This window comes from Bradyrhizobium liaoningense (genome assembly GCF_018130785.1).
Classification (GTDB): Bacteria; Pseudomonadota; Alphaproteobacteria; order Rhizobiales; family Xanthobacteraceae; genus Bradyrhizobium; species Bradyrhizobium liaoningense_A.
Genome location: NZ_JAFCJT010000002.1, coordinates 393822 through 451492, shown reverse-complemented (window position 1 = coordinate 451492; position 57671 = coordinate 393822). Strand labels below are relative to the sequence as shown.

General features: G+C 63.7%; 50 protein-coding genes, 1 pseudogene and 1 riboswitch (1 of these 52 only partly in view). Of the genes and pseudogenes, 7 read left to right on the top strand and 44 right to left on the bottom strand.

Annotated elements, in window-relative coordinates:
- The 3 genes from JQ627_RS07735 to JQ627_RS07725 form a co-directional block, all read right to left on the bottom strand.
- Positions 1-98 carry the start of a hydroxymethylglutaryl-CoA lyase gene (locus JQ627_RS07735; RefSeq protein WP_212483611.1) on the bottom strand. 844 nt of this gene lie to the left of the window's left edge, so 98 of the gene's 942 nt are visible here — the first part of the coding sequence; it begins with the start codon at positions 96-98; its stop codon lies off the left edge, out of view.
- Positions 95-1288 (bottom strand): CaiB/BaiF CoA-transferase family protein, encoded by a 1194-nt coding sequence (locus tag JQ627_RS07730; protein WP_212483610.1) that lies wholly within the window; start codon positions 1286-1288, stop codon positions 95-97. The genes JQ627_RS07735 and JQ627_RS07730 overlap by 4 nt, the downstream gene beginning before the upstream one ends.
- Positions 1289-1402: 114 nt before the next feature.
- Positions 1403-2362 carry a LysR family transcriptional regulator gene (locus tag JQ627_RS07725; protein ID WP_212483609.1) on the bottom strand — a complete coding sequence of 320 codons (960 nt, stop codon included), beginning with the start codon at positions 2360-2362 and terminating at the stop codon, positions 1403-1405.
- A gap of 207 nt (positions 2363-2569) precedes the next feature.
- On the opposite strand from JQ627_RS07725, the gene JQ627_RS07720 reads away from it, so the two are divergent.
- Positions 2570-3748 (top strand): aminotransferase class V-fold PLP-dependent enzyme, encoded by a 1179-nt coding sequence (locus JQ627_RS07720; RefSeq protein WP_212483608.1) that lies wholly within the window; start codon positions 2570-2572, stop codon positions 3746-3748.
- A 17-nt stretch (positions 3749-3765) separates the two neighbouring features.
- On the opposite strand, the gene JQ627_RS07715 is transcribed toward JQ627_RS07720, so the two are convergent.
- From JQ627_RS07715 to yajC, 6 genes are read right to left on the bottom strand one after another with little or no spacing between them, the layout of a single operon-like run.
- Complete coding sequence (locus JQ627_RS07715) at positions 3766-5010, bottom strand: threonine ammonia-lyase (RefSeq protein ID WP_212483607.1); 1245 nt, start codon at positions 5008-5010, stop codon at positions 3766-3768.
- A gap of 45 nt (positions 5011-5055) precedes the next feature.
- Positions 5056-5919: a phytoene/squalene synthase family protein gene (locus JQ627_RS07710; protein ID WP_212483606.1), complete on the bottom strand. Its 864-nt coding sequence runs from the start codon at positions 5917-5919 to the stop codon at positions 5056-5058.
- On the bottom strand, positions 5916-6299 hold the full coding sequence (locus tag JQ627_RS07705; RefSeq protein ID WP_212483605.1) for an Mth938-like domain-containing protein: 384 nt from the start codon (positions 6297-6299) through the stop codon (positions 5916-5918). Before JQ627_RS07705 ends, JQ627_RS07710 begins: the two co-directional genes overlap by 4 nt.
- Before the next feature lie 60 nt (positions 6300-6359).
- Complete coding sequence (gene secF / locus JQ627_RS07700) at positions 6360-7379, bottom strand: protein translocase subunit SecF (protein WP_212483604.1); 1020 nt, start codon at positions 7377-7379, stop codon at positions 6360-6362.
- A gap of 10 nt (positions 7380-7389) precedes the next feature.
- On the bottom strand, positions 7390-8994 hold the full coding sequence (secD, locus tag JQ627_RS07695; RefSeq protein ID WP_212483603.1) for a protein translocase subunit SecD: 1605 nt from the start codon (positions 8992-8994) through the stop codon (positions 7390-7392).
- Between the two features lie 47 nt (positions 8995-9041).
- Entirely contained in the window at positions 9042-9416 is a 375-nt protein-coding gene (gene yajC / locus JQ627_RS07690; protein WP_014495068.1) for a preprotein translocase subunit YajC, read from the bottom strand.
- A gap of 181 nt (positions 9417-9597) precedes the next feature.
- Between yajC and JQ627_RS07685 the strand changes: the two genes are divergently transcribed.
- Positions 9598-10590: an ATP-binding protein gene (locus JQ627_RS07685; RefSeq protein ID WP_212483602.1), complete on the top strand. Its 993-nt coding sequence runs from the start codon at positions 9598-9600 to the stop codon at positions 10588-10590.
- 270 nt (positions 10591-10860) lie between these two features.
- Here the strand turns inward: JQ627_RS07685 and JQ627_RS07680 are convergent, their stop codons facing one another.
- Positions 10861-11877, bottom strand: coding sequence for a transporter (locus tag JQ627_RS07680; RefSeq protein ID WP_212484081.1), 1017 nt, complete (start codon positions 11875-11877; stop codon positions 10861-10863).
- An 843-nt stretch (positions 11878-12720) separates the two neighbouring features.
- On the opposite strand from JQ627_RS07680, the gene JQ627_RS07675 reads away from it, so the two are divergent.
- Positions 12721-14160, top strand: coding sequence for a porin family protein (locus JQ627_RS07675; protein ID WP_312015739.1), 1440 nt, complete (start codon positions 12721-12723; stop codon positions 14158-14160).
- 206 nt (positions 14161-14366) lie between these two features.
- Here JQ627_RS07675 and JQ627_RS07670 read toward each other — a convergent pair whose 3' ends face one another.
- From JQ627_RS07670 to JQ627_RS07625, 10 genes are all read right to left on the bottom strand, one after another.
- Positions 14367-15020, bottom strand: coding sequence for a MarC family protein (locus JQ627_RS07670; protein WP_212483601.1), 654 nt, complete (start codon positions 15018-15020; stop codon positions 14367-14369).
- 12 nt (positions 15021-15032) lie between these two features.
- Positions 15033-15842, bottom strand: coding sequence for an MIP/aquaporin family protein (locus JQ627_RS07665; protein ID WP_212483599.1), 810 nt, complete (start codon positions 15840-15842; stop codon positions 15033-15035).
- A 115-nt stretch (positions 15843-15957) separates the two neighbouring features.
- A complete protein-coding gene (locus JQ627_RS07660) occupies positions 15958-16578 on the bottom strand; it encodes a ParB-like protein (protein WP_212483597.1) in 621 nt (206 codons plus the stop codon).
- Between the two features lie 440 nt (positions 16579-17018).
- Complete coding sequence (locus JQ627_RS07655) at positions 17019-18056, bottom strand: HAD family phosphatase (RefSeq protein WP_212483595.1); 1038 nt, start codon at positions 18054-18056, stop codon at positions 17019-17021.
- 75 nt (positions 18057-18131) lie between these two features.
- On the bottom strand, positions 18132-19841 hold the full coding sequence (locus JQ627_RS07650; protein WP_212483593.1) for an arylsulfatase: 1710 nt from the start codon (positions 19839-19841) through the stop codon (positions 18132-18134).
- Positions 19842-19991: 150 nt separating this feature from the next.
- Positions 19992-21713 carry an arylsulfatase gene (locus JQ627_RS07645; protein ID WP_212484079.1) on the bottom strand — a complete coding sequence of 574 codons (1722 nt, stop codon included), beginning with the start codon at positions 21711-21713 and terminating at the stop codon, positions 19992-19994.
- A gap of 235 nt (positions 21714-21948) precedes the next feature.
- On the bottom strand, positions 21949-23625 hold the full coding sequence (locus JQ627_RS07640; RefSeq protein ID WP_212484078.1) for an arylsulfatase: 1677 nt from the start codon (positions 23623-23625) through the stop codon (positions 21949-21951).
- A 120-nt stretch (positions 23626-23745) separates the two neighbouring features.
- Positions 23746-24741, bottom strand: coding sequence for a formylglycine-generating enzyme family protein (locus tag JQ627_RS07635; protein WP_212483591.1), 996 nt, complete (start codon positions 24739-24741; stop codon positions 23746-23748).
- 400 nt (positions 24742-25141) lie between these two features.
- Positions 25142-26527, bottom strand: a complete 1386-nt coding sequence (locus JQ627_RS07630) for a LysM peptidoglycan-binding domain-containing M23 family metallopeptidase (protein WP_212483589.1) — start codon at positions 26525-26527, stop codon at positions 25142-25144.
- Between the two features lie 109 nt (positions 26528-26636).
- On the bottom strand, positions 26637-27287 hold the full coding sequence (locus JQ627_RS07625; RefSeq protein WP_212483587.1) for a protein-L-isoaspartate(D-aspartate) O-methyltransferase: 651 nt from the start codon (positions 27285-27287) through the stop codon (positions 26637-26639).
- Between the two features lie 238 nt (positions 27288-27525).
- Between JQ627_RS07625 and JQ627_RS07620 the strand changes: the two genes are divergently transcribed.
- Positions 27526-27897 (top strand): response regulator, encoded by a 372-nt coding sequence (locus JQ627_RS07620; RefSeq protein ID WP_008547195.1) that lies wholly within the window; start codon positions 27526-27528, stop codon positions 27895-27897.
- A 20-nt stretch (positions 27898-27917) separates the two neighbouring features.
- On the opposite strand, the gene surE is transcribed toward JQ627_RS07620, so the two are convergent.
- The 12 genes and pseudogenes from surE to JQ627_RS07560 all read right to left on the bottom strand — a co-directional run bounded on the left by surE (position 27918) and on the right by JQ627_RS07560 (position 40017).
- A complete protein-coding gene (gene surE, locus JQ627_RS07615) occupies positions 27918-28685 on the bottom strand; it encodes a 5'/3'-nucleotidase SurE (RefSeq protein WP_212483585.1) in 768 nt (255 codons plus the stop codon).
- Positions 28686-28790: 105 nt separating this feature from the next.
- A pseudogene (locus JQ627_RS07610) lies at positions 28791-29152 on the bottom strand (hypothetical protein).
- Positions 29153-29247: 95 nt separating this feature from the next.
- Positions 29248-30579, bottom strand: coding sequence for a serine--tRNA ligase (serS, locus tag JQ627_RS07605; protein ID WP_212483583.1), 1332 nt, complete (start codon positions 30577-30579; stop codon positions 29248-29250).
- A 211-nt stretch (positions 30580-30790) separates the two neighbouring features.
- Complete coding sequence (tatC, locus tag JQ627_RS07600; RefSeq protein ID WP_212483581.1) at positions 30791-31603, bottom strand: twin-arginine translocase subunit TatC; 813 nt, start codon at positions 31601-31603, stop codon at positions 30791-30793.
- Positions 31600-32139 (bottom strand): Sec-independent protein translocase protein TatB, encoded by a 540-nt coding sequence (tatB, locus tag JQ627_RS07595; RefSeq protein WP_212483579.1) that lies wholly within the window; start codon positions 32137-32139, stop codon positions 31600-31602. The genes tatC and tatB overlap by 4 nt, the downstream gene beginning before the upstream one ends.
- 86 nt (positions 32140-32225) lie before the next feature.
- Entirely contained in the window at positions 32226-32459 is a 234-nt protein-coding gene (locus JQ627_RS07590; RefSeq protein ID WP_212483577.1) for a twin-arginine translocase TatA/TatE family subunit, read from the bottom strand.
- Positions 32460-32626: 167 nt separating this feature from the next.
- Positions 32627-33376 carry an SMC-Scp complex subunit ScpB gene (scpB, locus tag JQ627_RS07585; RefSeq protein WP_212483575.1) on the bottom strand — a complete coding sequence of 250 codons (750 nt, stop codon included), beginning with the start codon at positions 33374-33376 and terminating at the stop codon, positions 32627-32629.
- A gap of 21 nt (positions 33377-33397) precedes the next feature.
- Positions 33398-34237 carry a ScpA family protein gene (locus tag JQ627_RS07580; protein WP_212483574.1) on the bottom strand — a complete coding sequence of 280 codons (840 nt, stop codon included), beginning with the start codon at positions 34235-34237 and terminating at the stop codon, positions 33398-33400.
- Positions 34234-35262 carry a beta-N-acetylhexosaminidase gene (gene nagZ / locus JQ627_RS07575; RefSeq protein WP_212483572.1) on the bottom strand — a complete coding sequence of 343 codons (1029 nt, stop codon included), beginning with the start codon at positions 35260-35262 and terminating at the stop codon, positions 34234-34236. Before nagZ ends, JQ627_RS07580 begins: the two co-directional genes overlap by 4 nt.
- Before the next feature lie 46 nt (positions 35263-35308).
- On the bottom strand, positions 35309-36868 hold the full coding sequence (locus JQ627_RS07570; RefSeq protein ID WP_212483570.1) for an SPOR domain-containing protein: 1560 nt from the start codon (positions 36866-36868) through the stop codon (positions 35309-35311).
- 140 nt (positions 36869-37008) lie between these two features.
- The gene (gene argS / locus JQ627_RS07565; protein ID WP_212483568.1) at positions 37009-38799 is read right to left on the bottom strand and encodes an arginine--tRNA ligase; all 1791 of its coding nucleotides are present in this window, start codon (positions 38797-38799) and stop codon (positions 37009-37011) included.
- Between the two features lie 9 nt (positions 38800-38808).
- Positions 38809-40017, bottom strand: coding sequence for a deoxyguanosinetriphosphate triphosphohydrolase (locus JQ627_RS07560; RefSeq protein WP_212483566.1), 1209 nt, complete (start codon positions 40015-40017; stop codon positions 38809-38811).
- Between the two features lie 125 nt (positions 40018-40142).
- On the opposite strand from JQ627_RS07560, the gene erpA reads away from it, so the two are divergent.
- On the top strand, positions 40143-40472 hold the full coding sequence (erpA, locus tag JQ627_RS07555) for an iron-sulfur cluster insertion protein ErpA (protein WP_014495044.1): 330 nt from the start codon (positions 40143-40145) through the stop codon (positions 40470-40472).
- Between the two features lie 6 nt (positions 40473-40478).
- On the opposite strand, the gene JQ627_RS07550 is transcribed toward erpA, so the two are convergent.
- Positions 40479-42809, bottom strand: coding sequence for an ATP-binding protein (locus JQ627_RS07550; protein ID WP_212483564.1), 2331 nt, complete (start codon positions 42807-42809; stop codon positions 40479-40481).
- A gap of 134 nt (positions 42810-42943) precedes the next feature.
- Here JQ627_RS07550 and xth point away from each other — a divergent pair, with 134 nt between their 5' ends.
- Entirely contained in the window at positions 42944-43741 is a 798-nt protein-coding gene (gene xth, locus JQ627_RS07545; protein WP_212483562.1) for an exodeoxyribonuclease III, read from the top strand.
- 83 nt (positions 43742-43824) lie between these two features.
- On the opposite strand, the gene JQ627_RS07540 is transcribed toward xth, so the two are convergent.
- The 9 genes from JQ627_RS07540 to JQ627_RS07500 form a co-directional block, all read right to left on the bottom strand.
- Complete coding sequence (locus tag JQ627_RS07540) at positions 43825-44655, bottom strand: tetratricopeptide repeat protein (RefSeq protein WP_212483560.1); 831 nt, start codon at positions 44653-44655, stop codon at positions 43825-43827.
- Complete coding sequence (gene ilvD / locus JQ627_RS07535; RefSeq protein WP_212483558.1) at positions 44642-46366, bottom strand: dihydroxy-acid dehydratase; 1725 nt, start codon at positions 46364-46366, stop codon at positions 44642-44644. Before ilvD ends, JQ627_RS07540 begins: the two co-directional genes overlap by 14 nt.
- Before the next feature lie 793 nt (positions 46367-47159).
- Positions 47160-47744 (bottom strand): hypothetical protein, encoded by a 585-nt coding sequence (locus JQ627_RS07530; RefSeq protein ID WP_212483556.1) that lies wholly within the window; start codon positions 47742-47744, stop codon positions 47160-47162.
- 61 nt (positions 47745-47805) lie between these two features.
- Positions 47806-50043, bottom strand: coding sequence for a TonB-dependent receptor domain-containing protein (locus JQ627_RS07525; RefSeq protein WP_212483554.1), 2238 nt, complete (start codon positions 50041-50043; stop codon positions 47806-47808).
- 113 nt (positions 50044-50156) lie between these two features.
- Positions 50157-50370, bottom strand: a riboswitch (cobalamin riboswitch).
- Between the two features lie 74 nt (positions 50371-50444).
- Complete coding sequence (locus tag JQ627_RS07520; protein ID WP_212483553.1) at positions 50445-50666, bottom strand: hypothetical protein; 222 nt, start codon at positions 50664-50666, stop codon at positions 50445-50447.
- A gap of 141 nt (positions 50667-50807) precedes the next feature.
- Positions 50808-51065 carry a hypothetical protein gene (locus JQ627_RS07515; RefSeq protein ID WP_212483551.1) on the bottom strand — a complete coding sequence of 86 codons (258 nt, stop codon included), beginning with the start codon at positions 51063-51065 and terminating at the stop codon, positions 50808-50810.
- Positions 51066-51170: 105 nt separating this feature from the next.
- Positions 51171-51383, bottom strand: a complete 213-nt coding sequence (locus JQ627_RS07510; RefSeq protein WP_212483550.1) for a hypothetical protein — start codon at positions 51381-51383, stop codon at positions 51171-51173.
- Between the two features lie 154 nt (positions 51384-51537).
- On the bottom strand, positions 51538-51714 hold the full coding sequence (locus JQ627_RS07505; protein ID WP_212483549.1) for a hypothetical protein: 177 nt from the start codon (positions 51712-51714) through the stop codon (positions 51538-51540).
- Between the two features lie 127 nt (positions 51715-51841).
- Positions 51842-53578, bottom strand: coding sequence for an adenylate/guanylate cyclase domain-containing protein (locus JQ627_RS07500; protein WP_212483548.1), 1737 nt, complete (start codon positions 53576-53578; stop codon positions 51842-51844).
- Between the two features lie 324 nt (positions 53579-53902).
- On the opposite strand from JQ627_RS07500, the gene JQ627_RS07495 reads away from it, so the two are divergent.
- The gene (locus tag JQ627_RS07495) at positions 53903-56098 is read left to right on the top strand and encodes a lytic transglycosylase domain-containing protein (protein WP_212483547.1); all 2196 of its coding nucleotides are present in this window, start codon (positions 53903-53905) and stop codon (positions 56096-56098) included.
- Positions 56099-56188: 90 nt separating this feature from the next.
- Here JQ627_RS07495 and JQ627_RS07490 read toward each other — a convergent pair whose 3' ends face one another.
- Together JQ627_RS07490 and JQ627_RS07485 are read right to left on the bottom strand one after the other, a co-directional pair.
- Positions 56189-56491, bottom strand: coding sequence for a hypothetical protein (locus JQ627_RS07490; RefSeq protein WP_249142995.1), 303 nt, complete (start codon positions 56489-56491; stop codon positions 56189-56191).
- Positions 56492-56744: 253 nt separating this feature from the next.
- The gene (locus JQ627_RS07485; RefSeq protein ID WP_249142942.1) at positions 56745-57257 is read right to left on the bottom strand and encodes a hypothetical protein; all 513 of its coding nucleotides are present in this window, start codon (positions 57255-57257) and stop codon (positions 56745-56747) included.
- Between the last annotated feature and the right edge of the window lie 414 nt (positions 57258-57671).

Here is a 57671-nt window from a genome sequence, read left to right as displayed (position 1 = left end):
CGGATTTTTTCACTGGTTTCGACCCATTTCGCTTCGATCTGAAGGCCGTCGCGCGGTGCGACTTCCTGGATCATGATGTCGGGTTGTGTTGCCATCATTGCACTGCTCCGCTGCGGCGCAGCTGCGCGATGTCGCCTGCCTGCAAGCCGAGGCTCGTCAGCACCTCATCGGTGTGCTGCCCCAGCGTCGGACCGGACCACCTGACCGTGCCAGGCGTGTCCGAGAGCTTTGGCGCAATGCCCGGCATCTTGACGGTGACATCGCCCGGCAATTCGGTCGGCAGGATCATCTCGCGGGCCGCGTAATGGGGATCGTCCACGATGTCGGCGACCGAATAGATCCGGCCTGCTGGAATATCGGCCACATCGAGGCGTGCGAGGATCTCGTCCATCGTGCGCTCCGAGGTCCACGCTGCAATGGCGCGATCGAGCAAGGCGTTGCTACGAACGCGTCCATCATTGCTGGCAAGGGCAGGATCGTCGGCAAGGTCCGGACGGCCGACGACCTGCATCAGGCGCTTGAAGATCGCGTCGCTGTTGCCGGCGATGACGACGTGGCGCCCATCGGAACTCGGATACGTATTGGAGGGACTGATACCTGGCAGAGCGCCGCCAGTGCGGGTCCGGACATGACCCATGAGGTCATACTCCGGGACAAGGCTCTCCATCAGATTGAACACGCTCTCATAGAGCGAGACGTCAACGACCTGCCCACGCCCCTGCCCTGTCTTGACGCGAAGCAGCGACATCAGTGCGCCGATCACGCCATGGAGCGAGGCAAGGCTGTCGCCGATGCTGATGCCGACCCGCGCCGGCGGGCTGTCCGGATCGCCCGTTGTAAAGCGCAATCCACCCATGGCTTCGCCGATCGCGCCGAAGCCGGAGCGGTCGCGATAAGGGCCGGTCTGCCCGTAGCCCGAGATGCGGACCAGTGTCAGGTCTGGATTGAGCTTAGAGAGCACGTCCCAGCCGAGGCCGAGCTTCTCGAGGCCGCCGGGCTTGAAATTCTCGATCACGACATCGGCTTGTGCGGCCAGGCGCAGCGCCACGTCGCGCCCCTCCGGTGACTTCAGATCGATCGCGATCGACTTCTTGTTGCGCGATTGCAGGTACCACCAGAGCGACGTGCCCTGATGCAGCTTGCGCCATGTGCGCAGGGGATCACCGATGCCGGGCTGCTCGATCTTGATGACTTCGGCGCCGAACTCGGCGAACAGCCGCGCGGCAAACGGAGCAGCGATCAAAGTTCCGAGTTCGATGACTCGTATTCCGGATAATGGTCCGTCCACGTCTGGCGCTCCTCGATCATCTTTGATCGTGGTGTCGCCGAGTGTGAGGTCTTAAGTCCAATATCCTTTGATGAACACGCGTTCGCGGATGACGAACGACATGGAGGGCGGCGATCAGTGAGGCTTGGTTCCGGGCAACCGCAGATGATCGAGCATCAACTGGCTCGTCGCCGACAATCCCGCAGGATCCCTCGCGACCAGCACCAGCTCGCGATCGGCCCAGTCATCGTTCAGCTCGACGGCCGTCAGGTTCATGCCGTGACTGAGGACCTCGAACGCACGGTCTGGGATGAGGCCGATTCCCATGCCGGCTTGCACCATCCGGCACACCGCATCGAAGCCGGGAACATGAACCCGCAATCGGATCGACTTGCCGATCTGCTGCGCGGTGTATTGCGAGCGCAAGTAGATGGAGCTCGTCGCAAACAGTCCGACATGATCGTAATCGAGCGTATCGGCGAACGAAACGTCTTTTGCCGATGCAAGCGCATGATCGGATCGCACCACGATGACGAGGCGGTCCCGGCGATAGGAGAACCGCTCCAGCCCGCGCGTCGAAACGTCAGCGGAGCAGATGCCGATCTCGGCCACGCCCTCCTCGACGCCGCGAACGACATCGGCACTGGGGCGTTCCTGTAGATCGAGCCGCACCAGCTCATGCGAGCGAAAGAAGCCGGGCAGATCGTCCGGCAGGAACTCGACGATCGACGACAGATTGGCCAGCATCCGCACATGCCCACGCACACCGCGCGCATGCTCGGCCATATCGACTGCGATCTTCTCGACGTTGAGCAGCGTCACGCGCGCATGGTGCAGCAGCGATTCGCCGGCCGGCGTCAGAGCCATGCCGTTCGGATGCCGCTCGAACAGCGCGACCTCGAGCACCTCCTCCAGATCATGCATGCGCTTGCTGACGGCGGAGGGCGCGATCGCCTCCCGCTGCGAGGCGCGCGTCAAATTGCCCTCTTCGCAGATGGCGATGAACAGCCGCAGGGTCGTGAGGTCGATCCGCCGGGTGATCTCAATCTTGGGCGCCCCGCTCGTGGAGCGTGACGATTGCGTTTTCTCTTGCATGGTCGGGTTCCCGATCCGGGAGGATATAGCGTTCGGGCTCGCTGCATTTCTCAAAATCGCGCGATGGGAGCACCCCAATTGGAATCTGATACCAACGCTTCGTAGAATTCTCTCCGATTATTCCAAAATCAACGCTGTGGCCTCAACCTTGCGCACCCGCAGCATCGAGCCTAATTCTAGCAGCGCAGCCAGCAGGCGGAGGTAACATTGATTGATCTCGACCAAATACGGGCCGACACGCCAGCCACCTCCCGGCTCGCATATCTCCACAATGCTGGCGCGGCTCTCATGCCGATCTCCGTTGTCGATACGACGAAGCAGCATATCGATCTGGAGAGCGAGATCGGAGGTTATGCCGCCGCTGATCGTGAGTCCGACCGGCTTGAAGCGGTCTACGGCTCGGTGGCGCGGCTGTTGAATGCCGCGCCCGATGAGATCGCTCTCATGGAGAACGCGACGGTTGCCTGGCAGATGGCGTTCTACGCGCTTCCGTTTCGCCAGGGCGACCGGATCCTGACCGCCGAAGCGGAATACGCCGCCAACTATGTCGCGTTTCTTCAGGTCGCCAGGCGCACGGGCGCGATCATCGATGTCGTGCCGAGCGATGCCAGTGGCGAGCTCGACGTCCACGCGCTCGACCGCATGATCGACGAGCGCGCAAAACTGATCGCCATCACCTGGGTTCCGACCAATGGCGGGCTGGTCAATCCCGCGGCGGCGATCGGCAAGATCGCCCGGGCGCGGGGCATTCCCTATCTGCTCGACGCCTGCCAGGCGGTCGGCCAGATGACGGTCGACGTCGAAGCCATCGGCTGTGACATGTTGTCGGCGACGGGGCGCAAATTCCTCCGCGGCCCGCGCGGCACGGGCTTTCTCTACGTCCGCCGCGAGATGCTGCAACGGCTCGAGCCGCCGATGATCGATCACTTCGCCGCGCCCTGGGTCTCACGAGATGAATATCGGCTCCGTGACGATGCCCGCCGTTTCGAGACATGGGAGAACAATTACGCGGCACGTCTCGGTCTCGGCACTGCCATCGATTATGCCCTCGCGATCGGCCTCGGCCCCATCGAGCAGCGCTGCCGTCTGCTCGCGAACCGTCTTCGCGGCGGCCTCGCCGCCATTCACGGCGTCACCATTCGCGACCTCGGACGCGCGCCGGGCGCCATCGTCAGTTTCACGATGGAGGGGTATGAGGCAGGCGACATTGTCAGCAGCGCCGCTGCGGCCGGAATCACCATTGGCGCTTCGGATCCCGCGAGCACGCTCATCGATGCCGAAGCTCGCTCGCTGCCGTCGGTCGTGCGGGCATCCCCGCATTATTACAACACGGAGGCCGAGATCGATCGGCTGATCGCTCACGCCGCGGGCCTGGCGCCGCGATAGTGAGAAACGCGCCGCACTCAGGTGCAGCGCGCACTCAGCCCGGATGCGCCGAGCTTGGCCATGACCTCGTCGAGATGCGCGCTGTCGCGCGTCTCGATGACAAGTTGCAGCAGCGTCGCCTTGGCCGGCAGGTCGGAGAAGGTCCGCTGATGCGAGACCTCGATGATGTTGGCGCCGGCCTCGGCCAGCAGTGAAGCGACGGCAGCCAATTGTCCGGGCCTGTCGGGGATGTCGAGCGACAACTGAGTCAGCCGTCCTTCGCGAGCCAGCTCGCGCGTCAGGACGGATGCAATCAGCCGCGTGTCGATGTTGCCGCCGCTCAGCACCAAGCCTACCTTCTGGCCAGCAAAGCGGGACGTATCGGACATCAGCGCGGCAAGCCCGGCGGCGCCGGCGCCCTCGACGACCGTCTTCTCGATCGAAATCAGGGTCGCGACCGCGCGCTCGAGCTCGGCTTCGTTCACCAACGCGATGTCGTCGACGAGGCGGCGGACGATCTCGGTCGTGATCTTGCCCGGCGATTTCACCGCGATGCCTTCGGCGAGCGTGTCGCCGCGCGCAGGCAGATTGCCGTCATGGATAGCGTTGTACATCGAGGGGTAGAGCCAGGCCTCGACGCCAAGAATCCGCACTGTCGGCTTGATCGATTTCGCGGCAATGCTGATGCCGCTGATCAGGCCGCCGCCGCCGATCGGGACCACCAGCGTATCGAGCTCGGGCACCGCCTTCAGCATCTCAAGCCCGACTGTGCCCTGCCCCGCAATGACAAGCGGATCGTCGTAGGGGTGGACGAAGATCATGCCGCGGGCTTCACCGTGGCTTCGCGCATACGCGGCCGCCTCCTCCAGCGTCGCGCCCGTCACCACCACCTCCGCGCCGTGGTGCCTGGTGTTCTCGACCTTCACCATGGGCGTACCGACCGGCATGACGATGGTGGCGGGAATGTCGAGCCGCTTGGCGTGATAGGCAACGCCCTGCGCGTGGTTGCCCGCCGACATCGCGATGACGCCGCGCGCACGCTCCTCAGGCGTGAGCGCGGTCAGCCGGTTCAGCGCACCCCGCTCCTTGAACGAGGACGTGAACTGGAGGTTCTCGAACTTCAGCCAGATGTCGCAGCCGCAGATGTTGCTTAGCGTGCGGCTGTAGCTACAGGGCGTCTCGACGACGGCGCCGCGGATGGTGTCGGCGGCGGCATGAACGTCGCTTGGTGCGACCGGAAAGCCGCTGAGATCGGAGGACGTGCTTTGGAACAACTCAGCCATGGGACAGCATAGAGCATCCAGCAGCTCGAGGCGATAAGCCAGCCGCTATTTGTTAAATTCCCGGGAACGTGAAGCCCGCCACAGCGTCCATAGCGTGCGCAGCCGCGACGTCGGCTGCGGCGTGAACGGATTGCGCCCGGGTTGCGACAGGCGCTTGAGGTCGCCCCGCACCTGGCTCAGCAGCAGGAACGCTGGCCGTGCCGGCGCCGGCACCTCCGGCAACAGCGACAAGGCCGTAGTCAAATGCTGCTCGGCTTCGCCCACGAGCTGGCCCAGCACCGCATGCAGATTTGGCGTCTCCTTGCCAGCGAACACGTCCTCCATCTGGCAGCCATGGGCCGCCAGCACTTGCTGCGGCAGGAACAGTTGCCGGTGCGCCGAGTCGCGCGGCAGATTCGCGATCACCTGCACGATACCCTGGGCGAGCCCGGCATGCCTTGCGAGATGCTCGGCCGCCTCCGAGGGTGGCATCATGACCCGCGCCGCGAGGGCAAACAATGCCGAACAGGTCGTGTCCAGATAACCCTCCAGAGCCGCCATGGTCGGCATCGGATCGTTGTAGAGATCGAACTGATGCTCGTCGGCGAGCAGCGACAGGGGCTCGACCGGCAGGTCGAAATCGCGGATCGCACGCAATAGCTCTGCCGCCACCGGATTGCCCTCGGCGCTGCCGTGGACGTGGCCCGCCAGCATGTCAGTCCACCATTGCAGGCGGATTTCGCCGGGCAAGGGCTGGCTCACCTGGTCGCGGACGCGGACGATCTCGACATTGAAGGCATAGAGCGCCAGCAGCGCCTGGCGCTCGGCGGCCGGCGCAAACAGCGTTGCGGCATAACGCGGAAAGTCATGGCTGCGCACGAGGCCGGCACAGAAGGCAGCAGAATCGGGCGGAGGCGCAGCGCTGCTCATGGTACGGCGATCAGCGCGGCCGCGACGCGGCGCCGCTCGCCGATCATGATGTTGTAGGTGCGCACGGCAGGACCGGTCTGCATCGTATCCAGCACCACCCTCACCGCCTTCAGCGCCTGCCGCAGGTCCGGCGGCGGCAGCCAGACGCCGGTTCCGGTGCCGATCAGGAGCGTGTCGATGCTGTTGGCGGCCGTGAACACCCGATCCAGCGAATAGCGGTCGATCTTCGCCGGGTCCGTTACGTCCCAGGCCCAGATTGCGTCGGGCAGGCACAGCAGCGATCCCCGATGAGACATGCCGGCAAAGGCGAATCCGCCCTTGCCATAGGCCTCGATCGGCGCCGAGCGCGGGAAATGCGGTGCGTTTGGATCGCCGGCCATCGTCTTCGTCCGAATGAGCTTACTGCCCCCGCAAACGCATGCGGGGGCATGCGGTTCGGATCATGCCTTGTTTTTCTTCGCCGGCGTAGCCGTATCGGGCGCATCTTCGCGATGCTCGCCGACGCCGAGATAGATCAGGATCGGGGCCGCGATGAAGATCGAGGTATAGGTGCCGACCAGCACCACGCCGAACATCATCACGGCGGTGAAGCTGTGGATGGCGTGGCCACCGAACAGCAGCAGAGCCAGCAGTGCCAGCGTCACGGTGAAGTGAGTGATGATCGAGCGCGACAGCGTCGAATTGATGGATTCGTTGAGCAGCTGCGGCATCGGCATCTTCTTGTAGCGACGCAGCATTTCGCGGATACGGTCGTAGATGACCACGGTGTCGTTGAGCGAATAGCCCAGAATGGTCAGAAGCGCGGCAATGCTGGTCAGGTCGAAATCGACCTGGCTGATCGACATGAAGCCGATCGTCAGCACGATGTCGTGCACGTTGGCGATCATGGCGCCGAGCGCGAACTGCCATTCGAACCGGAACCAGAGGTAGATCAGGATCGCGATGATCGCGAGCATCAGGCCGAGCATGCCGTAGGCCAGCAGCTCGCCGGCGACGCGCGGACCGAGCACCTCGACGCGGCGGTACTCGATGGAATCGCCGAGAGCGGTGCGGACCTTCTGCACGGCATCCTGCTGCGCCTTGTCGCCGCCGGGCTGCTCGGCAACGCGGATCAACACGTTCTCGGGGCCGCCGAACTGCTGCAGCTGGATTTCGCCAAGACGCAAGCCATCCAGCGTCGTGCGCATCGCCGCGATGTCGGCGGCGCCGGACTTGGCCCGCACCTCCAGCAGCGTGCCGCCCTTGAAGTCGATACCGAGGTTCAGGCCGTGGGTGAAGAACAGCGTGATGGCGACGATCGACAGCGCCGCCGAGATCGGGAAGCTGATCCGGCGGAAGCGCGTGAAGTCGAAATGGGTGTTGTCCGGGACGATGCGCAGAGACGGCAGCCAGCCGAACACCGAGACCACGGTGAGGATGGCAATGAGGACGCCGAGCCCGATGAGAACGGTGTGATTCACGATCAGGCTCCTAGATCGGCACGCTCTGCGGCCGCTTCCACCGCACCCACCAGGCGACGATCAGCCGGGTCAGGGTGAAGGCGGTGAACACCGTGGTGATGATGCCGATGCCGAGCGTCACGGCGAAGCCGCGCACCGGGCCGGTGCCGATGTAGAACAGCACGGCGGCGGCAATGAAGGTGGTGATGTTGGAATCGAGGATGGTCGCGAGCGCCCGCTTGAAGCCGGCGTCGATCGCCGAGATCGCATTGCGGCCGCCGCGCAGCTCCTCGCGGATGCGCTCGTAGATGAGCACGTTGGAATCGACCGCGATGCCGACGGTGAGCACGATGCCGGCGATGCCGGGCAGCGTCAGCGTGGCGTTGAGCAGCGACAGCAGGCCGAAGATCATGGCGACGTTGATGGCCACCGCGATGTTCGCGAACACGCCGAACAGCCGATAGGTCACCAGCATGAAGATGATGACGAGGATCGAGCCGACATAGGCCGCAAGCTCACCCTTTTCGATCGAATCCTGACCGAGGCCCGGACCGACGGTGCGCTCCTCAACCACGGTGAGCGGCGCCGGCAGCGCGCCGGCGCGCAAGAGGATCGCGAGATCGTTGGCCGATTGCACCGTGAAATTGCCGGAGATCTGGCCCTGGCCACCGGTGATGGGCTCGCGGATGACGGGCGCCGAGATCACCTTGTTGTCGAGCACGATCGCGAAGGGCAGTCCCACGTTCTCTTGCGTGGCCTGCGAGAACTTGCGTGCGCCGGACGTATTGAACTTGAAGCTGACGACCGGCTCACCCGTACGCTGGTCGAAGCTCGCCTGGGCGTCGGTCAGATCGCCACCAGCCACCAGCACCTGCTTCTTGACCACATAGGGCGTCGGCGGCGGCGAGGCGCTCATCAGCAGCTCGGATTCCGGCGGCAACCGCCCCTGCTGCGCCTGATCCGGCGGCACGGAGGTGTCGACCATGCGGAATTCCATCTTCGCGGTCTTGCCCAGCAACTCCTTCAGGCGGGTCGGATCCTGAAGACCGGGGACCTGCACCAGGATGCGGTCGTTGCCCTGGCGCTGGATGACGGGCTCGACGGTGCCGAGCTCGTTGACGCGGCGCTCGACGATCTGGATCGACTGCTCGATGGTCTTGCGCATACGGTCGAGCATCGCGGCCTGCGGGATCGTCAGGCGGATCACGCCGCCGCCGGCATCGGTCACCTCAAGGTCGCGCTGACCGCTGGATCCCATCAGTCCGCCCAGGGGCTGGGACAGCTCTCGCAGCTTGGCGAGCGCCGGCTGCACGTCGGATTCCTTGGTGATGCGAACCTCGGCCGCGTCGTTGCGCACGGTGACGCCGCCAGTGAAGCCGATCTTGGCATCGCGCAGCGTGCGCCGAACGTCGTCACGAACCTGGTCCAGCCGTTCCTTCTTCACATAGGCGGAATCGACCTCGAGCAGCAGATATGAGCCGCCCTGGAGGTCGAGGCCGAGCACGAGCCGGCGCTGCGCCCAGGCGGGCCAGGTCTTGACCTGCGCTTCGGGGAAGAAGTTCGGCACCGCGCAGAGGCACACGATCAGCGCCGTCAGGATAATCCCGAGCGCCTTCCACCGCGTGAAATACAACATCGACTGGACCTGTCAGATCGGGAGACTTGAGATGCTCGCGGAAGCGCTCACTTCGACGCGGCGTCGTCCTTGGCGGCTTCCTTGCTATCCTTGGATTCCTTCGCCGGCTCGCCCTTGGCGCGCACGCCCGAGATCATCTGGCGCATCTGCCGCACGCGCACGCCGTCGGAAATCTCGAACTCGATCTGGTCGTCGTCGACGACCTTGGTGACCTTGCCGACGAGGCCGCCCGAGGTCACGACGGTGTCGCCGCGGCGGATGTTCTTCACGAGGTCGGCATGGTCGCGGACCTTCTTCTGCTGCGGGCGCAGAATCAGGAAGTACATGATCACGAAGATCAGGGCGAACGGCAGCAGCGACATCAACATGCTGTTGGTGTCGCCAGCGCCCGCGGCCTGGGCATACGCAGGGGTAATCAGCATTCGGACGATCCTCGTGGAAACGGGGGAAAGCCGGTCAGGCCCTCGAAGGCGACCGGTTCGGTCAAATTCGCGCGGACTATAGCGGCCATTGCCCCAATTGCAACGCTGCCAGACCGTCGATTTGGCCACCTTGCGGCGCGCCGTCAGGCCCGATAAGGCTGCGTTCTCAGGAACTTCGGACATGCCCAGAAAACCAAGCAAAAGCCCGGCCGGCAAAGGCCCCCGTACCCCTGCCAGGATGCCTGCCCTCGTCGCGGCAAAACGTCCCAAGGTAGCCTCCAAGGCACTCCCCAAGGCAGCCCCCGACCTCTCCCAGGATCGCATCGTCCGCGCGCTGGAGGCCATTGCGGCGCACCTGTCCACCCAGGGGAAGCCGGCCGCAGCGCCCGAATCATTCGAGCGGGCGGATGCCTTTGTCTGGCACCCGGACGGCCGCCTTTCGGCGGTGCCGCGGGTCAGCCGCGTCGAGCTGTTCCTGCTGAAGGGCGTCGACCGGATGCGCGACATCCTGATGGAGAACACCGAGCGTTTCGCAGGCGGCCTGCCGGCCAACAATGCCCTGCTCTGGGGCGCGCGCGGCATGGGCAAGTCGTCGCTGGTGAAGGCGGCGCATGCCAGCATCAACGCGGCGCGCAAACCGGCCGACAAGCTGAAGCTGATCGAGATCCACCGCGAGGACATCGAGAGCCTGCCGGCACTGATGGACCAGCTCCGGTCGTCGTCCTTCCGCTTCATCGTGTTCATCGACGATCTTTCCTTCGACGGCAATGATGCGTCCTACAAATCGCTCAAGGCCGTGCTCGAAGGCGGCATCGAAGGCCGGCCCGACAACGTCATCCTCTACGCCACCTCAAACCGCCGGCATCTGCTGGCGCGCGAGATGATCGAGAACGAACGCTCGACCGCGATCAATCCCGGCGAAGCGGTCGAGGAGAAGGTCTCGCTGTCGGATCGCTTCGGCCTGTGGCTCGGCTTCCACCGCTGCAGCCAGGACGAATATCTCGCCATGGTGCGGGGTTATTGCGGCCATTTCGGCATTGAGGTCGACGACGAGGCGCTGGAGCGCGAGGCGCTGGAATGGTCGACCACGCGCGGCTCCCGCTCGGGCCGCGTCGCCTGGCAGTTCGTGCAGGAGCTCGCGGGGCGGCTCGGCGTGAAGCTGACGGCGAAGTAGCTGGGATCGCAACCCGGCTAGGTGCCGCCCTTCGCCGAAGGGCGCGTGCCTTGCTTTGTCACCATGTGCCGGGTCGGCCTGACGGTACTTTCGGGCGCGGCGGGCGAGATCGCAAAGGAATCGCGCGCGAAGGCGACGCCTGCTACGCGCCGGCACTACGGCCTCTGTGGTGGTTCACCGGAGCGAGCTTCGACGGGGCCCAGGTGCCACCGGTTGCCCGCGTGTTGCAAAGAATGATCAGCAAACTGACAGGCCGCAGCTTGATTGCTGCTAGTATTTTCTGACGATGGGCTTTGTCGTCGGAGGTGCTCCGGGCGCGGGCGGCGAGATAGAGAAAGTGACCCAGGTATTCCAGCCTGATGGCCGGTTTTCCGCAGCGAACTCGCCGTAAGCTTTCAAATTGAGATAGCCCTGCATGTCGCCGACCGGAAACAGGAATCCAATCTGGGGGCCGATGCCGACCACTTGGGACTGGAAGCAGCCGACACGGTCACCTGAACCGCTGTCGCAGCCGAGCTCCTTGTAGACATAGCCCACGAGGCCAACCATGACCTGCTTCGACAGGAATTGCGATGCACCCCAGTCGAAGTGCATGTCGACGCCATTCTGATACTGCGTTGCAGTGTTCTTGAAATTGTAGGTGAAGCCGAGCACGCCGGAGAATTCGTGGCCGGTCTGCGGATTGAAATAGGTGTAGCCGCCGCCGACGTCGATCGCGCTGTGTCCGATGCCGATATTCGACAGGCGATCGGATTGGTAAGCGCCAACCGGGATGTCGCCCATGATATAGGTCATGTAGTTGTGGACCCCGGCGTTCCAACGCAATTGGAATACCGGCGCGACATCCCCAAAGCCCCATGTGGTGTCACTGATGGTGTCGGACCGCGCGAAGGGGACGCTGTTGCCGAACGGGCCCGTGAGCACGCCTGACAAGGTTCCCGCCAGGCTGGTGCCGACGACGCCGTAGGCTGCCAGGAGGGACACCGACGCCTGGCCGCCGAGAACCGGCGTCGCGAATACATAGGTTGGGATCACAAAGCCAAGATCGCCCGTGGCGTTGACGTTCAAATTCAGTTTTGCGTCGAGGGTAACATTGGCCGGAACCCTGTTGAGCGTGAACTCGCGCGCACGCGCGACGTCGGCGCCGGCGGAGACAGAGGTGTGATAGTAGATGTTTGCCAGCGACCAACCCGGCTGCTGCGGCGTGGCCGCCAGACTTCCAAAGAACCCGGGGACCCAGAAGCTGACGCCGCCTTCATCGGCCGACGCACAATTGGAAAAAAACATGATCGACGGCGCCAAGACGAATGCAGCAACGCCAAGTCTGCGTCGACGTGCTGATTTCGGTCGCTCACTCTGCCCCGCAGCCAGTGCAATGCTCCCTGTCATGTCGTGCCTCGTAAGAAGTGTCGCCTCCGAATGCAATTCGGCGACAGCGTACCCCCGAGGCGACCGGGGCTCATCATGTAAAATTCAACGGGGATAGATCTGTCGCAAGAAAGATCAAGGCTGCGACCAAAGAGCCACATTCGGTAACCCAAGTCCGATCGGGTGGCACGGCAGGCTTCCTGCAACCCTCACATAGCTGGAAATGTTGAGTATGCAGTTTGTGCCACCGATTCTATTTTCGCCCCCACCGAAAAAAAGCAAGCTCGCGTTGCCGTTCGCCGGCGTCGCTTGCTGCAACGCGATGCCAGCCGTTGTTAGGTCGCATAGTGAGCCTCGCGACTGCTTATTGGTAATCGAGTGTGACCAAGAGCAAAGTTGCCAGACGATGAGCCTCAAGCTCACGCTCGTGGGCGTCGTTCTGGCGTCAGGCTTCCACGCACCTGTGGCCGCTCGTCCATTCGAGGATGCCGTCGATGCTCGGTGCTGAAGACCGCCATGGGCAAAACTTCCAATGCTTCACTGCCAGATCGCCCAGCGCGTTCTCACAGGAGACGATCGCAAAGTCAGACAACAATGTTCACTTAAAGAACAGCGGCGCGAAGACCCTCAATTTCGTTGTTGCCGAAATGTCACCTGCGTCGACATACCAAGCCAGGCTTGATTCAGATCAAACAAGTTGATTGGTCAGATACCTTCTTGGTCATATGTTTGCGAGTTGTGGCCGACCTTGAGGAGGCGACAGTGCAGAAAGTTTTCCTCATTTGGATCGCGGCAGGATTGTTGAGCGGACCCGCGCTTGCGTCCGACCTGCCCGTCAAAGCGCCGATATACAAAGCGCCAATCGCGGCACCGTTGTATAATTGGGGAGGGTTTTATGTTGGTGCCAATTTCGGTGGGGGATGGTCCAACGGCAGCCTGAACATTCCCGGCAACAATCTGTATGGCGGTCTGACCGAATTCGTTGGAGGCGTGCAGGCAGGCTATAACTTCCAGGCCGGTCACTTTCTGTTTGGTGTCGAAGGTGAGTTCGATGGAGCCGACTTCGGTCATCCGGTCCCTCCTGCTCCGACATTAGGCTTTGTAGACCAGCACTGGATCGGCACCGCGGCGGGCCGTGTCGGCCTCGTGGAAGATCGATGGCTCGTATTCGCCAAGCTTGGCGGCGGCTGGGTCAACAGCAGCGCGACTTTGAATCTTCCCGGCGCCGCCTGGAACGGGACCAGCACGAACACCGGCTGGTTGGCGGGCGCTGGCATCGAATACGGCTTCAAGTCGCATTGGACCGTCAAACTCGAATACGATTATCTTGGGCTATCGAACTGGCGTTCTCCCACCCTCCCCTCGGTCGCGTTGAACCGCGACCTTCAAATGGTCAAAGCTGGCATCAACTATAAATTCGAAAGCGGCCTTCCCGCGGAGGTCGAGGCGCCGAAGCATTCCCACGAGCCTTCAGACGACGAAGATCTACAGAAGAAATCACAAAACCCGATCGCGGATTTGGTCAGCGTGCCGTTTCAGAGCAACACCAATTTCAATACCGGACCATTCAATCGCACCCAGGAAGTACTCAACATTCAACCCGTCGTGCCCATGCATTTAAACGATGACTGGAACGTAATCTCACGTACCATCATTCCGTTGGTGAGCCAGCCGAGTCCTTTCTTCGACAGCAACACCAACGGGATTGGTGACATTACTCAATCGTTGTTCTTGTCCCCAGTGCACCCCGGGCCGCTGATCTGGGGCGTGGGACCAGTCTTCACCGTTCCGTCCGCAAACGATCCCATCCTCGGAACCGGCAAATTCTTGGTCGGTCCAACGGCCGTGTTAGTGGTCACGCCGCCACATTGGGTGATCGGTGTATTGCTCAATAACCAGTGGTCGGTCGGCGGCAATCCACTGCGACCGCCCGTCAACGCCTTCCTCGCCCAGCCCTTCGCCAACTACAACATGCCGCACGGCTGGTACCTGAACACATCACCCATCATCACCGCGGATTGGCTCGCGGCGTCGGGGGAGCGGTGGACAGTGCCGGTCGGCGGCGGTATCGGTCGGGTTTTCAGAGTGGGTGATCAACCGGTCAACGCATCGATTCAAGCCTATTACAACGTGATACGTCCGACTGGCGCTCCGGCCTGGTCGCTACGAACTACTGTCGCATTGCTGTTCCCGGTTAAATGACGTGGCGGCCTGACGCACAACGAGGCGTGTGTCCCGGTGTCCGAAGTGGATGATCGCGTCCTTTGTACTGTGGGCCGACAACTTCCCGACGCCGCGTAATGCGGTCCACCTCGGACTCGGTTCGGTTCAGAACAAATCTCCGATTGGCAGAATACATCCGCGGTCAAGATCGCCCCGGAATTTGCGTGGCGCCACCAACAGCTAGTTCAACGCAGAATCGTCATACCATGTGTCTGCAATGCCTCGATGATACCGTCGAAGATCAGCGCAACGCCCATCGCAGAGACGAAGAAGCCAACTATTCGGGTGATAGCATCGATCCCCATTGCGCCGAGCTTGTCGAAAAGTTTCCCGGCATATGCCAGACACAGGTAGGTGACGACCATCGTCGCGAAAATAGCCGCGACGATCGCTACGAAAGAGGCCAGTTCCGCTGATGATCGCTTAATCGTGGCAGTCATGCCGAGGATGGTGGCGATAGCGCCTGGTCCGCACATGAGCGGCATCGCAAGCGGCACGAAAGCAATGTTACCGCTCTGATCCGCGCCGCTGGCCGGAATCACGCCACCGGAAGCGGATGGTGAAAATAGTTCAAAGCCGATCTTCATCAGGATGATCCCGCCGACGATGCGGACCATGCTCAGCGGCACGCCGAACAAGCGTAGGATCAGCGTTCCGAAGATCAAGAAAAAGAGAGATAGAAGCAGCGCATAGAGGCAAGCTTTCCATGCCACCTTGCGATGTGTGGCGGCGTCCTTGCCTTCCAGCATCTTCAGATAGACCGGCAGGACCTCGAACGGATTTATTATCGCGAGCAAAGTCGCGAACGTACCCACGAACAGCGAAAGTTCATGACTCATTATGCCTGCGCCTCACCCCTTCTCCGGGTGCTCGACTTCGGTGAAAAGGCTCCCTTGCGCCGCACCTGAGCCTGCGCGGCCGCCGCCGGCACCGCGGAGCACCCATGCTGCACCCACTGCGAGAACTGCACCCGCGAGTGGACCTGCGACATACACCCAGTAGCTCGTGAAGTCGGTCGCGATTAAGTTCGGACCGAACGTCCGCGCGGGGTTCATCGACGCTCCCGAGATAGGGCTTCCCCAAAGCCCGGCGAGCGCAATGTACGCGCCGACACCGATCGCGCCGAAGATCCCGATGTTCTGGGCGCCGGAGGCCGTACCGAGAATGACACTGACGAGACCGAGGGTCAGCACGGCCTCCATCAGGAACGCCTCGGACGAGGAGTATCCCGGGGCGGGATAGTTCGACCCGTAGTTGGCCGGCACGTTGATCACCGCGTGCAGGAACAGAGCCGCGAGCGTCGCGCCGATCAACTGCACGGCGATGTATCCCGGCACACGACGCCACGGGAAGTCGCCACGCAGCGAGAACGCGATACTGACCGCGGGATTGAGGTGAGCGCCGGACACCTTGCCCATGAAGAGGATGATTGCCATCACCATCAGACCGGGTGCGACGACCGCAGCGGCACGGCTGATCGTGCCGGGAAAGGCCTGCCCCATCATGCCGCCACCGGCGGCCACGAGGACGAGGAAGAACGTTCCGAGCAGCTCCGAGAAGAGGCGGCGCCACTCTTGGCTCGGATCGTGGAAGTCGTTTAGCGACGCGACAAGCTCGTGATCCAGATGGCTCAGTGTTCTGTCGGCCTCTGCTTGCGCCATGAGCTACTCTTTCCTCTGGTCGATGCCGCTGTCTGTTAGCCTCTCGCACCAAACCTGCACGGCTCGTCGGGTCATCAGTGCGCTTGCGGATTTCGCGCGCTGGATAAGCATGCCTTCAATCCTCCAAGACGGGACCACACCAGCCGGGCAGGTAGCTCGCCTCCTCTTTTTTGGCCAATTGCAGGGCTTGCTCGAGGGCTTCCTCGAAGTGGGTTTCAACGGTTTTACGCTTGACCTGTCGACGCAAAAAATCCGCCCACAAGAACTCGCTGAACGGCGTCGTGTCCTTGGCGTACCCGCCGGCGCGCCGCAGTTCGCCCGCCAACGAGCGGAACGGATCGTCAACAAGCCCGGCCACGGTCTTCGGCAAATCCTTGTAAGGGCGCAGACGGCCCTCGTCGTCGTACGAATGCATCCAGCTGTGATTGTCCAGGACGAACCAGAACGAATCGGGCTCCAGCGTCCTGAGGTTTTTCACCACGGTAACCAATACCTCTTCGACCCCTTCTTCATGGAGCGCACGCGCCAGGTGGTGATGATCGATGACGTAGTGGCGGTCCTTCGGGCCAAGCACGACCGGGATCATGTGCTTGCCCAAGAACTCGGCTCCTTTGTTTTTACTCTCGTCACGCCAGCGCTTGCGCTTCTCCTTGACCTCCCGAAGGCCGACCGTCATCTGGGTCGGGCGCAGGTCTGCGATCGCAACGGGCTTGAGAATGGGTTCACGGTCCGACATCGTGCAGACTTCTTTGATCACTAGTCCGGAAATGTTCGCTTTTAGAAGTCGTCGCCTCGTCAGCAACCGACCACGAGGCCAGCGGCGTCCGGTCGGTCACGATCACCGGACATTCTCAGCGCCCGTCGACAAAGCCCGCCTTTATAATAGCGACCCTTCGTTGTGCTCACGGTGGACTATTCCATTGATCTGGATCAACGGTCGGCCAAGACTCTTGGCGCACGCCCGCCACCGACCGTGGCGCCGCCCAAGGGGGGTGCCCAACGTCCTGCTGATGTCCTCCTTGCGTTAACAGCGGATGTCCGCGCCTCGAACGCGCTGCCGCAGGCGACAAAGATGGTCGGTGTGTGCAAGTCCGGAATGCGTTGGGTGCCTCTTGCCGGTAGCGATGTCCAAGGGCTATGGCCGTCCAGATGGCACTTATGGGTCCTTAGAGGATGTCAGTCGAAGGCAAAGATGCGCTTCCAGTCCTTCTTCATGTCGACCACCGTCCACTTGTTGACCGCCGCGGCGTCGAGCGCGACGTCGAGTTTCCCGAAATGCGAGTCGCGATCGTAGGCATATTCACGTTCCGCATCGGTATGGTGGACGATCAGACCGAACCGCGCACCGCTCGCGCCGAGCGTCGTCCATTGCAGCATTTCGAGATCGCCGTCGGAGTTGCCGAATGCGGCGATCGGACGCCGGCCAATGTGGCTATTGATCCCGATCGGCTTGCCGGCCTTATCGTCGATAAAATTGATGTCGGGCAGCCGGAAGAGCGTTGGCGCACCGTCCTTGATCTCAAATCGGGTCTTGATCGACGATCCGACAACCTGCTCCGGCGGTATTCCGTAGATCCGCTCGGTCCAGGGCCGCATGAATTCGATGCCGCCGCCTGACACAATGAAGGTCTTGAAGCCGCTGGCCCGGAGATAGGCGAGCAGTTCGAGCATCGGCTGATAGACCAGTTCGGTATACGGCCGCTTGAAGCGGTGATCGCGCGCGGTCGCCAGCCAATCCGTGACAATCTTCTCGAACTCCGCCGTGGTCATGCCAGCATGCGTCACCGCAATCAGTTCGACCAATCCCTTTTCGCCGGATGCCATCACCGCCTTCAGATCACCGTCCAGCACCCCCGCGAACGGTTGCTTGGTCTTCCATTCCGGATTCATTGGCGCCATAGCCTTTACGCGGTCAAGTACGAAGGCCAGTTGCACATACATCGGCTGTTCGATCCAAAGCGTCCCGTCGTTGTCGAAGGTCGCGATGCGTTGAGCGGGCGGCACGAAATAGGGCCCACTGTTCTCTGTGACCCGTGCGACGAAGTCGAGGATTGACGATTTGGTCGCGCCGTCGTTCCAGGAGGGAAGCGGATCGCGCTGCACTTGAGCCTCCGCCGTGGTCGAGCGAAGCGAGGCAGAGAGCAACGGAAGTATCGCTAGCGACGAGAGAAGGATGCGGCGATCGATAGCAGGAAAACGGATGATCGGCTTCATGTCGATTCCCTCCCCATTGCCCAGCGGGCGCACGGAAATTCGGCGCGCCCGCCATAACAGTCGAAGCCCTGGCGACTACCTACTTACTGCCGCCCGGGCCGCCTCGATTTTCGCCTTCACGGCATCGAGGTTGAAGCTCGCGCCCTTTTGCATCGGCGGAAACTCAATCGCTGTCATCGCCAGCTTTTCCACCTGCTGCTGAACAAACACAAAGCGCCAGAATTCGTATTTGAACCAGTCGAAATATTGCTGCGCGCCTTCCTTCGACCCACTATCGGGCCAGCCGGTGCGCTCGAACGGATCGAGGCGAAGGTTGGTCAGGTACGGCACGTCAACCTTGGTTTTTTCGCCAAGCCAGCCTCTAGGCTGGTCGATGAAGCGATACTTGAAGTCGTCGATGCGCACGGCACCGAGCTCGCTCTCTCCGAAGTAAAAGATTTCGTGCCGGTTCGACGGCCCCTTGCCGGTAATCATGTCCATCTGGTTATAGCCGTCCAGATAACACTTATAGGTCGTGTCACCGATCTGTTTGCCCTTCTGCAGTTCGTCTGCAATGTTCGGGTTGCCGGCGGCCGCCAGCAAGGTCGGAAACCAGTCCAGACCGGAAATGATGCCGTTCTCGACCTTGCCGGCCGGCACCTTGCCCGGCCAACGGATCATGCAGGGCACGCGGAAGCCACCTTCCATGACGGTGCCTTTGCTCTGCGCGAACGGCGTCTGTCCGCCGTCGGGCCACGTGAAGACCTCGGTGCCGTTGTCGGTGGTGAAGACCACGATGGTGTTGTCGTCCACACCCATATCCTTGAGCTTCTGCATCACGATGCCGACGTCGTCATCGAGCTGCGCCATGCCGGCTTCATGTATCGACCAGCCGTTCTTGGAGTTGCGCGTCGCCTCGTACTTTGGTGAAAGATGCGTGACGATGTGCATCCGGGTTGGATTGAGCCACAGGAAGAACGGCTTGTTGTCGGCCTTGGCCTTCTCGATGAACTTGATCGCCAGGTCGCGGATTTCGTCGTCCACGGTCTCCATTCGCTTGGGATAGAGCGTTCCAGCATCCTCGATCTTCTGCTTGCCAACCTTGCCCCAACGCGGGTCCACCGTGGGGTCATCCACGTTGGTCGCATAGGTATGAAGCATGTTGCGTGGACCGACGACGTTCAGCAGATCCTGCGGGTAGTTTGGGTGCGCGGGGTCTTCCATTGCGTCGAGGTGATAGAGGTAACCGAAGAACTCGTCGAAGCCGTGCACCGTCGGCAAGAATTCATTCTTGTCGCCAAGGTGATTCTTGCCAAACTGGCCGGTGGCGTAACCCATTCCTTTTAACGCCGTGGCGATGGTCACGGCCTGCGCGGGTATGCCGATGGCAGCGCCGGCCTGGCCCACAGTGGTCATGCCGGTGCGGATTGGCAATTCACCGGTGATGAAATTGGCGCGACCTGCCGTGCAGCTCGCCTCGGCATAGTAATCGGTGAACAGCATGCCTTCGGCGGCGAGCTTGTCGAGATTGGGCGTCCGGCCGGCCATCAGGCCGCGGTGATAAGCGCCGATATTCCACATGCCGATGTCGTCACCCATGATAAAAACGATATTCGGCCGCTGGCCGGCCGCTGCGGGCGCTGGTGCCGGCTGCTGCGCTTGTGCCGGGGTTGTCAGCCCGACGGCCGAGAGCGCCGAGGCGGCGACGAGCGAACTACCGCTCAATAATAGATCGCGACGCTTCAATCCTCCGCTGGTACTCTCCGCAGTGCTCTCCACTTTCCTCGAGTTCTCATCATTGCTCATGATGTATCCTCCTCAGTAGCAGGGTGGGTACGGGTATTAGCCGCAGGCGGCGCCATAGCAGGACAGGCACCTGCTGCCGCCGCCCCTACCGCGGCCGTCAGCATGGCCCTCTCGACCTGCGCCTTGACGACCTCCCGAGTTGCGAGTGGCTTACTGGCCCTCGCGGTGCTTGATCATCTCGTCGATCTTCTTCTTGACAGCATCGAGGTTGAAGGAAGCCGGGTCCTGCATCGGCGGATAGTCGACCGCCGTCAACGCGAGTTTCTCGACATATTGCTGCACCAGGACGAAGCGCCAGAACTCACGCGCGAAGAACTCGTTAAAATAGCCGGGGGACCCGGTGTTCAGCGACTCGCCACGCATGATTGGCAACCTCTCGAATGGATCCTGGCGGAGATTGGTCAGGCTGGGCATGTCCGTGGTGACCTTTTCGCCGGGCCAGCCGTACGGCTGCGCGAAGAACGTGAACTTCATGTTGTCCAGGCGAACCGCGCCCAGATGCGGGCCGCCGAAGTAAAAAATCTCCTGGCGTTTGGATGGTCCTTTGCCAGTAAGGAGATCCATCTGGTTGTAGCCATCGAGATGATTCTTGTAGGTCCGCTCGCCGAGCTTCACGCCCCTCAGCAACTGAGTGGTGATGTCGGGATTGCCCGCCGCGGCCATCAGGGTGGGGAACCAATCGAGGCCGGAGAAGATTCCGTTCTCCACCGTGCCCGGCTTGATCTGGCCTGGCCACCGGATAATGCAAGGTACGCGGAAGCCGCCTTCCCCGACGGTGCCCTTGGTGTTCTTGAATGGCGTCATGCCGCCATCCGGCCACGTGAATACCTCCGCGCCGTTGTCGGTCGTGAAGATCAAGATGGTGTTGTTGGCCTCGCCGATGTCGTCGAGATGCTTCATCAGTGCGCCGATGCTGTCATCCATCTGCGTCATGCCGGCTTCCTCGAGACCGTAGTTCGTCTGGCTGTTCTGCATCGAGCTGTACTTCTTGGAGAGAAACGTCCAGACGTGCATGCGCGTGGTATTGTGCCAGACGAAGAACGGCTTGCCGTCCCTCTTGGCTTTGGACATGAAGTCAGTGGAAGCCTTGACCAACACCTCGTCGAAGGTCGTCATGTCGTATTTTGGCTTCAGGAACGGCAAGTCGTGCATGTTCGGCACGTTCGACATGTCCGGGAACGGCGGCAGAGGGCCTTCATCGACGATCCTCTGCTTGCCGATTTTGCCCCAACGCGGCATCTCGGTCGAATCCTCGGTGTCGGTGGCATAGCTGTGGATCACGCTGCGCGGGCCGTAGGTGTTGTAGTATTTCTCGTCGATGGGGAACGAGTACCAGTACGGGTCCGACATCGCGTCGAGGTGGTACAGGTATCCGAAGAACTCATCGAAACCGTGCAGGGTCGGGAGATATTTATTGAGGTCACCGAGGTGGTTTTTGCCGAACTGCCCGGTGGCATAGCCTTGTTCCCTCAGGGCAGTGGCGAGCGTCGCCGCCTGTGCCGGGATGCCGACGTCGGCACCGGCCTGGCCCACGGTCGTCAGCCCGGTGCGGATCGGCAACTCGCCAGTGATGAAGTTCGCCCGGCCCGCCGTACAGCTGGCTTCGGCGTAATAGTCGGTGAACATCATGCCTTCAGATGCCAGCTTGTCGAGGTTCGGCGTTTTCCCCGACATGATTCCCCGATGGTAGGCGCCGATGTTGAACCAGCCGACATCGTCACCCATGATGACGACGATGTTCGGCCGCCGACCGGCCGCAGCGGGTGCGGCCGGTTGCTGTTGCGCTTGCGCTGTGGTTGTCAGCCCGACGGCCGAGAGCGCCGAAGCGGCCACAAGCGAACTGCCGCTCAGCAGCAGATCGCGGCGTTTCATTCCACGGCCGGATTGCGGCGCAACGTCGTGGGATTCTTCTGGCGGATGCTTGCTGCTCATCACGTGCTCCTCCCGTTGTAATGCCGTGGCACTGTTCGCTTGATGCATCGGAAGCTGACGTGGCTTGTGGCGTGCCGACCGGCCCGGCGCGGCCTCCTTGATCACTTGCTTGCCATTCCGTTGGCGGGCGCCCCGTCGGGCGCCCGCTTCGTCGGATCACGCTCGTCGCACGCAGCTAATCGCTGCGACCGGCAGTCTTGGCCTGCTTGATCTGCTGAATCACCTGGTCGAGGTTGTAGCTCGCCGGGTCCTGCAGCGGCGGGTACGCAATATAGCTCTCGAGTTCCTTCAGCCAGAGCGCCTGGCCGATGGGCAGCATGTTCCAGTCATACACGTAGGCTGTAGAAGGAGAGCCAATTACGCCGCCCATGCCCATGAGTGTCTTGTATTGTGCTCCAATGGAGGTCTCGAACGGGTCTCGCTTGATATTGACGACCTGGGCCCAGTGATAGGGGAGCGCGCCGGCAATAAAGCCCTGCGGCGCGTCGGACACCATCGTGAAGTAGATCTTCCAGTTCTTGTAGCGGACCGCTGACGGGTCCTTGCCGGAATAATAGAAGAAGGTATCGCGCGCCGACGTTTCCGAACGCCCGGAAAGGTATTCGGACTGATCGACGCCATCGAGCGTCGTCTTCACGATACCGGGATATTGGCCTGCCTCGATACGCTTCTTCAGCGCGTCTCCCTTTGCGCCACCCGCGATGCTGACAAACGTCGGCAGCCAGTCGAGCGCCGCGAACATCTCGTTCTTGATGGTGCCGGGCTTGATGACCCCCGGCCAGCGAACGACCAACGGAGCACGCATGCCGCCTTCCCAGGTGCTCAGCTTGCCGCCCTTGAACGGCGTGGTGCCGCCGTCCGGAAAGGTGATGGTCTCGGCGCCGTTGTCGGTGGTGAACACGACGATCGTGTTGTCGAGCTGCCCCATGTCCTGAAGCTTTTTGAGCACATAGCCGATGTTGTCATCCATCTGCTTCATGCCGGCCTCGTTGAGGCCCCAGTCCTTGCCGCCGGGCTCGCCGACCATGGCCGCGTACTTGTCATTCAGCACGGTCGTGATGTGCATGCGCGCAGGGTTGTACCAGACGAAGAACGGCTTGCCCGTCGTCTTCGGATCGTTGCGATCGATGAAGTCGATGACCTTGGACGAGATTTCCTCGTCGACACCCTTCGATCGCTCGAGTGTCAGCGGGCCCTGGTCGATGCACTGCTGGGTCCTGGACGTACCATCGGACTTGCACGACAGGACGTTGCGCGGAGGCGTCAGGCAAACCGACGTTTTCGGATCGACCGCGCCCGGTACCTCCGGGATGCCGGGGATCGGCGTATTCTTGCATGGCGGGGCAACCGTCTGCTGGGTGGGGGACTTGTTGATGTCCGGGAAGCTCACGCCCTGCATCGCATCGAGGTGATACAGGTAGCCCCAGAATTCCTGGAAGCCATGCGCGGTCGGCAGCGCGTCGGTGTGATCCCCGAGATGGTTCTTGCCGAACTCGCCGGTGTTGTAACCGAGATCGAGCAGGAATTTGGCGAGCGCCGGAGTGCCGGGCCGCAGATAGGACGGACTGCCGGGCAGTTGTGGGGGAATCATGCCGGTGCGCAGTGGATGCATCCCGGTGAAGAAGGCATTGCGACCGGCCGTGCAGCTCTGCTCCGCATAGTAATGCGTGAATATCGCGCCTTCATTGCCGATGCGATCGATGTTGGGCGTCTCGCCGACCATCAGGCCGCGATGGTAGATGCTCGGCTGGTAGAGACCGATGTCATCGCCCATGATGAAGAGGATATTGGGTTTCTGTGCGGGCTGTGCGGTCGCCGGCGTGCTGGCTGCCCCGGACAGCGACACCAACATCGTTGCGCCAAGCAGCGAGGCGCAGGAGTTCTTGTGGCAACTGGACGTCTTGAACGGTGGAATTGCGGCAATCGGCGGCTTGTTATTGAATATGCAATTCAACATGGCCTCGCTCTCCCGTTATGATGCGTTAGAGACACCTCGCCTGATGCACCGAAATCCAAGGTGGCTCGTGGATGTGTCGACCGGCTCCGCATGCCGCGCAGCCGGCCGGTAGCGCCGGCAGTAATTCGGCGCGCACAAATGCGAGCCGCCTTTGATGACCTTGCGTGGAATCTTGACGTTGGTCGTTCTGGGGTCGTAGCTATCGGCCTCGCGGCCGCCGCGCGGGTTCTCTGGAATGCAGCAGGCTTTTGGTGCGTCGGCCTCATGCCGAGGCGAGTACCAGTCGGACGTCCATTCCCAGACGTTGCCGATCAGATCGTGCAGCCCGTAACCGTTCGGCGGGAATGCGGTAACCGGCGATGTCCGTTCGTACCCGTCGTCCCCGGTGTTCTGGCGAGGAAATTCGCCCTGCCAGGTGTTGGCCATGTGACGGCCCCCGGGCGCAAATTCATCTCCCCATGCGAATTCGGCGCCATCCAGTCCGCCGCGCGCCGCGAACTCCCATTCCGCTTCGGTTGGCAAATCCTTGCCGGCCCATTTTGCGTAGGCGAGCGCATCGCTGAAGGCCACATGCACGACGGGATGATCGTCCAGCCCACGGATGTCGCTGCCCGGCCCGTAGGGGTGCCGCCAGTCCGCGCCTTTGGCGAATGTCCACCACTGGCTGAAGTCCCGGAGACTGACCGGATACGCGGGCGGAGAGAACATCAGGGAGCCCGCATAGACCATGTGCGGGAGTATTCCGGGATAATCCTTTGGATCGGGCGGAATCTCGGCAACGGTGACGTGGCCGGTAGCCTTGGCGAACGCCTTGAATTGCCGGTTCGTCACCGGATGGCAATCCATCCAGAACGCATCCACGGTGACGCGGTGGACCGGCGCTTCCTCCGGATAGTGCCGATCCGACCCCATGCGAAACGTGCCGCCCGGCACGTATAGCATCCCCTCACCTGCTGGATGCTGGACCGATTGTCCGGAATCAGGCGCCGATTTCGCATCAGCCAGCTTCATGCCGATCTCCGGACCCGAGCGTCATTGGCCTGCGCCGCCACGGAAACGGAATGCCACTCTTCCAGGTTGATCTAGATCAAGGCTCCAGGTTGGGTCGTTCACAATGGCGCTGGATCGCCAGCAAGCCTTGCCATGTCCGCTGCGTCATCAAAACCGAAGCAGATTCAGAACAGTAGGACATCTCGCCGACAGCCATCGGCTACTGTGCATGGGGTTGTTTTTCGAAAATTGATTGTCCGGACGCAAAAGCCTCAGTACGCCACGGTTCGGGGCAGTTTCTCGGCTTGCCGCCCCCCGCCTCTGGAATGCTGGATCGCCCGCACCAGTGCGCAGTACGCACCAGGCGGGCGATGACAGCATACGCGTGGTGATTGCGTGCCCTGCTCTGTGGGCCCGCGCCTCACGCCCCGTTCAGGAATTGAAGCGGATCAACCGGGCTCGATCCCTTGCGGATCTCGAAGTGGAGCTGCGGCGACGCCACCTCACCGGATTGACCCGACTTGGCAATGACCTGACCGCGCTTGATGGTATCGCCGCGCTTCACCATCAGCTCACTCGCATGGGCATATGCGGTGACGTAGCCGTTGGAGTGCCGAACCAGGACCAGATTGCCGTAACCCTTCAGCTCGTTGCCGGAATAGGCGACGACGCCGTCTTCAGCTGCCTTGACCGGCGTCCCCTCGGGCACCGCGAGATTGATGCCGTCATTGGACTTGCCATTGGTCTTGGCGCCGTAGCTCGTGACCACCTTGCCGCGCACGGGCCAGCGGAAGGTCGGCAGCGCGCCGGTGGCCTCCGCAGCCTTCGCCGGCGTCTCGGCGGGCTTCTCTTCGACATTGGCCGTGGCCTGAGCCAGGCGCGCGCTCTGCACCGGCGCGGCGACAGCGGCCATCTTGGTGGCGGGCGCGGGAGCAGCCGCAACGGGCTGCAGCGTCCCCACGACAGGGGCGGCAGCGACCGGCGCCGCGACGGCGGCGGTCCTGGCACCGGGCACGGACAGTTTGGTGCCGAGCTTGAGCTTGGCCGACGGATTGAGGCCATTGGCGCGAGCGAGATCGGCGGCCGAGATATGGTTCTTGCGCGCGATGCTCGCGAGCGTGTCACCGCGGTTGACGAAGTGCATGCTCGGCGGCGCGGCGACGGCCGCAACCGGCTTCGCGGCAGGTGCCAGCGCGGGAGCCGCCGCGACGGGGGCCATCACCGGCGCGGGCGCAGCAGCGACGGCACCCGGATGCGGGATAATCAACTGCTGACCGGGCGAGAGCGAGCGCGGGCCCTTGTAGCCGTTGGCCGCGAGGATCGCCTGCGGCGTGACGTGATAGCGCTTGGCGAGCACGTCGAGCGTGTCGCTGGTGCCGACGATGATCTTGGTCCCGCCAGCCGGCTGGGCGGCCGCGACCGAGCGCGGCGGCACGGTGGCCGTGGTTTCAAGATGCGGCTGCGCCGGGGGCGCGTAGGAGCTGACGCCACGGCCGCCCCCGGACACGCCCCCACCCCCAGAAACGGGGTAGGATTGCGGCGCGGAGACCGCCGGCGGCGGCAACGGCTGCGACTGATAATAACCGGGCTGCGTCTGCGGCCGCGAATATTGCGGCAGCTCACGCTGCGGCGGCGGTGCCTGCTGCACCGAACCGGTCTGATCAGACGAGAAGGGATTGGAAAAGTTCGACTGGGACAGCCGCGACTGCATGTCGGCGCTGCACCCTGCAAAGCTGAACGAGATCAGCGCCAAGACCGCAACCTGCGGCACGCGGCGCGAGTAAAGCAACTCGGTGACAACAGACATGGTTACTCACTCGTACGCAACAGAACTGGTCTTTTAAGTAAACACGTCGCGAGTAAATAACGGCTTAACCCTCCCAATAAGATGTTGGCAGCACAGCCGATCCGGAAATCTACAGTTCCCGCGCCACCCCGGGCAGCGCCGGCACGAAGCGGACCTCGACCAGTTCCTTGCGCTCGATCCCGGCTTCGGTCCGGTTGAGACGGACCAGCGTCTGCACGCCCTGGTGCGGGCCGACGGGCGCGATCAGGATGCCGCCGACCTCCAGCCGCTCGACCAGGTTCTCCGGAATCTGCTCCATCGCGGCGGTCACGATGATGCGGTCGAACGGGCCGATATTGGCCGGCAGGTTGAGGCCGTCGCCGAGCATCACCTCGACATTGTGACAGTCGAGCTTTTCGAGCCGGGCCCGTGCCGCCTCCGCGAGCTTGCGGTAGCGCTCGACGGTCAGCACCTGGCCCGCGAGCCGCGACAGCACTGCGGCCTGATAGCCCGAGCCGGCGCCGATCTCGAGCACGCGGTGCTTCTTCTGGAGCTGGAGCTGCTCGGTCATGTAGGCGACGACGAAGGGCTGGCTGATGGTCTGCCCGCAGGCGATCGGCAGCGCGCTGTCACGATAGGCGCCGTCGCGATCGGCTTCGTCGACGAACTGCTCGCGCGGCACCTCCTCCATGGTCCGCAGCACCGCCTGATCGCTGATGCCCCGACGCCTCAGCGTGAGCTGAAACATCATCTTTTCCGGCGGGTGGTGATGGGAGGTCATTGCTGCTTGTACCGTCTCGTCAGGTCCGGATCGTCGCTCGTAGCGCCAAGGCCGAGGCAGGAGTCTTGTTCCTGCTCAGGAACCCATGATAGCCTCTGAATGCGGTATTTGACCATAAATTGGCTTGCAACGGGCTGACCGCCAAGGCCATTTTCAGGCTTCCGTTCGCCGAAACGCGCATTGCGTCGATTCGTGTTATCTGCGAACATTTTCCGGAATGGGCAAGGACTCAACGACAATGACCGCGACAGGGCTTTCGGGCCGCTCTGTATTCCTCGTCGAGGACGAGGTGATGATCAGAATGATGGTCGCGGATATGCTCGAAGAGCTCGGCTACAAGGTCGCAGCCGAAGCCGGCGACATCACCGAGGCAATGCGGCTCGCCCAGGCGACCGAGTTCGACATCGCCATCCTCGACGTCAACGTCAACGGCAAGGTCATCTCGCCGGTTGCCGACGTCATCAAGGCCAAGGGCTGCCCGTTCATCTTCGCCACCGGCTACGGCTCCTCCGGCCTGCCCGAGCAGTACCGCGACCGGCCGGCGCTCCAGAAGCCGTTCCAGCTCGACGCGCTCGGCAAGACCATCGAAGCCGCGCTTCGCGGCGGCTAGGTCCCAACTCCAGATGGCATTCACTTCAGCGTCGCACTCAACGCGTCGGAAAATGCCTCATTGGTGCGGTCGAGCCTGAGCGGCGTGACGGAGACGCAGCGCTCGCGCAGCGCCGCCAGATCGGTCCCCTCGGCGGGCGTATCCATCATCGCCGCGCGCTCGAAGCCGATCCAGAAATAGGGATTGTTGCGGCCGTCGCGGCGCTCGTCGATCCTGAGGAAGCCGAGATTGCGCTTGCCCTGCCGCGTCACGCGGATGCCGAGCACATCTTCTGGCGCGCAGGACGGGAAGTTGACGTTGATGACAGTGTCCTTCGGGATGCCGGCGGCGATCACCTTGCGCAGGATGTCGGGCCCGAATTTGCGCGCGGTGTCCCATGGCGGCCGCTCGCGGGTCTCGACGCTGAACTCCTGCGACAGCGCGAACGACGGCAGCCCCAAAATGGTGCCTTCCAGGGCGCCGGCGATGGTGCCGGAATAGACCACGTCCTCGGCGACGTTGCGGCCCTTGTTGACACCCGACAGCACGAGGTCGGGCGGCTTGGTGCCGAGGATATGCCGCGCGCCCATGATGACGCAGTCGGTCGGCGTGCCCCGCACGGCGAAGTGCCGCGGGCCGACCTCGCGCAAGCGCAACGGATCGTTCAGCGAGAGCGAATGCGACACGCCGGACTGGTCGAGTTCGGGCGCAACGACCCAGACGTCGTCGGACAATGCGCGTGCGATCTCCTCCACGACCTTGAGGCCGGGAGCGTGGATGCCGTCGTCATTGGTGCAGAGAATGCGCATGTTAGCGGTCGATTCCTGAAGCGGGTCTGAGCCGTCTTATCCGGCCGGGGCCGATCAGGCAAACCGGCCGATTGGGTCCGGCGGCAGGTTCCCGGCCTGGTCCTGCTACCGACGGATGCGCCACTGCGGCAGGAAGCGTGCGAGCCTGCCTTCCGCGCGCAGCTTCATCGCCGGCACCACCAGGCTCACGACCGGAGCCTCGATCACCCCGAACGCCTCCGATTGCGCAACGATCGGGTCCGGCACCGCCGTCTGCGGGAAGCGTTCGCGCGCCACGGTCAGCGCCTTGTCGAAATCCGCAGCATTCACGCCGGGCTTGGCCCGCCGGCTCGCACGAAATCGTCATCCCAGAGCCGCGCGATCGCGATGTCGAGCACACCACGCAGGCGCTGATCGACTGCCTGGATACCGGCACCTGTCACCGCCCATTGTCTGCCGACCCAGAAGATGTCGCGGTGCAAGGCCATGAACAGTGAGTTCGCGTTGTCGGGTGGCCGGCAGGATAACCAGCCGTTCGATCTTCACAACCAAACGTTTCTGTGTGACAGCGCGCGATCGCCTCCTACTCGCGCGCGACCACCTTCAGCCCACCCATATAGGGCTGGAGAACGCTGGGGACCGCGATCGAGCCGTCCTCCTGTTGATAAGTCTCCATCACGGCGATCAGCGCACGGCCAAGCGCAGTGCCGGAGCCGTTCAGCGTGTGCACGAAGCGTGGCTTGCCGTCGGGGCCGCGCGAGCGGGCATCCATGCGGCGGGCCTGGAAATCGCCGCAGACCGAGCAGCTCGAGATCTCGCGGAACGCGCCGCCCTCGCCCTGCCCTGGCATCCAGACCTCGATGTCATAGGTTTTTTGCGACGAAAAGCCCATGTCTCCGGTGCACAGCGTCATCACGCGGTAATGCAGATCGAGCCGGCGCAGCACTTCCTCGGCGCAGGCCAGCATCCGCTCGTGTTCGTCCTTGCTGGTCTCCGGCGTCGTGATCGACACCAGCTCGACCTTGGTGAACTGGTGCTGGCGGATCATGCCGCGGGTGTCACGCCCTGCGGCGCCCGCCTCCGCACGAAAACACGGCGTCAGCGCAGTCAGCCGCATCGGCAGCTGCTTCTCGTCAAGGATGGATTCTCGGACGAGGTTGGTGAGCGCCACCTCCGCGGTCGGAATGATGCCGAGACGCTCGGTCCGCAGCCGCTCATGGTCGGGTGCGGCGAGCAGTTCGCCCTTGATCGCCCAGAACTGGTCATCCTCGAATTTCGGCAATTGTCCTGTGCCGAACATGATCTCGTTGCGCACCAGCAGCGGCGGATTGATCTCGGTATAGCCGTGCTCGTCGATGTGCAGATTCAGCATGAACTGGCCGAGCGCGCGTTCGAGCCGCGCCAGTCCCTTTTTCAACACGACGAAGCGCGCGCCGGAGAGCTTCGCCGCCGTCTCGAAATCCATGTCGCCGAGCGCGCCGCCGATATCGTCATGGGGCTTTGGCGCAAAGGCGTAGTTGCGCCTGCTTCCGAAGACATGGCGTTGTACATTGCCGTGCTCGTCGACGCCGTCGGGCACTTCGCCGAGCGGCAGATTCGGAATCGCGGACAGCTCGTTCGTCAGCTCCTCGTCGGCGGCTTTCGCGGCCGCTTCGAGCTCCGGCATCGTGGTCTTGAGCTCGGCGACCTCGGCCATAAGCTTGGCCGCGCGTGCCTCGTCCTTCGCCTTCTTGGCGTCGCCGATCTCCTTGGAGGCGGCGTTGCGCCGCGCCTGCGCCTGCTCCGAGGCCAGGATCGCCGTCCGCCGCTTCTCATCGATCGCAAGCAGCGATGCCGACAACGGCTTCAGGCCCCGCCGGGCAAGGCCGGCGTCGAAGGCTTGCGGATTGTCGCGGATCGATTTGATGTCGTGCATGGCCGTGGTCCTGGATGAGCGCGTAAACCTACAACGGCGAACGTTGTACGTCAGCGCGTCTCCCCTAGCACTCTGTCATCGCCCGCGAAAGCGGGCGATCCAGTATTCCAGGGACGGCGGTGGTTCTCCGAGAGGGCGCGGCGTACTGGATTCCCCGCTCCAGTGCGCAATTGCGCACAGGGCGGGGAATGACACCGCTGGGCGTGGCGCCCTACTCGGCCGGATTCGCCGGCGTCGACACGTCGGTCCCGGTGGCGGCCTGCGACGCCGCCGCCTTCTTCTCCACCATCCCGACCGCGATGATCGAGCCCTCGTAGAGCGCCAGCAACGGGATCGCCAGCGAGCACTGGCTGAGCACGTCCGGCGGGGTCAGCACGGCTGCGATGACGAAGGCGATGACGATGAAATAGCGGCGCTTCTCGCGCAGCATTTTCGAGGTGACGATTCCAATGCGCCCGAGCAGCGTTAGGATTACCGGAAGCTGGAAGGCGATGCCGAAGGCGAAGATCAGCGACATCATCAGCGACAGATATTCGCCGACCTTGGGCAGCAGTTGGATCTGCGCGGTCTCGTCGCTGCCAGCCTGCTGCATGCCGAGCGAGAAGCGGACCAGCATCGGCAGCACCACGAAATAGACCAGCGCCGCGCCCAGCACGAAGAAGAACGGGGTCGCGACCAGATACGGCAGGAAGGCCTGCTTCTCGTGCTTGTAGAGCCCGGGCGCGACGAACTTGTAGATCTGCGTCGCGACGATCGGGAACGAGATGAAGCCGGCGCCGAACAACGCGAGCTTGAGCTGGGTAATGAAATATTCCAGCAGCGCCGTGTAGATGAACTTCGAGTTCTCCGGACCCGCGACCCACACGAACGGCCAGACCAGCACGTTGTAGATCTGCTTGGCGAAGAAGAAGCAGAAGATGAAGGCCACGCCGAAGCCGAGCAGGGCCTTGATCAGCCGCGACCGCAGCTCGATCAAATGGTCCATCAGAGGGGCTTTGCTGGCCTCGATATCGGCGTCGCTCATGACGCTTTGACGTCCTTGATCGCCTCGGATGGCGCCGTGTCTTGGGTAATATGGTCCTGCGCAGCCTGCGCCTGCTCGACCTCGCGGGTGATCGCGAGCGGCTCGTTCACGGCCGCATGCGCCTCGGCCTCCACGAATGTCTCGGGCGTCGGCGCTTCCGGCGTGGTGGGGGTTGCCGGCGCTTCGCTTGAAGTTGCCGGCGGCTCGACAGCCGCGGAGGTCGTCGTCTCTGCGGGCTTGTCCAGTGCATCGACGCGAAGCGCGTCACTGACGTCCTTCTGGAGCGAGGTCATCAGGTTGTTGCCGGCAAAGCCGGAAGCGGCTTCCTTGACCTCGTCGAAGCTCTTCTTGAGGTCGGCCATTTCGGCCTCGCGCATCGCTTCCTGGAACTGGCCCTGGAATTCGGCGGCCATCTTGCGGGCCTTGCCCATCCACTGCCCGACCATGCGCAGCACGCCCGGCAGCTCTTTCGGGCCGATGGCGACCAGGGCCACGACCCCGATCAGGACCAGTTCACTCCACCCGATGTCGAACATGAGGTCTTCCGTTCACGCCAGCCGCGACCGGCCCAATCCCTCGCGCACAGGATTGGCGCCGTCACCCGCGTCTCGCGTACGCTTACTCAGACGGCCTTGCTGCCGACGTCGGACCGAGCGGCGGTCGGCGGGGCGTTGTGCTCGATCGACTTGGCTGGCTCAGGCTTGTCGGCGACCTTGTCGTCGTCCTGCATGCCCTTCTTGAAGGCCTTGATGCCCTGCGCCACATCGCCCATCAGATCCGAAATCTTGCCGCGGCCGAACAGCAGCAGGACGACTGCGATCACCAGGATCCAGTGCCAAATGCTAAGCGAACCCATCCTGCAACCCTCCAAACACACTTGGCCGGGGACCCGGCCGATCTTCCCCGAAACCTAGGCGCGGCAGGCCTCAAAAACAAGGACCAAGGCAGCGCCAATTCGCTGTTGGCACTACGTAATCTTGCTAGTGTTAACTGGTCGCAGGGAGCCCGTAAGTGGCTGTGGCGTCAGTCTTCGCCGCCACCCTCGCCGCCCTCATTGCCGCCTTCCGGCGCCTCGGGCTCGACCGCAGGCGCCAGCGCCAGATCGAGGTCCTCGCCCGGTTCCAGCGGATCTTCGTCCTCGCGCAGCTGCGGGTCATCCGAAGGGGTCGGCACGCTGAATCCGGTCGGCAGGCGCGAATCCAGCAGGCCCGTGCCCTTCAGCTCTTCCAGGCCCGGCAGATCGCCAAGCTGTTCCAGGGTGAACTGCGACAGGAAGTCCTCGGTGGTTCCGAAGGTCAAGGGGCGGCCGGGCGTCTTGCGACGACCGCGCGGCTTGATCCAGCCGGTCTCCAGCAGCACGTCGAGCGTGCCCTTCGAGGTGACGACGCCGCGGATCTCTTCGATCTCGGCGCGCGTCACCGGCTGGTGATAGGCGATGATCGCCAGCACCTCGATCGCGGCGCGCGACAGGCGGCGGGTCTCGGTGCTCTCCCGCGTCATCAGCCAGGCCAGATCACCGGCAGTACGGAAGGTCCATTTGTTGGCGACGCGCACCAGATTCACGCCACGATGGGCATAGTCGGCCTGGAGCTGTTCGAGCGCAGCCTTGACGTCGACGCCCTCGGGCATGCGCTTTGCCAGCGTCGCGGTGTCCAGCGGTTCATTCGAAGCAAACAGCAGCGCTTCCAGCAGCCGCAGCTCTTCGGGACGCGCCTGGGACTCGTTCTCCATCGGCTCGGCCTCTTCTACCCGCACTTCAGCCAGGCTTGCCATGGCAGATTCTCCTTCTTGCACTTAACCGACCGGCGCATCAGGCGCAGGAGCTGCGTCCACGACCGGTTTTGGGCGCCCCTTCCGGAAATAGATGGGCGCGAACGCCTCTTTCTGGTTCAGCTCGAGCTGACCTTCACGCACCAATTCGAGCGCGGCGGCAAAGCTCGAAGCGAACACCGTCGCGCGCTGCGTCGGATCGGCGACGTGTCGGACGAGGAAGTCGTCGAGGACCCCCCAGTCGTCCTGCTCGGTGATGCTGCCGACCAGCCGCTCCAGCGTGGCGCGCGCCTCGGCGAGCGACCACACCGTGCGCTTGGCCAGATGCACGCTCGCCAGCACACGCGACTGGCGCTGCGCGGCATAGGCGGTGAGCAGGTCGTACAGCGTCGCGGTGTATTTCGGATGCTTGATCTCGGCGATCTGCTCGGGCTCGCCGCGCGGGAAGATGTCGCGCAGCAATTGCTGCCTGTTCATCAGCCGGTTGGCGGCTTCGCGAATGGCTTCCAGCCGGCGCAGACGGTTGGCGAGCGCGGTCGCCATCTCTTCCGCGCTCGGACCTTCCGCGCTCGGCGGCTCCGGCAGCAGCAGGCGCGACTTCAGGAAGGCGAGCCAGGCCGCCATCACGAGATAGTCGGCGGCAAGCTCGAGCCGGATCTTTCGTGCGGCTTCGATGAAGTGGAGGTACTGGTCGGCCAGCGCCAGGATCGAGATCTTGGCGAGATCGACCTTCTGCTGCCGCGCCAGCGCGAGCAGCAGGTCGAGCGGGCCCTCATAGCCCTCGACGTCCACCACCAACGCCGGCTCACCCTCGGCGAGCTCTGCAGGCCGCCCGGTTTCAAACGATAGAATTTCTGCGGTCATGCGGATGCCGTGTTTGCCCGTGCGATCAATGCGTCCAGTTCGGCGCGTGCGGCCGCCCGGTCGAACGGCTGCGGTGCCTTGCGCGACGCGAGTGCGGCTTTCGCCCGCTCCAGCGCCGTGCCCGACAGCTCAGGTGTCTGGCCGGCGACCTCGCGCATCTCCTCGATGTTGCCGTTGCAGTGCAGGGCCATGTCGCAGCCGGCCGCGAAGATGGCGCGGGTCCGTTCGGCGATATTCCCCGACAGCGCGTTCATCGACACGTCATCACTCATTAACAAACCCTGGAACCCGATCACGCCGCGAATCACCTGAGTGATCATTGTCGCAGAAGTCGTCGCCGGATGGGCGGGGTCGACCGCGCTAAACACAACATGTGCAGTCATGGCCATCGGCAGGTCAGCCAGCGGCTTGAATGCCGCAAAGTCGGTCCGGTCGAGCTCGTCCCTCAGGGTATCAACCGTCGGCAGCTTGAAATGGGTGTCGGCGGTGGCGCGTCCATGACCGGGAATGTGCTTCAGAACCGGCAGCACGCCGCCCTGCTCCAGGCCCTCGGTGACGGCGCGCGCGATCGCGGCGACCTTACCCGGCTCAGTGCCGTAAGCCCTGTTCCCAATAACGGCGTCGGCGCCGGACACCGGCACGTCAGCGAGCGGCAGGCAATCCACGGTAATGCCGAGATCGGCGAGATCAGATGCAATCAGCCGGGCGCTTAAGCGCGCAGCCGTCAGTCCGAGCCCCGAATCAGTGTCGTACAGGGTCGCGAAAATGGCGCCCGGCGGATAGACCGGCCAGTGTGGCGGCCCCAGCCGCTGCACCCGGCCGCCCTCCTGGTCGATCAGGACAGGGGCGTCGGCCGCGCCCGCAACCGCGCGCAATTCCGCAACCAGCGCAGCAACTTGAGCCGGCGTATCGACATTGCGCTTGAAGAGGATGAAGCCCCATGGGCGCTCGGCACGGATAAACTCCCGCTCAGCGGCGGTTAGTTCTGTTCCGGATACACCGGTAATGAAGGCCCGCGTGCTCATAACGGCCGATTAACCCTGCCCCGCGAGGGGGTCAAGGAAACGGCCGTTAATTCCTCTGGACGAAGCAGTCAGACAAGCCTGCGGATTTCAAATTGTTGCAAGCCTGCGTAGCTTCCTGGACGGAACCGTAGGGGCCAGCGAAGGCGCGGTAGACGATCCCCTTGCCCTTCTCGGTCAGATCGACCCGCTTGATCACCGGCGAGCGCGATCCGAGCACACTGCCATATTTGCCCTGAAGCACCCGGTAGGACGCGGCGGCGCTGTCCTCGCTCTGCTGCGAGGAGACCTGCACGATGTAGCCGCCACCGCTACTCGCGGGCGCCGGTTGCGTCGGGTTGGTCGCAGCCATCCGCTGCGGCGGCTCCGATTGCGGCGCGAGCGAGAGCGGCTGGTTGGCACTGGCATTGGCCGAAGTCGGCGGATTGTGCGGCGCGGCTGGTGCGGCAACGGGCTTCGGCGCGGCGGCCGTCGGCTTGGCGGCTGCGGATTGCGGCGTGGTGCTATCGGTCTGATCGCCCCTCACAGCCACAGTCCTGATCGAGCGCGGCGTGTTGGCCGGCAGTGTGCCGTTGCTCGGGATTGGGCCCGCGCTTGGCGGCGGTATCGTTGACGGCGAGACGCTCGCCACCGGCGGCGGGTTTGCGTTCTGGTTCAGCGGCGGGAACACCACGCGGGGACCGCCGGCCTTGGCGGCGACGTCGACGGGTGCTTCTTCGCGCGGCACGATCTTCTCGGAGCCATCGCCGCTCGCCATGCGATCCGGCACCTTGGCCGAGGAGTCGGTCGGCGCCGGCACGATCTTGGTCGGCGTGTTGTCGGCCTTGATGATCGGCGGCTCGCCGGTGCGGGGCGAACCGACATAGGTCTTGTAGGCGAAGGCCGCGCCAGTGCCGACCACGGCAAGCGCGAGGATCGCCGCGACCGTCATCATGCCGCCGCGCGGCTTCTTCGGCTCGTCGAGATCGGCCTCGGGGTAGTCGCTCTGGAACGCGTAAGGATCTTCCGGATAGGCGGGATCGCGCTGATAATCCTGCTCGCCCGCCTCCAGTCGTCCATAGAGCGCGTCGTCGTAGCGCGCAGGATCGGGCGGCTGATGCGGCTCCTGATAGGCTTGCTCCTGATAAGCCTGAGCGTGCTGCTGGTGAGCATGGCCCTGATAGGCCTGATCCTGATAGGCCTGATCCTGGTCAGCGTGGTCCTGATAGGCCTGCGGCTGATGAAAATCAGGCTCGGGCGCGGTCGGCTTGGCTGAATAGCGGTGCAATGGATGAACCGGGTTCACAGAAACGGGATAGTCAGGCTCGGGCGCCGGCTGTGGCTGCACGTTGGCGCGCCGCATCCATGAGGGCGGCCCGGGCGGAGGCGGCGGGGCCTGCTCGGCATAGTCCTGCCGATGATCATCCTGCGGATAGTCGTGGTCCTGATAGCTCTGAGCCGGAGGTGCCGGCGGCGGTGCGCTCGGTCGCGCCTGCGCTGCGAATGGATCGGTCTGTCCGATCAGGCGGGCGAGCTCGGCCAAGGGATCGTTTTCCGCCTTCCCATGCTGATCGCTACCGCGACCATAGTCATCGGAAGGAAACGCTCTGTTCTGATATCGTTCGGCCATCGTGATGATGCGTCCCTTCGGGAAAGCCGCGCGCCCCTCGACCAAGGCGCAGCTTTCGACCCACAAGGCTTTCAACCAAGTCTAAGCGATCCGGCTTCTGCCGGTTACCCCCGAGATTCCCTTAAGTAGTTCGCCCCAAACTACCGCATCTCGTCCGGAGCATGGACGCCGAGGATGGCGAGGCCCGATGCCAGGACGGAGACGACGCCCTGGACCATTGCCAGCCGCGCCTTCGTTAGCTCTGCATCATTATTGATAATGAAGCGTAAATAGGGCAAATCGCGCCCCTTCGTCCAAAGTGCATGAAATTCGCTGGCTAAATCATAGAGATAGAAGGCAATTCGGTGCGGCTCGTGGGCCGCGGCGGCGGCCTCCAGCATGCGCGGAAAAATTGCGAGGCGCTTGAGCAACTCAAGCTCAACCGGGTCCGACAGGCGTTCCACCGCCGACTCACCCAGCCAGGCGATACGCTTGCTTGTATCCTCAGGCAATTCCGGGAACACCTCGGCCCGGGCGTTGCGGAAGATCGAGTGACCGCGGGCGTGGCCGTACTGGACGTAGAACACCGGATTGTCGCGCGACTGCTCGATGACCTTGGCGAGGTCGAAATCGAGCACGGCGTCGTTCTTGCGATAGAGCATCATGAAGCGGACGGCGTCCTGGCCGACCTCATCCACCACATCACGAAGCGTGACGAAGTTGCCGGCTCGCTTGCCCATTTTCACCGGTTCGCCGTTGCGCAGCAGCTTCACGAGCTGGACGATCTTGACGTCGAGCGCGCCCTTGCCCGACGTCGTCGCCTTGACCGCCGCCTGCATGCGCTTGATGTAGCCACCGTGATCGGCGCCCCAGACGTCGATCATCTCCGCAAAACCACGGTCGAACTTGTTCTTGTGGTAGGCGATGTCGGAAGCGAAGTAGGTGTAGGATCCATCCGACTTGATCAGCGGACGATCGACGTCGTCGCCGTAGGCGGTCGCCTTGAACAGCAGTTGCTCGCGGTCTTCCCAGTCCTCGACCGGCGCGCCCTTCGGCGGCGGCAGGCGCCCCTCGTAGATGTCGCCCTTGGCCTTGAGGAAATCGATGGTTTCGGCGACCTTGTTGTTGCCGGCCTCGATCAGCGAGCGCTCCGAAAAGAACACGTCGTGGCGGATGTTGAGGGCGGCGAGATCATCCCTGATCTCGTCCATCATCATCGCGATCGCCTTGGCGCGCACTGTCGGCAGCCATTGCGTCTCGCTCATCGCGAGGAGCTTGTCGCCATGCTCCTTCGCAAGCGCCTGCCCGACCGGCTTCAGATAGTCGCCGGGATAAAGCCCTTCCGGAATGGCGCCGATGTCCTGTCCCAGCGCTTCGCGATATCTCAGGAAGGCAGAGCGGGCGAGCACGTCGACCTGGGCGCCGGCATCGTTGATGTAATATTCGCGGGTGACGTCATGGCCGCCGAACTGGAGCAGGCTTGCCAGCGCATCGCCGAACACGGCGCCGCGGCAATGGCCGACATGCATCGGCCCGGTCGGGTTGGCCGAGACGTATTCGACGTTGACCTTGGAGCCGCCGCGGACGCGGCCGTAATCGGCGCCCTCGCGCAGCACGGTGCGCAGCGCCTCCGCCCAGGCTGCCGGCTTCAGCGTCAAATTGATGAAGCCGGGACCGGCGACATCGACCTTGGCGATCAGCGCATCGGCACGCAGCCGCTCGGCGATCTGCTCGGCGAGGTCGCGCGGCTTTGCCTTTGCCTCTTTGGCAAGCACCATGGCGGCGTTGGTCGCCATGTCGCCATGGGAGGCGTCGCGCGGCGGCTCGACCACCACGCGCGAGAAATCGATACCCTCGGGCCAGTTGGCGTCCGCCGCAAGCGTGCGGCAGGCGGCGTGCACGCGTGCGAGCACGTCGGCGAACAGGTGCAGTGCTGAGGATGTGTCGGGCATGGCCGCCGCCTAACGCAAATCCGGGGTCGAGTCAAAGAGCCGCTGGTGCTCGGTCAGGGCGAAACGGTCGGTCATTCCGGCAATGAAATTGCCGATCCGGCGGGCCCGGTCGCCCTCATCGTCCGCCTCCGCCCCCAGCAGCCATTCCGGCGGCAGCTCATCGGGCGACGTCAGGTATTTTGCGAACAGGTCGAACAGGATCTGCTCGGCCTCCCCCATCACCCGCATCACCCGCTTGTGACGGTACATATGCTGGTACAGGAAGCGCTTGATCGCGGCCTCCTCCTCGGCGACCTCGGCGGGGAACGCGACCAGCGCCCGGCTCTGCTGGCGCACGTCCTGGGCCGATTGCGGTTTCACCGCGGCGAGGTTTTTCTGGGCCTCCGCGAACACCGCACCGATCAGGTGCGAGATCAGCTCGCGTACCAGCTCGGCGCCGCGCCTGACGTCGTCGAGATCGGGGTAATGCGTCGAGGTCTCGGCGATGATCTCGGCGGTCAGCGGCATCACCTTGAGATCATCGAGATGGAACAGGCCGGCGCGCAGACCGTCATCGATGTCGTGAGCGTCGTAGGCGATGTCGTCGGCGATCGCAGCGACTTGTGCTTCGAGCGAGGCGAAGCTCCACAATTCGAGATCGTAGGTCTTGATGTAGTCGGCGATGCCGACGGGAATGCCATGCTCGCGATAGCGCCCGACCGGCCCGCCGCTGCGATCCGTCAGCGGGCCATTGTGCTTGACGATGCCCTCCAGCGATTCCCAGGTCAGGTTGAGCCCGTCGAATTCGGGATAGCGGTGCTCGAGCGCCGCGACGACGCGCAAGGTCTGGGCGTTGTGGTCGAAGCCGCCAAAATCCTTCAGGCAGGAATCCAGCGCCCGCTCGCCGGCGTGCCCGAACGGCGGATGGCCGAGATCATGGGCAAGCGCCAGCGTCTCCGTGAGGTCCTCGTCCAGCCCGAGCTGGCGAGCCAGCGCGCGGGCGATCTGCGCCACCTCCAGCGAATGGGTCAGCCGGGTGCGGTAGTGGTCGCCCTCGTGGAACACGAAGACCTGGGTCTTGTACTTCAGGCGGCGGAACGCGGTGGAGTGGATCACCCGGTCGCAATCCCGCCGGAACGGGCTGCGGGTCCGGCTCGGCGGCTCCGCGACCAGCCGGCCGCGGCTGCGGTCGGGGTCGCAGGCATAGGGCGCGCGGGGAGCTGCCATTCCGACGGACACGACGAATTTAGTCCCTATCCATTTGATTCTGCGTATCCTTGCACTTAACTATGCCGGACGCGGGATACCAAATGAATTGGGCAAGTGAATCTGGTATGACCGCGGACGACGACCGGAGACGAGCTATGACGACTGACGTGACCATCAGTGACCGCGCCGCACGCCGCATTGGGGAGATCCTCAAGGGCGAAGGTTCTGGCGCGATGCTGCGCATCTCCGTCGAGGGCGGCGGCTGCTCGGGCTTCCAGTACAAGTTCGACATCGACCGCGACCGCACCGACGACGATCTCGTGATCGAGCAGGAGAATGCGGTTGTGCTGGTCGATTCCGCCTCCCAGCCATTCCTGGCGGGCTCGCAGGTCGATTTCGTCGACGATCTGATCGGCGCCTCGTTCCGCGTCAACAATCCCAATGCGACGGCGTCCTGCGGCTGCGGGACCAGCTTCTCGATCTGAAGCGCTTCAAGTGCCCGTGATCTGCCGCTCCTCGTCGGTCCATTCGACGTCATCAGGCATCAGCTCCGGCTGAAGCGGCGCGTCCTCCGACATCATGTGGCCGTCCAGCGCGCGCAGCAAGGCCGCGGCCAGCGCGGGCTTGCGCAGCGGCTTGGCCAGGAAGTCCGACATGCCCGCCTCACGGCAGATCTTGACGTCCTCGGGGAAGGCGTTGGCGGTCAGCGCGATGATCGGCAGGGCCTCGAAACGTCCGCCTTGCGCGCGGATCGCACGGGTCGCGGCAAGGCCGTCCATGTCGGGCATGCGCACGTCCATCAGCACGATGTCGTAATCGCCCTCGGAGGCCGCCGCGACGGCCTGGACGCCATCGGTCACGACACGCAGCTCGACGTCGAAGGCTCCTAGCATCTTGCTCACGACCATGCGGTTGACGGCATCGTCCTCGGCGACGAGCACTTTCAGTGACCGGTCCAACCCGGCGATCCGCGCCTTGAGCTCGTCGGCTTCATCGCTGCCCGCCGCCTGGTCGGATGCCTGCGCCTGGCTCCAGGGCAGCACCAGCGTGAAGCGGAAGGTCGATCCCTCGCCCGGCGTGGAGGTGACGCCGATGGTGCCGCCCATCTGCTCGATGATGCGCCGCGAGATCGCGAGCCCAAGCCCGGTGCCGCCGAAGCGGCGGCTGATCGAGGCGTCGGCCTGCGCGAAGTCGCTGAAGAGTTGCCCGACCATTTCGGGCGCAATCCCGATGCCGCTATCGGTCACCGTCCACTCGACGGTCGCAAGCAGATCGCGGCGCGCCTGGCAGACGGCCGAGATCGTCACTTCGCCTTCGTCGGTAAACTTCACCGCGTTGGAGGCAAGGTTGAGCAGCACCTGCCGGATGCGCGCGACGTCGCCGCGCAGCGTCGGCGGCAACGCCGGATCGACCTCGACCTTGACCGCCAGCCCCTTGCTCTTGGCACTCGCGCGCGCGACGGTCGCGACCGCCTCGACCAGCGCCTGCGGGGCGAAGTCGATCGCCTCGAACGCAAAGCGTCCGGCCTCGAGCTTGGACAGATCGAGGATATCGTTGAGGATGCGCTGGAGATTGTCGCCGGACTCGCGGATCGTGGTGACAGCCTCATGCTGCTCGGGATCGAGCCTGGTTTCCAGCAGCATGCTGGCAAGTCCGAGCACGCCGTTCATGGGCGTGCGGATCTCGTGGCTCATCACCGCCAGGAAGTTGGATTTGGCGCGGCTCTCGGCCTCCGCCTTTTCCGCGCGCCAGCGCTCGGTGACGTCGCGGCCGAAGCCGCGATAGCCGAGGAACTGGCCATCGCGGTCGTAGGCCGGCTTCGCCGTGAGCGACCACAGCCGCGCCTCGCCGCCGGCGACGACCCTGAGATTCATCTCGTGCAGCGGCTCGCTCTGCTCCATCAGGCCGACGACGTTGTAGGCCGCGCTCTTGTCCTCGGGACAGAGCATGTCGAGCACGTCGACGAAGTGCGAGCCCTTCAGCAGCGGAAGCGGCAATTGCGCGACGTCGGCGAAGCGTTGTGGCACGTCGATCAGATGCCCTTCGGCGTCGGTCTGCCACAACCAGTCGCTGGCGTTCTCCTGAAAGTCCTTCAGCAGCAGCGAGATGATCTCGGTCTGCCGTTCGAGCTCGAGCCGGGCCTTGAGATTGCCGAGGAACAGATTGCCCTGCGAGACGATGTTGCGCGCCATGAAGAACGCGAACAGCAGCAGGAACACCGCGGTCAGCAGATGCGGCCCGGTGCCGCACAGGAGCAGCGCGCCGGTGCAGGCGACGGTCACGGTGGCGAGGTAGACGAGGCCGGCGCGCGGGAAGGTCGACAGCGTGAAGGCGCCGCCGGACATCATCCCGACCATCAGGCAGGCCAGGATGAGCTGGCTGGTCGGCTCGACGCGGCTGAACAATGCGAGCGGCAGCGCGCCCCAGATCGCGGCGAGGAAGAATGCCTGTCGCAGCATCTGCCGCGCGGCGCGCGGCGACGCTTCCTGGGGTGGGCTCTGATGCGACCGCCGCCACGCACGAACCGCGAGTGATGCGGTGGTGGCGAGGGTCAGGCCCCAGATCGCGAGGAAATCGTTCCAGCCCCTGCCCCAGAACAGGATCAGCACGATGGCGACGTTGAGCATGGTGACGGCCATCGTCACCGGAATCAGCTGCGTCACCGCGTCGATCTGCTTGGCACGGATGCGGCGCAGCTCGCGCTCGCTGAGATCGGCGGTCAGGCCGTCCTCGATCTCGAAGCCGCCGAGCCAGTACAGGAACGCGCCGATCAGGCCGTCGCGCGGCTCAGCTCGCTTCATGGATTTGTCCGGCCATCCCATTCGAAAAACCTTTTCGGCATCAATGGCGCAGGCGCAGCTTAAGCCGGGTTAATTTTGTGGGAGATTTTGCGGCGTCCTTGACGGGCGCGTTTGCAGTTTGTTCTAACCATGGCCCCTGCCTGGAGCCCGCCGACATGCCCATCAGAGTAGCCACCTGGAACGTGAACTCGGTCCGGCAGCGGATCGATCTCCTGCTGACCTGGCTGAAGGAGTGCCAGCCGGACATCGTCTGCCTCCAGGAGATCAAATGCATCGACGAGGCCTTCCCGCGGCTGGAGATCGAGGCGCTGGGCTACAACGTGGTCACCCACGGTCAGAAGACGTTCAACGGCGTCGCGCTGCTCTCAAGGCTCCGCTTCGACGAGACCAAGTCGGGGCTCGCCGGCGACGACGAGGACGCTCATGCCCGCTTCCTCGAGGGCGTGGTGACGCTCAAGTCCGGGGTGCTGCGCATCGCCTGCCTGTACCTGCCCAACGGCAATCCGGTCGGGACCGACAAATATCCCTACAAGCTCAAATGGATGTCGCGGCTTCTTGAGTACTCGAAGGAGCGTCTCAAGACGGAGGAGCCGCTGATCCTCGCCGGCGACTTCAACGTCATCCCGCACGCCCGCGACGTCCATAATCCCGCCGCCTGGACCGAGGACGCCCTGTTCAAGGCCGAGACGCGGGAGAGCTTTCAATCTCTGCTCGGCCTCGGCCTCACCGACGCCCTGCGCGCGGTCACCGACGAGCCCGGGCTCTACACCTTCTGGGACTACCAGGCCGGTGCCTGGCAGAAGAACCATGGCTTGAGGATCGACCATTTGCTGCTGTCGCCGCAGGCCAGCGACCGGCTCGCCAATGTCGGCATCGACAGCTATGTGCGGGCTTGGGAGAAGCCGTCGGACCACGTACCGGTATGGGCCGATCTGGATCTGGAGGCGGCTTGAGCTGGTGCGAGGGGGTGCTGGGTTGGGACCGGTGGGCTGCGCTTCGCGCAGCCGCGGGCTGACCTACCCGGCAGGAGTACCTCCTACCGGCGGCCCTGAACGCCCTGCACCCACTGCTCCAGCATTTGCAGGCACATGGCGCGGTCGTCGTCCGAGGCCTTGGCGAAAGCGCGGTTGTAGCTTTCCTTGATCCAGGTTTCCTCGATACCGGCGCTGTCACGCGCCAGCGTCAGCCACATCAGGCCGCGCGCAGCCTGCCGCGGCAGGCGGTCGCCATTGAACAGCATCTGGCCGAGCAGCGCCTGCGCCTCGTGCTGGCCCTTCTGGGCGGCAAGGCCGAGCCAGCGCGCGCCATAGCGGAAATCCTCCCGCGAGGCGTCCGGGGTCTTCAGATACAGCCGGGCGAGATCGTACTGCGCATCCGCATTGCCGAAATAGGAGGCCGCATAGGAGAACATCTCCCGCGCCCGGTCCTGATCCGGCTTGATCTTCGAGTTCGGGATACCGCTCAGATAGTAGCGGCCGAGCGCAACGAAGGCGTTGGCCACGACCTGCGCCTGCGGCGCCGACGGGCTGTCCTCGGCATGCGCATTGGCGATACGGCTGAAATATTCGAAGGCGCGCACATCGTCTTGGGCGACGCCGTCGCCGTTCGCATACATGCGGCCGAGCTTGAACTGAGCGCCCGGGTGACCGCCTTCGGCGGCGTATTGCAGGGCGCTGAGCGAGGTTTCCTGGGGCGTGGTGGCCGGTGCCGCCACCTTGCTGCGCACGGCACCCGCGGCGCCCGGCAAGGTGGTCACGACCGGAAGGGCCGCATCCTTGCTGGCCGAGCCGTCAAAGGCGAGCGCCGGCGCGGCCAGCACCCCGGCCCCCAACACAAACGCAACTATGGCACGCCTAGATATCCGCATAGCACTGTTTCTCGTGCGCGCCGCCCGGATGGGTCACTGCCCCACCGACCGCTGGTCCAACCTGCTGAGCATATTTCCAGAGCGCACCCGACGTGTGGTTAGTCGCGCGAGCGCTCCATTTGGTCTTGCGCTGCGCGAGCTCCTGGTCGCTCAATTTTACGTTAAGGGTGCCGGCGACCGCGTCGATCTCGATGATATCGCCGTCCTCGAGCAGCCCGATCGGGCCGCCGATGGCGGCTTCCGGCCCGACATGGCCGATGCAGAAGCCGCGGGTGGCGCCGGAGAAGCGGCCGTCGGTGATGAGCGCAATCTTGCCGCCCATGCCTTGGCCGGTCAGCGCCGCAGTGGTCTGGAGCATTTCCCGCATGCCGGGACCGCCCTTGGGGCCCTCGTAGCGGATCACGATGACTTCGCCTTCCCTGTAGGTCCGGTTCTGGACGGCCTCGAAGGCGTCCTCCTCCCGGTCGAAGCATCGCGCCGGACCGGTGAACCTCAGGTTAGACATTCCCGCGACTTTCACGATCGCACCTTCTGGCGCCAGATTGCCCTTCAGACCGACCACACCACCAGTGACGGTGATCGGTTTGTCTGCCGGGTGCACCACGTCCTGGTGCGGATTCCACTTCACGCTTTTGAGGTTTTCGGCGATCGTTCGACCGGTGACCGTAATGCAGTCGCCGTGGAGAAATCCGTTGTCGAGCAGCGTCTTCATCAGAAGCGGTATGCCACCAACTTCAAACATGTCTTTGGCGACATAACGGCCGCCCGGCTTCAAATCCGCGACATATGGTGTCTTTTTGAAGATTTCGGCGACGTCGAACAGGTCGAACTTGATGCCGCACTCGTGCGCGATTGCAGGCAGGTGCAGTGCAGCATTGGTCGAGCCGCCGGATGCCGCCACCACGGCGGCGGCGTTCTCCAATGCCTTGCGGGTGACGATGTCGCGCGGCCGCAGGTTGGAGGCGATCAGGTCCATGATCTTCTCGCCCGCGGTCATGCAGAAAGCGTCGCGGATTTCATACGGTGCCGGGGCGCCGGCCGAGTACGGCAGCGCCAGGCCGATCGCCTCGGAGACGGTCGCCATGGTGTTGGCGGTGAACTGCGCGCCGCAGGCGCCCGCCGAGGGGCACGCCACCCGCTCGATCTCGTCGAGGTCCTCGTCCGACATGGCGCCGACCGAGTGCTTGCCGACCGCCTCGAACATGTCCTGGACGGTGACCTGCTGTCCGCGGAAATTGCCGGGCAGGATCGAGCCGCCGTAAATGAAGATCGAGGGCACGTTGAGGCGGACCATCGCCATCATCATGCCCGGCAGCGACTTGTCGCAACCGGCAAGGCCCACGAGCGCATCATAGGCGTGGCCGCGCACGGTCAGCTCGACGGAATCGGCGATGCACTCGCGCGACGGCAGCGACGAGCGCATGCCGTCATGGCCCATGGCGATGCCGTCGGTGACGGTGATGGTGCAGAATTCACGCGGCGTGCCGCCGGCGGATGCCACGCCCTTCTTCACCGCCTGGGCCTGGCGCATCAGGGAGATGTTGCAAGGGGCGGCTTCGTTCCAGCAGGAGGCGACGCCGACGAAGGGCTGGTGGATCTGCTCGGTGGTCAGACCCATGGCGTAGAAGTAGGACCGATGCGGCGCGCGCGCGGGGCCTTCCGTCACGTGACGGCTCGGCAGCCTCCGCTTGATGTCGGTCTTCGCGTCCATCGCAAACCAGTTTCCCCGGCGAACCCTTTCAGACCCGAAAAATCACAGCCAAGATTTGAATCGACCTTGGGATTTCCGGACCTTCGAAGACCGCCGCTACCCTTCAAACTTTAGAGCGATTTTATTCATGTTCGGGTGTGGCTAAAAAGCGGCGCTGATGCGAACGGACGGAGATAAGGGTTTAATCCAAGGTGAGTGTTGCAGACACAGCACAATCGTGGCTCGAAGGACACGGCTTGGCTTACTAAGATACCTCGTGAAGATGACAATCCACAACTCAAGATCGCGATGCAGGCTTGGCGCGCCTGGTTTTTGGCTCGATGACGAGGCGCACTTAGGTGAGTCGGTGCCACTCTCCTTCGTCGGCGACAACCACCCTCTCGTGTCCCGTGCGCACCGCACCGCTGCAAATCGCAGACGCACCTTCACGTCCTCGCGGCGCATTTCGCCCGAGCTTTTTCCGGTGCCCGGCTTCAGCAAATCTTCGCATTGTCGCCCCAGTCGCATTGGTGGCCGGGCCAGCCCCGGACCGATGGACCGAACCATATTGGAGTGCCGTTCCAGATAATCCAACGGCCGCCCGGTTCAGCCGGAAGCTTCATATAGATGGGCGCGCGTATTCTGATGCGCGACTCGCGAGCCGCAGCGGACGTCATGAGCATGGCGATCGCGATCAATCCAGTCGACAAGAGCTTGATTGTGGTCATCTTTTTGACCCTGAGGCGAACTCTAGGATTCCTCGATCCTCCGCTTTGCATCTACAAGCGGCCTACGTACCAACGCGACCGCCACCTTATGGTCTGGCGCGCATCGCGATCCTACCTCGATCGGCCATCAGCCGGACGATCTCGCAGGCAGCGACGAGGCTGGCGAGCCACACGGCGCTGGTCAGCCCGATGCGCGTGACGATGGCGGCGGTGAAGGCGCCCTCTCCGCCCAGGAACGGAGTCGCGGCAAGCAGCGTGAGCTCGTAGGCGGCATAGGCGGCAACGAGCGCGATGGCCAACATCAGCAGCGCGCGGCTCTGCGGCAACATGCGAAGCACGGTCGATGCCGCCGCCGTCGACAGCAGCACAGCCGCGCCGATCACAAAGCCCCAGGCGATGGTGCTGCCATCAACGGGATAGTGCAGCACGCCGAAGCCGATGGACTGGTTCACGAGCCAGGCGCCGGTGACGACGAGCAGCGCCGGACGCAGCGGCAGCATCGCGGCGGCGACGACGGCGAAAGCCGCGAACGGCGTGGCACAGGCGAACGCAAAACTTGAAAGCGCGCATGACACCGTCAGCAGCGCAAAACCGAACATGGGCGCAAGACGCGGCGTCACCGGATGAAGCCGGAAACGGTCACCCTGAGACGGCAGGATGTCGAGAGCCATGGATAGTCTCCTTCGTTTCGAATTCTAGTACATTTGTGGGCCTGTGACTGCCCCATCGCTTTCAGAACGTGGCGCCGGCCTTGAGCAGATAGGTGCGGCCAGGCAGCGGATAGGCGCTGAAGCGGCCGTCGGTAAAAGTGCTTGCGATCGCATAGTCGTAGTAGAGCGCGTTCAGCACATTGTTGACGCTCAGGGACCAGAAATAGCGCTCATACTGGCCGCTGAGCTTGAGGTCGATCGTGCCATTGGCCGGGATCTGTTTCTGGGCTCCCGCCTGGTCGTTGTCCATGCGACGCTCGCTCCAGAAGCGCGCGGTGGCATCGAGCACCACATAGTTCTGCCAGATGTTCCAGGTGACACCCGCACTGGCGGTGTATCGAGAGACCAGCGGCACGTCGTTGCCGGCCCAGACGCCTTCGCGGAAGACGGCTCTCGTATAGGCCATGCCGGAACGCAGCAGCAGCCCATCGTTGACGCGATAGGACAGACTGGTCTCCGAACCGTAGCGGCGGGTCGGATCGAGATTGGTGTTGTAGAACAGGATCGGGTTGAAATGGATCTCGTTGGCGAGATCCATCAGGTAGAGGCTGCTCTGCAACTGCAGGCCGCCTCCCTTGATGCGCAGCCCGCCCTCGATATCCTGCGAGGTCTGGGTCTTGAGCTGGAGCGTTTGCGGGATCGGCGCGAATGTGAAGGGATCGAACGACGGCCCTGACGACACGCGCTCATCGACGTCGGGCGTCCGGAACGCGCGCGCAGCGCGGCCGAACAACGAGACCATGTCGTTGAGGCGATGCTCGGCACCGAGATGCAGCGCATATTGGGTCTCGTCGCTGCCGAGCGGGAGCGCGCCGATGTCGGTGTTGAACGGCGCTGCCGGGTCAAAATTGTCACGTGCCGACAGACTGACATTCTGCACCCTCGCGCCGTAGGAGATGTCCGCCGTCGGCGCCACACTCAATGTGTGTTGAAAATAGCCCGCAACCGTCTGCTGCCTGAGGTCGTAATTGTGCCAGGGAGCGAGCCCCTGCCCGGCGCCGCGGTTCTGCTGAAAGCTCGCATCGTAATAGTCGATGCCGGTCAGCAGTTGCGACGGCAGTCCCAACAGCAGGCTCTTCACGCTGAGCCGCGGCGTGATCGACCATGTCGTCAGATCGGCATCGACATAGGTCGACGTGAAGAGTGCGGGAACCGGCATCGGACTGAAGAAGAACGCGCTCTGCTGCTTCTTGTCACGCACGCCACCGTCGACGATGAGATCGACGCCGTTGACCAATGTCTTGGTGAAGCCCGCTGTCGCGCTCAAACCTTGCTGGTTGGCGTAGTTGAAGGGCGTGCTGGTCCCCCTCCGATTGGTCGCGAGCTCGTCGAGGCCGATCGAGGCATCGACGGTGCGGCCGCCCGGCAGCCGCAGTTCCTGATTGTCGCCGGTCACGGTCAGGAACGCGGTCAGGTCAGGCGTCGTGAAATTGAGATTGCCGACGCCGTTTTCCTGGAGATAGCGATTGTTGTCACGATAGCCGTCGGTCCTGACGGCATTGCCGTAGAACGAGGTCGACCACGGACCGGAATTGAGTGATGTCGAGACATTGCCAAGCCTCGTGTTGAACGAGCCGAAGCCGGCCTCGATGCGCGCGGTCACGGGCGGTCCGCCGACGCCGTTCCTGGTGACGATGTTGATCACGCCGCCGACCGCATTGTCCCCATAGAGCACCGCACCGGAGTTGCCGCGCGTGACCTCGACACGCTCGATGGAATTGAGCGGGATGGTGGAGAGGTCCACCTGCGCCATGTCGATGTCGTTCAGGCGCCGGCCGTTGACGAGCACCAATGTATTGGCAGTAGCAAAGGCGCCGAAGCCGCGCAGGTCCACGCTGGTCTTGGCCGCGACCTGCCCGCCATACAGCGTCGTGATCTGGGCGCCCGGTACTTGCGTCGCGATGATCTCGGCAAGCGTCTGCGACGGCGCATGGGCGATGTCCGCGGCCGTGATGACGGTCGTGGCAGCCCCGACAATGCCTCCAGTGTTGGCGACCGGCTCACTGCCCGAGCTGGATGAGCCGGGTCCGTTGCGGCTCGGGGCGACGCTTGGCGTCGCGCGGCGCCTCGTTGTATTGCCGTCGCCGGTCGCCCTGGCGCGGGTACGGTTCTGATCGTCGGGCTTGGTCACTTCGACCGGCGGCAGTTGCTCGGCAACGGCCTGCTGCGCGTGGGCGACGGAGAGATCGAGCGAATAGAGGGAAACGGACGCGACAAGGCCGGCGCAGAAGCGCCTGGCGGCAAAGACAATACGGGACACTCTTGTAACCTCGGTATGACGTCAGTGGCACGTCACAGCGAACGAGGCTTTACGGCGGAGCGATGGATTGCTCCGGTGAAGCTAATGTCTGTACTCCCCGACCGACATCTTCGCGTGTGACCACGGCTGACGGCAGGTCTCCTGGCTCGCGGGTCGTTACCTTGCGTCGCCTTCCCAGGACCGAGATTCCCAGTGGCATAGGACGAAAGATTCACCGCTTACAGTTGCGGGGGCAGCCGTGGCATTGAGAATATCCCGGTTCTGGGAAATCCCGCACCACGTTCCCTTTTGATCTCCGTGAGGAGAACCGTCACCGACCATTTACGGGGCCGGCAAGCGGAGAGTCAATCGGCCGGTTGCATGACGGTCAGAGCACCACACCGGAGATTGAGCCGGCGCGATCAGGCCGGCCCTGTCTCCGAACGTGTCCGGATCATCGCCCGCTCACCGGCATCGACGAGCTGGCCGATGCCGGTGCGGCCCGTGAGCGCGCAGCGGATGATGTTTTCGGCAACGGACCTGCGGAAGCAATGGTCCTCACCGACCGGGCGATTGCGGCAGACCCGATCCAGCGCCAGCTTCATGTTGATCCGGGTGCGGGTGTCGAAATGCTCGCTGATCATTCGCGGGGCCTCGATGCGTTGATGTCGGGGCGGAAACGCTTGGGCGTCAGCCGGGTTCCAAAACCGGACCGCGCAGAGCTGGCGCTCTTGATGCTGTGACGGGCTGGCTACGCCCGCCCTCTTGATGGTTTGACGGGCGGGCTACGCCCGCCCTCTTGGCCGCTGGGCCTGAGCCCAGGCCGCGGTGACGTCGCGCGGCGGGGCGTCGATGCGCCGGATCGGGGTCAGCTCACCAGAGGCCGAGATGATGGCGGTCTCCTCGCGGTGACAGCGCGCGCATACGAAGCGGACCTCGTGCGGCGACGCCGACCAGCTCGAACGCTTTACGTTGGCCGCCATCGGCCATGCGTCGCAATGCGAGCACGACACCAGGAACCGGCCGGGATCGAGCATACCCATTCCATAGGACTCCGCGTCCTGCCCACCCCTTCAATGATTAACCCATGTGAATCGTTCCGGTGCCGAAGCACCGTCAGCCCCGTGAGCTCAAGGGAGCTCCACCGCTCAGTGGGCGCCCTTGAGGGTGCAGGACGTGGTGCAGGTGACGGTGTTGCCGTGGTCGCACGCCTTGCAGGCGGCAACGCACTGGTTCATGTCGCGGGGATTGTAGGAGGTGTAGTTCCGCATCGCGCAGACCGGGGTCGAGCCGGTGATGTCCTGCTCCTGATTGCAGGCCGCCGTCATGAGCGCAAAGATGAGGACTGCAACAAGGCGCATGGGATTGCCTGGTCAGGAGCGGCAAAGCGACGTCAGCGAGGTACGCTGCACCGCAACGGCCCTCGCCATTCCCACTGCGAGCAATCGTCGAAGCGCGACGCTCGCATCCTCGGAGGATGCGCGCCAAACATTAAGAACGGATTGCAGGGCGGCGTCAGGCGGCAGCCTTGGTCGCGATCACCTTCCGCATATCCACCGCCAGCTGGCGGTACTGGTCCGACAGCTTCAGGTAGAATTCCCGCTTGGTGCTGTCGGTGGCGAGCTTGGCAATCAGCTCGCATTCGGCGGTGAGCGTCTCGAACCGTTCCAACCTGTCATGAAGTTCTGTCATCGGCGCGTCCCCGTAAAACGCCTCAAAGGGACATCAAACCTAAGCCTGAGAAATAGGTCACGGCGAACATCGTTATCGAGTAGAAACGTTTTTTCCGGACAGGCCAGTGCCGGCCCAGAAAAAACAGCTATTTCTGCTCCAGCCGCCAGGCGCCGTCCCACCCTTCGTCCGGCGGATCGGTCTCGAACTGCGCGATGCGGGCGAGCAGCGTGCGCGAGGGGCCATCGCCGGGCACGGCTTCGAGCGCCGCATTGAACGCGGCGCGCGCATCGCCGAAGCGCTGCGCGCGATAGGCGGCGAGGCCTTCGGCGTAGTGCGAACGCAGACTAGCTTGCGGGACACTGAGCCCGTGCGCCTTGCCCATCACTTCGAAAATGGCTTGCGGCACGCTCTGGCCGGCGACCGCCAGGCGATCGATCTCGCGCAGCTCGCAGGCCGAGCCGATCGCGTCCGCCGTTGCCTGCGAGATCAGGATGCGGGTGCCGTAGGACTTGTTGACGGCCTCCAACCGCGAAGCCAGGTTCACAGCGTCGCCCATCACGGTAAAGCTCATCATCAGCTCGGAGCCGATGCTGCCCGTCAGGACCTCGCCGGTGGCGATGCCGATCCGCAAGTCGCACGGCACCGGCATGGCGCGGATGCCGAGCAGGTCCGGCAACTGCTTCTGGAGCGCGGGCACCTGGTCGGCCATGTCGATGGAGGCGAAACAGGCGAGCAGCGCCGGCTCGTCCTCCTCGATGAAGGGAGGCCCCCAATAGGCCATGATGGCGTCGCCGATATATTTGTCGATGATGCCGCGATTGTTCCTGATGGGACCGGACATCACCGTGAAATAGTGGTTCATCACCTTGACGAGGCCGCGCGGGGTCATGCCCTCGCTCATCGAGGTGAAGCCGCTCATGTCGCAGAACATGATGGTCATCACCCGGCGCTGGCCGTCGATGGCGACCTCCGGCCGGTCGATCAGCCCCTGCACGACCTTGGGGTCGATATAGCGGCCAAAAGTCTCGCGGATGCGTTCGTTGTGCCGCAACTGCTCGGTCATGCGGTTGAAGGCGGCCGCGAGCTCGCCGATCTCATCCTTTGTCGAGACGGTGATGGTCTTGTCGAAATGACCCGCCTCGACCTCGCGGGTGCCGGCGAGCAAGAGGCGCACCGGCCGTGTGATGCCGCTGGAGACCAGGAGCGCAAAAGCAAATCCGACGACCGCCGCGAGCAATGTCACGATGCCCGAAATGATGATCGCCTGCCGCTGGCGGCTGATCACTGTCGATGTGCTGGCGAAGACCTGCTTGAGCATGTCGGCGCGGATCGCGTCGATCTTCTGGTTGAACTGGTCGCGCAGCGCGTCGAGATGCTCGAGCGTGCCGCGCGTCTCCGTCATCTGCTTGGCGTCGACCTGCTTGAGCAGCTTGGCGTGCTCCTCGTTCATCCCCTGCCGCAGCTCGGTGAGAACGGTTTCGATGCGGGTCTCGATCCGCGCCAGCCCGGCATTGTCGGACGGCGTCCTGGAGTCATCGATGATGGCGTTGATGAGCGTGCGCGCGGCTTCGGCCTCCTCGTCGATCCTCCGATCGGCCTCCTCGAATTCGCGCAGGCGCGCCGCATAGGCCTCCTCCTCCGAGGGCGCCTGCATCTTCATCATGACCATCCGCCGCAGCGCCACCGACCGCTCCAGCGAGCGGATGTTGGCGCGCGCCAGATGGCCGTAGGCCGGAATGTAGCGATCGGTCAGCTCGTCGAGCAGGACGCCGACCTGGCTCGACATCACCATCGACAGGATCGAGGTGACCAGCATCAGGACGATCAATCCGAGGGCGATGCCAACGATCTTGCGCCGGATCGACTGGTTGAAAAGTGGCATGGGTGCGGGGCAAATGCTGCAAGAACGGCTTCGGGAACTCAATACACCGGATTTGACCACGGGAACACGCGCAATCTGGCCTTCGCGACGCCCCTGACCGCACGCAACCGTCGCGCGAGCCCCATTCGTTAACAAAAGCTAAAGGGTTGCCATTTCCGCGATTTCGGAAGTTCCCGAGTTCCCATCCGTATTTTGCCGCATTGTTGAAGGAGCGTGAGGAATGCGAAACGATGTCGTGGCATCGTCTTCGTTGTCGTCTTTGATTCTCAAGCCGCATGTCGTCGCGGACCTTGGTTTGTAGTGGTTTCGCAGGGGGACCATCGAATGAACCAGTGCCTACGCTCGCTCGCGTGTGTCGTTACCGTGGCCGCTTTGGCCTTCATCCCTAGTGAGCTCGCAGCGAAGAGCAGTCACAAGTCGTCCGCGTCGAAGAAGACGCATGAGGCGAAAGCCAGCAACAAGGCCGGCAAGCAGCGTCATGCCGCCGCGAAGTCGCGCCACGGCAAGCACGCCGATGCCAGGCGCAAGTCGAAGAAGGACGACGAGCCCTCGGACAAGCAGGCAGCCCCACCGCTCACCGGCGACCTCGCCGCGCTGAAGGACGCCATCGATCTCGCACGCAAGGGCAAGACCGAGGATGCGAGCGCGGCGCGCGACCGCATTGCCGATCCCGCCGGACAGAAGCTCGCCGACTGGTTCATGCTGCGCCACTCCGAGAGCACCGCGAATTTCAAGCGCTACGCGGCCTTCGTCGCCGCCAATCCGGACTGGCCGAGCAACGCTCTGCTCCGCCGCCGCGCCGAGGCCCGGCTGTGGCAGGAGAAAAGCGATGCGGCGACCGTGCACAAGTTCACGATGGACCGGCCGACCAGCGCCAAGGGCAAGTTCGCGCTCGCCCGCGTGCTGCTGACCGAAGGCGAGGCCGACAGGGCCGCTCGCCTCGTGCGCGAGGCCTGGCGTACGGACGAATTGTCCGAGCGCAGCGAGGAGGATTCCTACGAGGCATTCCGCGATCTCCTGACCGCTGACGACCATCGCGCCCGCATGGACAAGCGCCTCGGCGCCAAGGACTACGCCGGCGCAAGGCGCGCGGCCAAGCGGCTCGGCGAAGATGCGCTCGCGATCGTCAAGGCCTGCTCGGCGGTCACCGGCAAAGCCAGCAAGGCGGGGGATTATCTCGAGGACGTGCCGGCCGAGGCGCGCCGCGATCTCGGCTATGTCCTGTGCCGCGCGCAGTGGCATCTCCAGAACGACCGCATCGATGACGCCGCCGAGGTGATCCTGGCCGCCGCGTCCGACACGATGGCGGCCCAGGACACCGATGCCTGGTGGCGCGAGCGCCGCCTGCTCGCGCGAAAGCTGCTCGACCAGGGCAAGTCGAGGACCGCCTACGACGTGGTGCGCGCGGCGGCGGTACCCGCGATGGAAGTCTATCGCATCGACTACCACTTCATGTGCGGCTGGATCGCGCTGCGCTATCTCGACGATCCCAAGGTGGCGATGGTGCATTTCGCCGCGATCGACGAAGGCTCGGTCAACCCGATCGCGCTGTCGCGTGCGCATTACTGGCGCGGCCGCGCGGCCGAGGCGATGGGCGCGACGGCCGATGCGCGCATGAGCTATCAGGCCGCCGCGCGCTATCCGACCGCCTATTACGGCCAGCTCGCACGCGCCAGGCTCGGCCTCGACCGGATCGAGCTGCGCCCGCCCTCACCCGTGCTGGCCGCGGCCGATACGCAGCCCGCGGACGAGCGGGTGCGCGCGGCCGAGATGCTCTACGGCATCGGCGAGCGCGACGTGGTGTTTTACTACGCCGAAGATTTTGCCAAGGAGAGCACCGACGTCGCAACCCTGGAAGCGCTCGGCGAACTCGCCGGCCGGCGCAACGATGCGCGCGTGATGCTGCAGGTCGGCAAGTCGGCGCTGGCGCGCGGGCTTGCGCTCGACCATTACGCCTTCCCGACCATCGGCATCCCCGAGCACAAGCAGGTCGCGCCCGCGATCGAGACCAGCGTGATCTACTCGGTGGCACGCACCGAAAGCTCGTTCGACCAGCGCGACAAATCTGCCGCCAACGCCGTCGGGCTGATGCAGGTGACGCCGGAGGCGGGCCGCGATACCGCAAGACGCTTTGGCCTGACCTATGACTGGGACAGGATGGTCTCCGATCCCGTCTACAACACGCAGATGGGCGCGGCCGAGCTCAGCGCGCTGCTGTCGGAATATCGCGGCGACCAGATCATGACCTTCGCCGGCTACAATGCCGGCCGCGGCCGGGTGCGCGAATGGGTGCAGGCGCGCGGCGACCCGCGCGACCCCAAGGTCGATCCGGTCGACTGGGTCGAGCGCATCCCGCTGTCGGAGACGCGCAACTACGTCCAGCGCGTGATGGAGAACGTGCTGGTCTACCGCGCCCGGTTCGAGGGCATCGGCACAGCCACGGCGAAGTCCGAGCAACGCATTACGACGCACGAAGTCAGCGCGGCATCCACGGCAGCGGCCGCAGCCCCCGCGCCCTAGCTTCGCAACGCCGGGGCTGGACGCGGCGCGAAGCTGGATGCAGTGACTGCGGCCGCCCCCTCTGCGCGGCCCGCATCGTTAGGCTAGCCGTCACCTCCTTCCGTGGTCAGAAGGTTCGTGCGCGCGCAGAAATGCTTCCGTCAGCGTGCGCGAGAGCGCGCTCATCTGCATCATCCAGCTCCAGCTCGAAATAGCCGCGAACACCGTGATCGCCTCGAGCGAACTGCGGTAAGGCCAGAGCGTTTCCATGTTCGTCTGCTGATATCGGCGGTAGCAATCATACGCGCAGTACCGCCGTTGCGTGGACACATGCCGGACGTAACTCGAGCCCAGCGGCTGGGCGCACGCGCTGCAGGTGCCGCCATGGCGAGGTTGGCCCTGATTGACGAGCATGAATCTCAACGTCGTGTCCTCTCGTGCCGGCAGCCGCGTCCGCCGATGCGCCTCGCCCACCCGTCTGCTCAAGACGCCGCCTGCGCTCGCCTCTCGATCAACGGCGCTGCTTCGTGATGAAGCGCGTAACACCCGTAGCCGCAGTAGGGCAGCAGCGTCTTCGCATCGCGGAGGTATCCGCCGCTGATCTCCTCGCAGCACCATAGACAGAATGTTTTGCGAAAAGGGGTCCTGCCATTCACCAATATGAATCTCACGTGGCACCTCCCAACGCGAAGCAGTAAACGGTGTCGACCAGAGAGGCGGACGGCGGCGGCGCGCAGAGATGGTTGCGGCCGTCGGGATTGTCCCTGTTTCGCTCGACCTTCTGGGATGGGATGAGAATGTACTTCCCGTCTTCCCGGCGACGCGCGTAGACCCTCCCGTCGACGTATCGCACCTCGGTCGGGTAACAATCCGCGTTGTTGCAGCAGCTGAGCACAGGATTGTCCGGCATGTGCCAGCTGGAATAGAACTTCTCGTGCAGCAGTTGATCCTGAAGCGGATGATGACGATGTGAACCATCCCGTCCAGCTTCGTCGGCCTCCACGCCCGTCACCAGCGGAAGCGGCAGCGCGATCGCCAGCAGGAGCTTGCAGGTACGGTTCAACGCAGCCTCCTGATGAAGGAATTGCCTGACGGGCCAGATGCGCGGCTGATCCTCATGCCGCCTGAAATCGAAACAGCCATCGGCGGTCGCGTTCGCGGCGCGCCCTGAAGCGATCAAGACATTTTCTGGAGCAGAGTGGCGCCCGCCACGAGTAGTATCGGATCAGGCCAAACTTGCCGGCGCAGACAGCACAGCCCTTGGAATCAGGGCGGCGCTCGGAGTACTCGGGGCTATCGCACATTATCCTCTCCTCTTGACCTCTTGGGATCCTGGCTTCCCTGTGCGCAAATGCACGGTCACCACGGTCGTCACGGAAAATGCGGCTTCTCAATCGTGACCGCCGATTCATCCGGCAAGTCAGGGCGGCGGACGCAGAGCTTGGCTCTTTGGGTGCAACACACCGAGCATCTCGACAATTCGTGCTCCGCAATCGCCTCCTCTCGATTGGCCGCAAGACTAGGCCGCCTGCAACGCATCGCTCAATTGTACGGAGGTAAATGCGCGCTAGAACTAGGGATGCGCGAGCTATAC

Coding starts and splice junctions, on each gene's coding strand:
- JQ627_RS07725 (WP_212483609.1), bottom strand. CDS start 2,362: ATGCAAGAGAAAACGCAATCGTCACGCTCCACGAGCGGGGCGCCCAAG.
- JQ627_RS07715 (WP_212483607.1), bottom strand. CDS start 5,010: ATGGCTGAGTTGTTCCAAAGCACGTCCTCCGATCTCAGCGGCTTTCCG.
- JQ627_RS07710 (WP_212483606.1), bottom strand. CDS start 5,919: ATGAGCAGCGCTGCGCCTCCGCCCGATTCTGCTGCCTTCTGTGCCGGC.
- JQ627_RS07705 (WP_212483605.1), bottom strand. CDS start 6,299: ATGGCCGGCGATCCAAACGCACCGCATTTCCCGCGCTCGGCGCCGATC.
- secD (WP_212483603.1), bottom strand. CDS start 8,994: ATGTTGTATTTCACGCGGTGGAAGGCGCTCGGGATTATCCTGACGGCG.
- yajC (WP_014495068.1), bottom strand. CDS start 9,416: ATGCTGATTACCCCTGCGTATGCCCAGGCCGCGGGCGCTGGCGACACC.
- JQ627_RS07685 (WP_212483602.1), top strand. CDS start 9,598: ATGCCCAGAAAACCAAGCAAAAGCCCGGCCGGCAAAGGCCCCCGTACC.
- JQ627_RS07680 (WP_212484081.1), bottom strand. CDS start 11,877: ATGTTTTTTTCCAATTGTGCGTCGGCCGATGAAGGCGGCGTCAGCTTC.
- JQ627_RS07670 (WP_212483601.1), bottom strand. CDS start 15,020: ATGAGTCATGAACTTTCGCTGTTCGTGGGTACGTTCGCGACTTTGCTC.
- JQ627_RS07665 (WP_212483599.1), bottom strand. CDS start 15,842: ATGGCGCAAGCAGAGGCCGACAGAACACTGAGCCATCTGGATCACGAG.
- JQ627_RS07660 (WP_212483597.1), bottom strand. CDS start 16,578: ATGTCGGACCGTGAACCCATTCTCAAGCCCGTTGCGATCGCAGACCTG.
- JQ627_RS07655 (WP_212483595.1), bottom strand. CDS start 18,056: ATGAAGCCGATCATCCGTTTTCCTGCTATCGATCGCCGCATCCTTCTC.
- JQ627_RS07650 (WP_212483593.1), bottom strand. CDS start 19,841: ATGAGCAATGATGAGAACTCGAGGAAAGTGGAGAGCACTGCGGAGAGT.
- JQ627_RS07645 (WP_212484079.1), bottom strand. CDS start 21,713: ATGAAACGCCGCGATCTGCTGCTGAGCGGCAGTTCGCTTGTGGCCGCT.
- JQ627_RS07640 (WP_212484078.1), bottom strand. CDS start 23,625: ATGTTGGTGTCGCTGTCCGGGGCAGCCAGCACGCCGGCGACCGCACAG.
- JQ627_RS07635 (WP_212483591.1), bottom strand. CDS start 24,741: ATGAAGCTGGCTGATGCGAAATCGGCGCCTGATTCCGGACAATCGGTC.
- JQ627_RS07630 (WP_212483589.1), bottom strand. CDS start 26,527: ATGTCTGTTGTCACCGAGTTGCTTTACTCGCGCCGCGTGCCGCAGGTT.
- JQ627_RS07625 (WP_212483587.1), bottom strand. CDS start 27,287: ATGACCTCCCATCACCACCCGCCGGAAAAGATGATGTTTCAGCTCACG.
- JQ627_RS07620 (WP_008547195.1), top strand. CDS start 27,526: ATGACCGCGACAGGGCTTTCGGGCCGCTCTGTATTCCTCGTCGAGGAC.
- surE (WP_212483585.1), bottom strand. CDS start 28,685: ATGCGCATTCTCTGCACCAATGACGACGGCATCCACGCTCCCGGCCTC.
- serS (WP_212483583.1), bottom strand. CDS start 30,579: ATGCACGACATCAAATCGATCCGCGACAATCCGCAAGCCTTCGACGCC.
- tatC (WP_212483581.1), bottom strand. CDS start 31,603: ATGAGCGACGCCGATATCGAGGCCAGCAAAGCCCCTCTGATGGACCAT.
- tatB (WP_212483579.1), bottom strand. CDS start 32,139: ATGTTCGACATCGGGTGGAGTGAACTGGTCCTGATCGGGGTCGTGGCC.
- JQ627_RS07590 (WP_212483577.1), bottom strand. CDS start 32,459: ATGGGTTCGCTTAGCATTTGGCACTGGATCCTGGTGATCGCAGTCGTC.
- scpB (WP_212483575.1), bottom strand. CDS start 33,376: ATGGCAAGCCTGGCTGAAGTGCGGGTAGAAGAGGCCGAGCCGATGGAG.
- JQ627_RS07580 (WP_212483574.1), bottom strand. CDS start 34,237: ATGACCGCAGAAATTCTATCGTTTGAAACCGGGCGGCCTGCAGAGCTC.
- nagZ (WP_212483572.1), bottom strand. CDS start 35,262: ATGAGCACGCGGGCCTTCATTACCGGTGTATCCGGAACAGAACTAACC.
- JQ627_RS07570 (WP_212483570.1), bottom strand. CDS start 36,868: ATGGCCGAACGATATCAGAACAGAGCGTTTCCTTCCGATGACTATGGT.
- argS (WP_212483568.1), bottom strand. CDS start 38,799: ATGCCCGACACATCCTCAGCACTGCACCTGTTCGCCGACGTGCTCGCA.
- erpA (WP_014495044.1), top strand. CDS start 40,143: ATGACGACTGACGTGACCATCAGTGACCGCGCCGCACGCCGCATTGGG.
- JQ627_RS07550 (WP_212483564.1), bottom strand. CDS start 42,809: ATGGGATGGCCGGACAAATCCATGAAGCGAGCTGAGCCGCGCGACGGC.
- xth (WP_212483562.1), top strand. CDS start 42,944: ATGCCCATCAGAGTAGCCACCTGGAACGTGAACTCGGTCCGGCAGCGG.
- JQ627_RS07540 (WP_212483560.1), bottom strand. CDS start 44,655: ATGCGGATATCTAGGCGTGCCATAGTTGCGTTTGTGTTGGGGGCCGGG.
- ilvD (WP_212483558.1), bottom strand. CDS start 46,366: ATGGACGCGAAGACCGACATCAAGCGGAGGCTGCCGAGCCGTCACGTG.
- JQ627_RS07530 (WP_212483556.1), bottom strand. CDS start 47,744: ATGGCTCTCGACATCCTGCCGTCTCAGGGTGACCGTTTCCGGCTTCAT.
- JQ627_RS07520 (WP_212483553.1), bottom strand. CDS start 50,666: ATGATCAGCGAGCATTTCGACACCCGCACCCGGATCAACATGAAGCTG.
- JQ627_RS07515 (WP_212483551.1), bottom strand. CDS start 51,065: ATGGGTATGCTCGATCCCGGCCGGTTCCTGGTGTCGTGCTCGCATTGC.
- JQ627_RS07510 (WP_212483550.1), bottom strand. CDS start 51,383: ATGCGCCTTGTTGCAGTCCTCATCTTTGCGCTCATGACGGCGGCCTGC.
- JQ627_RS07505 (WP_212483549.1), bottom strand. CDS start 51,714: ATGACAGAACTTCATGACAGGTTGGAACGGTTCGAGACGCTCACCGCC.
- JQ627_RS07500 (WP_212483548.1), bottom strand. CDS start 53,578: ATGCCACTTTTCAACCAGTCGATCCGGCGCAAGATCGTTGGCATCGCC.
- JQ627_RS07495 (WP_212483547.1), top strand. CDS start 53,903: ATGAACCAGTGCCTACGCTCGCTCGCGTGTGTCGTTACCGTGGCCGCT.
- JQ627_RS07490 (WP_249142995.1), bottom strand. CDS start 56,491: ATGCTCGTCAATCAGGGCCAACCTCGCCATGGCGGCACCTGCAGCGCG.